General features: G+C 39.9%; 66 protein-coding genes and 1 riboswitch (1 of these 67 running past the window's edge). Of the genes, 55 read left to right on the forward strand and 11 right to left on the reverse strand.

Features of this window, described 5'->3' with window-relative positions:
- Positions 1–171: 171 nt before the first annotated feature.
- The 4 genes from KSU66_RS16485 to KSU66_RS16500 all read right to left on the reverse strand — a co-directional run bounded on the left by KSU66_RS16485 (position 172) and on the right by KSU66_RS16500 (position 2859).
- Positions 172–759, reverse strand: coding sequence for a 5' nucleotidase, NT5C type (locus KSU66_RS16485; protein ID WP_269052556.1), 588 nt, complete (start codon positions 757–759; stop codon positions 172–174).
- Positions 756–1880, reverse strand: a complete 1125-nt coding sequence (ispG, locus tag KSU66_RS16490; protein WP_269052557.1) for a flavodoxin-dependent (E)-4-hydroxy-3-methylbut-2-enyl-diphosphate synthase — start codon at positions 1878–1880, stop codon at positions 756–758. The genes KSU66_RS16485 and ispG overlap by 4 nt, the downstream gene beginning before the upstream one ends.
- Before the next feature lie 85 nt (positions 1881–1965).
- Positions 1966–2304, reverse strand: coding sequence for a hypothetical protein (locus KSU66_RS16495; protein WP_269052558.1), 339 nt, complete (start codon positions 2302–2304; stop codon positions 1966–1968).
- Between the two features lie 45 nt (positions 2305–2349).
- The gene (locus KSU66_RS16500) at positions 2350–2859 is read right to left on the reverse strand and encodes a DUF1189 family protein (protein WP_269052559.1); all 510 of its coding nucleotides are present in this window, start codon (positions 2857–2859) and stop codon (positions 2350–2352) included.
- A 212-nt stretch (positions 2860–3071) separates the two neighbouring features.
- Between KSU66_RS16500 and KSU66_RS16505 the strand changes: the two genes are divergently transcribed.
- From KSU66_RS16505 to KSU66_RS16545, 9 genes are all read left to right on the forward strand, one after another.
- Entirely contained in the window at positions 3072–4703 is a 1632-nt protein-coding gene (locus tag KSU66_RS16505) for a Na/Pi cotransporter family protein (protein ID WP_269052560.1), read from the forward strand.
- A 24-nt stretch (positions 4704–4727) separates the two neighbouring features.
- A complete protein-coding gene (locus KSU66_RS16510) occupies positions 4728–5210 on the forward strand; it encodes a DUF456 domain-containing protein (RefSeq protein ID WP_269052561.1) in 483 nt (160 codons plus the stop codon).
- A gap of 115 nt (positions 5211–5325) precedes the next feature.
- Entirely contained in the window at positions 5326–5928 is a 603-nt protein-coding gene (locus tag KSU66_RS16515; protein WP_269052562.1) for a superoxide dismutase, read from the forward strand.
- 170 nt (positions 5929–6098) lie between these two features.
- On the forward strand, positions 6099–8213 hold the full coding sequence (locus tag KSU66_RS16520) for a peptidoglycan D,D-transpeptidase FtsI family protein (protein ID WP_269052661.1): 2115 nt from the start codon (positions 6099–6101) through the stop codon (positions 8211–8213).
- Between the two features lie 134 nt (positions 8214–8347).
- On the forward strand, positions 8348–8497 hold the full coding sequence (gene rpmG, locus KSU66_RS16525) for a 50S ribosomal protein L33 (protein ID WP_269052563.1): 150 nt from the start codon (positions 8348–8350) through the stop codon (positions 8495–8497).
- A 58-nt stretch (positions 8498–8555) separates the two neighbouring features.
- Positions 8556–9134 (forward strand): 5-formyltetrahydrofolate cyclo-ligase, encoded by a 579-nt coding sequence (locus tag KSU66_RS16530; RefSeq protein ID WP_269052564.1) that lies wholly within the window; start codon positions 8556–8558, stop codon positions 9132–9134.
- 23 nt (positions 9135–9157) lie between these two features.
- Positions 9158–9337 (forward strand): YqgQ family protein, encoded by a 180-nt coding sequence (locus tag KSU66_RS16535; protein WP_269052565.1) that lies wholly within the window; start codon positions 9158–9160, stop codon positions 9335–9337.
- Between the two features lie 135 nt (positions 9338–9472).
- The gene (locus KSU66_RS16540) at positions 9473–11371 is read left to right on the forward strand and encodes an LTA synthase family protein (RefSeq protein ID WP_269052566.1); all 1899 of its coding nucleotides are present in this window, start codon (positions 9473–9475) and stop codon (positions 11369–11371) included.
- Positions 11372–11447: 76 nt separating this feature from the next.
- Positions 11448–12545, forward strand: a complete 1098-nt coding sequence (locus KSU66_RS16545) for a hypothetical protein (RefSeq protein WP_269052567.1) — start codon at positions 11448–11450, stop codon at positions 12543–12545.
- Between the two features lie 72 nt (positions 12546–12617).
- Here the strand turns inward: KSU66_RS16545 and KSU66_RS16550 are convergent, their stop codons facing one another.
- On the reverse strand, positions 12618–12794 hold the full coding sequence (locus tag KSU66_RS16550; protein ID WP_269052568.1) for a DUF2759 family protein: 177 nt from the start codon (positions 12792–12794) through the stop codon (positions 12618–12620).
- 161 nt (positions 12795–12955) lie between these two features.
- Here KSU66_RS16550 and KSU66_RS16555 point away from each other — a divergent pair, with 161 nt between their 5' ends.
- Complete coding sequence (locus tag KSU66_RS16555) at positions 12956–13594, forward strand: MBL fold metallo-hydrolase (protein WP_269052569.1); 639 nt, start codon at positions 12956–12958, stop codon at positions 13592–13594.
- Between the two features lie 55 nt (positions 13595–13649).
- Here KSU66_RS16555 and KSU66_RS16560 read toward each other — a convergent pair whose 3' ends face one another.
- Positions 13650–13892: a DUF2626 domain-containing protein gene (locus KSU66_RS16560; RefSeq protein ID WP_269052570.1), complete on the reverse strand. Its 243-nt coding sequence runs from the start codon at positions 13890–13892 to the stop codon at positions 13650–13652.
- A gap of 256 nt (positions 13893–14148) precedes the next feature.
- Here KSU66_RS16560 and comGA point away from each other — a divergent pair, with 256 nt between their 5' ends.
- From comGA to fabI, 12 genes are all read left to right on the forward strand, one after another.
- On the forward strand, positions 14149–15156 hold the full coding sequence (gene comGA / locus KSU66_RS16565; RefSeq protein WP_269052571.1) for a competence type IV pilus ATPase ComGA: 1008 nt from the start codon (positions 14149–14151) through the stop codon (positions 15154–15156).
- Positions 15113–16192 (forward strand): competence type IV pilus assembly protein ComGB, encoded by a 1080-nt coding sequence (comGB, locus tag KSU66_RS16570; RefSeq protein ID WP_269052572.1) that lies wholly within the window; start codon positions 15113–15115, stop codon positions 16190–16192. The genes comGA and comGB overlap by 44 nt, the downstream gene beginning before the upstream one ends.
- A 15-nt stretch (positions 16193–16207) precedes the next feature.
- Entirely contained in the window at positions 16208–16513 is a 306-nt protein-coding gene (comGC, locus tag KSU66_RS16575) for a competence type IV pilus major pilin ComGC (protein ID WP_269052573.1), read from the forward strand.
- Complete coding sequence (locus KSU66_RS16580; protein WP_269052574.1) at positions 16510–16962, forward strand: prepilin-type N-terminal cleavage/methylation domain-containing protein; 453 nt, start codon at positions 16510–16512, stop codon at positions 16960–16962. The genes comGC and KSU66_RS16580 overlap by 4 nt, the downstream gene beginning before the upstream one ends.
- Positions 16955–17254, forward strand: coding sequence for a hypothetical protein (locus KSU66_RS16585; protein ID WP_269052575.1), 300 nt, complete (start codon positions 16955–16957; stop codon positions 17252–17254). The genes KSU66_RS16580 and KSU66_RS16585 overlap by 8 nt, the downstream gene beginning before the upstream one ends.
- The gene (comGF, locus tag KSU66_RS16590) at positions 17239–17688 is read left to right on the forward strand and encodes a competence type IV pilus minor pilin ComGF (RefSeq protein ID WP_269052576.1); all 450 of its coding nucleotides are present in this window, start codon (positions 17239–17241) and stop codon (positions 17686–17688) included. Before KSU66_RS16585 ends, comGF begins: the two co-directional genes overlap by 16 nt.
- On the forward strand, positions 17669–17848 hold the full coding sequence (locus KSU66_RS16595) for a hypothetical protein (RefSeq protein ID WP_269052577.1): 180 nt from the start codon (positions 17669–17671) through the stop codon (positions 17846–17848). The genes comGF and KSU66_RS16595 overlap by 20 nt, the downstream gene beginning before the upstream one ends.
- 31 nt (positions 17849–17879) lie before the next feature.
- The gene (locus KSU66_RS16600; RefSeq protein ID WP_269052578.1) at positions 17880–18395 is read left to right on the forward strand and encodes a shikimate kinase; all 516 of its coding nucleotides are present in this window, start codon (positions 17880–17882) and stop codon (positions 18393–18395) included.
- A 222-nt stretch (positions 18396–18617) separates the two neighbouring features.
- Positions 18618–18709: riboswitch (glycine riboswitch) on the forward strand.
- A 139-nt stretch (positions 18710–18848) separates the two neighbouring features.
- Positions 18849–19952 (forward strand): glycine cleavage system aminomethyltransferase GcvT, encoded by a 1104-nt coding sequence (gene gcvT, locus KSU66_RS16605; protein WP_269052579.1) that lies wholly within the window; start codon positions 18849–18851, stop codon positions 19950–19952.
- A gap of 70 nt (positions 19953–20022) precedes the next feature.
- Positions 20023–21390, forward strand: a complete 1368-nt coding sequence (gene gcvPA / locus KSU66_RS16610) for an aminomethyl-transferring glycine dehydrogenase subunit GcvPA (protein WP_269052580.1) — start codon at positions 20023–20025, stop codon at positions 21388–21390.
- Entirely contained in the window at positions 21383–22843 is a 1461-nt protein-coding gene (gene gcvPB / locus KSU66_RS16615) for an aminomethyl-transferring glycine dehydrogenase subunit GcvPB (RefSeq protein ID WP_269052581.1), read from the forward strand. The genes gcvPA and gcvPB overlap by 8 nt, the downstream gene beginning before the upstream one ends.
- Positions 22844–23019: 176 nt before the next feature.
- Positions 23020–23799 (forward strand): enoyl-ACP reductase FabI, encoded by a 780-nt coding sequence (gene fabI, locus KSU66_RS16620; protein WP_269052582.1) that lies wholly within the window; start codon positions 23020–23022, stop codon positions 23797–23799.
- 58 nt (positions 23800–23857) lie between these two features.
- On the opposite strand, the gene KSU66_RS16625 is transcribed toward fabI, so the two are convergent.
- From KSU66_RS16625 to KSU66_RS16635, 3 genes are all read right to left on the reverse strand, one after another.
- A complete protein-coding gene (locus tag KSU66_RS16625; protein ID WP_269052583.1) occupies positions 23858–25123 on the reverse strand; it encodes an ATP-binding protein in 1266 nt (421 codons plus the stop codon).
- Positions 25124–25185: 62 nt separating this feature from the next.
- Positions 25186–25569: a rhodanese-like domain-containing protein gene (locus KSU66_RS16630; RefSeq protein WP_269052584.1), complete on the reverse strand. Its 384-nt coding sequence runs from the start codon at positions 25567–25569 to the stop codon at positions 25186–25188.
- 57 nt (positions 25570–25626) lie between these two features.
- Positions 25627–25842, reverse strand: coding sequence for an aspartyl-phosphate phosphatase Spo0E family protein (locus tag KSU66_RS16635; RefSeq protein ID WP_329958839.1), 216 nt, complete (start codon positions 25840–25842; stop codon positions 25627–25629).
- Positions 25843–26393: 551 nt separating this feature from the next.
- Here KSU66_RS16635 and KSU66_RS16640 point away from each other — a divergent pair.
- The 3 genes from KSU66_RS16640 (at position 26394) to KSU66_RS16650 (ending at position 30379) form a co-directional block, all read left to right on the forward strand.
- Positions 26394–26621, forward strand: a complete 228-nt coding sequence (locus tag KSU66_RS16640; RefSeq protein ID WP_269052585.1) for a hypothetical protein — start codon at positions 26394–26396, stop codon at positions 26619–26621.
- Between the two features lie 180 nt (positions 26622–26801).
- The gene (locus KSU66_RS16645) at positions 26802–27638 is read left to right on the forward strand and encodes a lipoate--protein ligase family protein (protein WP_269052586.1); all 837 of its coding nucleotides are present in this window, start codon (positions 26802–26804) and stop codon (positions 27636–27638) included.
- A 179-nt stretch (positions 27639–27817) separates the two neighbouring features.
- Positions 27818–30379: a vitamin B12-dependent ribonucleotide reductase gene (locus KSU66_RS16650; RefSeq protein ID WP_269052587.1), complete on the forward strand. Its 2562-nt coding sequence runs from the start codon at positions 27818–27820 to the stop codon at positions 30377–30379.
- Positions 30380–30487: 108 nt separating this feature from the next.
- On the opposite strand, the gene KSU66_RS16655 is transcribed toward KSU66_RS16650, so the two are convergent.
- Complete coding sequence (locus tag KSU66_RS16655; RefSeq protein WP_269052588.1) at positions 30488–31477, reverse strand: DUF1385 domain-containing protein; 990 nt, start codon at positions 31475–31477, stop codon at positions 30488–30490.
- A 127-nt stretch (positions 31478–31604) separates the two neighbouring features.
- On the opposite strand from KSU66_RS16655, the gene KSU66_RS16660 reads away from it, so the two are divergent.
- The 26 genes from KSU66_RS16660 to KSU66_RS16785 all read left to right on the forward strand — a co-directional run bounded on the left by KSU66_RS16660 (position 31605) and on the right by KSU66_RS16785 (position 52537).
- Positions 31605–32042 carry a hypothetical protein gene (locus KSU66_RS16660; protein WP_269052589.1) on the forward strand — a complete coding sequence of 146 codons (438 nt, stop codon included), beginning with the start codon at positions 31605–31607 and terminating at the stop codon, positions 32040–32042.
- Between the two features lie 61 nt (positions 32043–32103).
- Complete coding sequence (gene aroQ / locus KSU66_RS16665) at positions 32104–32553, forward strand: type II 3-dehydroquinate dehydratase (RefSeq protein ID WP_269052590.1); 450 nt, start codon at positions 32104–32106, stop codon at positions 32551–32553.
- Entirely contained in the window at positions 32550–33608 is a 1059-nt protein-coding gene (locus KSU66_RS16670) for a M24 family metallopeptidase (protein ID WP_269052591.1), read from the forward strand. The genes aroQ and KSU66_RS16670 overlap by 4 nt, the downstream gene beginning before the upstream one ends.
- 14 nt (positions 33609–33622) lie before the next feature.
- Positions 33623–34180, forward strand: coding sequence for an elongation factor P (gene efp / locus KSU66_RS16675; RefSeq protein WP_269052592.1), 558 nt, complete (start codon positions 33623–33625; stop codon positions 34178–34180).
- A 285-nt stretch (positions 34181–34465) separates the two neighbouring features.
- Positions 34466–34675: a SpoIIIAC/SpoIIIAD family protein gene (locus KSU66_RS16680; RefSeq protein ID WP_269052593.1), complete on the forward strand. Its 210-nt coding sequence runs from the start codon at positions 34466–34468 to the stop codon at positions 34673–34675.
- Positions 34675–35052: a hypothetical protein gene (locus KSU66_RS16685; RefSeq protein ID WP_269052594.1), complete on the forward strand. Its 378-nt coding sequence runs from the start codon at positions 34675–34677 to the stop codon at positions 35050–35052. The genes KSU66_RS16680 and KSU66_RS16685 overlap by 1 nt, the downstream gene beginning before the upstream one ends.
- A 17-nt stretch (positions 35053–35069) precedes the next feature.
- On the forward strand, positions 35070–35969 hold the full coding sequence (locus KSU66_RS16690) for a stage III sporulation protein AE (protein ID WP_269052595.1): 900 nt from the start codon (positions 35070–35072) through the stop codon (positions 35967–35969).
- Between the two features lie 23 nt (positions 35970–35992).
- A complete protein-coding gene (locus tag KSU66_RS16695; protein ID WP_269052596.1) occupies positions 35993–36145 on the forward strand; it encodes a hypothetical protein in 153 nt (50 codons plus the stop codon).
- Positions 36146–36167: 22 nt separating this feature from the next.
- Entirely contained in the window at positions 36168–36632 is a 465-nt protein-coding gene (locus tag KSU66_RS16700) for a hypothetical protein (RefSeq protein WP_269052597.1), read from the forward strand.
- Positions 36619–37167, forward strand: coding sequence for a SpoIIIAH-like family protein (locus KSU66_RS16705; protein ID WP_269052598.1), 549 nt, complete (start codon positions 36619–36621; stop codon positions 37165–37167). The genes KSU66_RS16700 and KSU66_RS16705 overlap by 14 nt, the downstream gene beginning before the upstream one ends.
- Before the next feature lie 363 nt (positions 37168–37530).
- Positions 37531–37680, forward strand: coding sequence for a hypothetical protein (locus tag KSU66_RS16710; RefSeq protein ID WP_269052599.1), 150 nt, complete (start codon positions 37531–37533; stop codon positions 37678–37680).
- A gap of 532 nt (positions 37681–38212) precedes the next feature.
- Positions 38213–38710, forward strand: a complete 498-nt coding sequence (accB, locus tag KSU66_RS16715; protein WP_269052600.1) for an acetyl-CoA carboxylase biotin carboxyl carrier protein — start codon at positions 38213–38215, stop codon at positions 38708–38710.
- Between the two features lie 11 nt (positions 38711–38721).
- Complete coding sequence (gene accC, locus KSU66_RS16720) at positions 38722–40071, forward strand: acetyl-CoA carboxylase biotin carboxylase subunit (RefSeq protein ID WP_269052601.1); 1350 nt, start codon at positions 38722–38724, stop codon at positions 40069–40071.
- 16 nt (positions 40072–40087) lie between these two features.
- Positions 40088–40489 (forward strand): Asp23/Gls24 family envelope stress response protein, encoded by a 402-nt coding sequence (locus KSU66_RS16725; RefSeq protein WP_269052602.1) that lies wholly within the window; start codon positions 40088–40090, stop codon positions 40487–40489.
- A gap of 125 nt (positions 40490–40614) precedes the next feature.
- The gene (gene nusB, locus KSU66_RS16730; RefSeq protein WP_269052603.1) at positions 40615–40995 is read left to right on the forward strand and encodes a transcription antitermination factor NusB; all 381 of its coding nucleotides are present in this window, start codon (positions 40615–40617) and stop codon (positions 40993–40995) included.
- Positions 40996–41019: 24 nt separating this feature from the next.
- Positions 41020–41892, forward strand: coding sequence for a bifunctional methylenetetrahydrofolate dehydrogenase/methenyltetrahydrofolate cyclohydrolase FolD (gene folD / locus KSU66_RS16735; RefSeq protein ID WP_269052604.1), 873 nt, complete (start codon positions 41020–41022; stop codon positions 41890–41892).
- A 77-nt stretch (positions 41893–41969) separates the two neighbouring features.
- Positions 41970–43319: an exodeoxyribonuclease VII large subunit gene (gene xseA, locus KSU66_RS16740; protein ID WP_269052605.1), complete on the forward strand. Its 1350-nt coding sequence runs from the start codon at positions 41970–41972 to the stop codon at positions 43317–43319.
- A complete protein-coding gene (locus KSU66_RS16745) occupies positions 43320–43562 on the forward strand; it encodes an exodeoxyribonuclease VII small subunit (protein WP_269052606.1) in 243 nt (80 codons plus the stop codon). It abuts the gene before it with no gap.
- Positions 43555–44439 (forward strand): polyprenyl synthetase family protein, encoded by an 885-nt coding sequence (locus tag KSU66_RS16750; protein ID WP_269052607.1) that lies wholly within the window; start codon positions 43555–43557, stop codon positions 44437–44439. Before KSU66_RS16745 ends, KSU66_RS16750 begins: the two co-directional genes overlap by 8 nt.
- A gap of 95 nt (positions 44440–44534) precedes the next feature.
- A complete protein-coding gene (gene dxs, locus KSU66_RS16755; protein WP_269052608.1) occupies positions 44535–46436 on the forward strand; it encodes a 1-deoxy-D-xylulose-5-phosphate synthase in 1902 nt (633 codons plus the stop codon).
- A complete protein-coding gene (locus KSU66_RS16760) occupies positions 46433–47254 on the forward strand; it encodes a TlyA family RNA methyltransferase (RefSeq protein ID WP_269052609.1) in 822 nt (273 codons plus the stop codon). The genes dxs and KSU66_RS16760 overlap by 4 nt, the downstream gene beginning before the upstream one ends.
- An 81-nt stretch (positions 47255–47335) precedes the next feature.
- The gene (ahrC, locus tag KSU66_RS16765) at positions 47336–47785 is read left to right on the forward strand and encodes a transcriptional regulator AhrC/ArgR (protein WP_269052610.1); all 450 of its coding nucleotides are present in this window, start codon (positions 47336–47338) and stop codon (positions 47783–47785) included.
- Positions 47786–47800: 15 nt separating this feature from the next.
- Positions 47801–49498, forward strand: coding sequence for a DNA repair protein RecN (gene recN, locus KSU66_RS16770; RefSeq protein ID WP_269052611.1), 1698 nt, complete (start codon positions 47801–47803; stop codon positions 49496–49498).
- Between the two features lie 109 nt (positions 49499–49607).
- Positions 49608–50576, forward strand: coding sequence for a SpoIVB peptidase S55 domain-containing protein (locus KSU66_RS16775; RefSeq protein WP_269052612.1), 969 nt, complete (start codon positions 49608–49610; stop codon positions 50574–50576).
- A 215-nt stretch (positions 50577–50791) separates the two neighbouring features.
- A complete protein-coding gene (gene spo0A, locus KSU66_RS16780; RefSeq protein WP_269052613.1) occupies positions 50792–51583 on the forward strand; it encodes a sporulation transcription factor Spo0A in 792 nt (263 codons plus the stop codon).
- A gap of 225 nt (positions 51584–51808) precedes the next feature.
- Positions 51809–52537 (forward strand): glycerophosphodiester phosphodiesterase, encoded by a 729-nt coding sequence (locus tag KSU66_RS16785; protein WP_269052614.1) that lies wholly within the window; start codon positions 51809–51811, stop codon positions 52535–52537.
- Here the strand turns inward: KSU66_RS16785 and KSU66_RS16790 are convergent, their stop codons facing one another.
- The gene (locus KSU66_RS16790; RefSeq protein ID WP_269052615.1) at positions 52538–52819 is read right to left on the reverse strand and encodes a DUF2627 domain-containing protein; all 282 of its coding nucleotides are present in this window, start codon (positions 52817–52819) and stop codon (positions 52538–52540) included. It abuts the gene before it with no gap.
- Positions 52820–52950: 131 nt separating this feature from the next.
- Between KSU66_RS16790 and KSU66_RS16795 the strand changes: the two genes are divergently transcribed.
- From KSU66_RS16795 to lpdA, 4 genes are all read left to right on the forward strand, one after another.
- Positions 52951–54999 carry a sigma 54-interacting transcriptional regulator gene (locus KSU66_RS16795; RefSeq protein WP_269052616.1) on the forward strand — a complete coding sequence of 683 codons (2049 nt, stop codon included), beginning with the start codon at positions 52951–52953 and terminating at the stop codon, positions 54997–54999.
- A 72-nt stretch (positions 55000–55071) separates the two neighbouring features.
- A complete protein-coding gene (bcd, locus tag KSU66_RS16800; RefSeq protein ID WP_269052617.1) occupies positions 55072–56166 on the forward strand; it encodes a branched-chain amino acid dehydrogenase in 1095 nt (364 codons plus the stop codon).
- Positions 56167–56249: 83 nt separating this feature from the next.
- The gene (locus KSU66_RS16805) at positions 56250–56378 is read left to right on the forward strand and encodes a hypothetical protein (RefSeq protein ID WP_269052618.1); all 129 of its coding nucleotides are present in this window, start codon (positions 56250–56252) and stop codon (positions 56376–56378) included.
- Positions 56362–57671, forward strand: partial view of a dihydrolipoyl dehydrogenase gene (gene lpdA / locus KSU66_RS16810; RefSeq protein WP_269052619.1) — the 5' portion only. 118 nt of this gene lie beyond the right edge of the window; the window shows 1310 of its 1428 coding nt (coding positions 1–1310); the start codon lies at positions 56362–56364; its stop codon lies beyond the right edge, outside the window. The genes KSU66_RS16805 and lpdA overlap by 17 nt, the downstream gene beginning before the upstream one ends.

Consider the following 57671-nt stretch of genomic DNA (forward strand, 5'->3'; position numbering starts at 1 on the left):
TTTTATATTTTTCAGCTAACCGTTTATATCCAAGTAGTCCCGCTAGATATTCACGCACAATCATTACTTTAAATTCATCACTATATTTAGCCATAATAAAACACCCCAAAAGTTAGTTTTTAACTCTAACTTTTGGGGTGCACTACAAAAAGAGTCGTACATCGGTCTTTTTTATTTTGTTAGGGCATTTTCAATAGCGAATAATTGCTTGATTTGCTGGTTTGCTTCGTTCCAGTCATAGACCCGAATGACACCTTCTGGAATGGGTTTCCGGTTGTACGGTGTGTCGAATAAGATAACGGGAATATCGAGTTCTTCGTGAATGTCGACCGCATTGTCATGCTTGTCTTCAAAAAATGCGTGAACCCCGAACTTTTTTGCGGTTTCAATCTTATGATGACTTCCAATAAGTTCAATGTGATCGAATGGAATCGCTTCGCGTGTGAACCAATTACTAGTTCCTTCGTGGACGTTATTTCCGCGAGCAGAAATGTAGTAAAGCTCGTACCGAGTACTCCATTGCGTCAAGATTTCCTGTGCAAATGCTTGTGCAGGGGACGTGTCGTAAATATGTGACTCAGCGACTTTATACCATTCGTAAAATGTATCTTTATCGATTGGAAATGCTTTCGTTAAGTCGTATTCCGTAATATCTTCCAGTTCAAGATTGCATCCAAACTGTGCATTGATATGCGGTAAAAGAGACGTCGGGCAAGTTACCGTACCGTCAATATCAATTCCGAAACGGAATTTCCTCATTCTATTTTACCAGCTTCTAGGAGTAGTTCTTCTTGCCTTTTCTTTTCGAAGTATTCTTCGGCAAGTTTGTCAATTTCCATCTTCAACTCATCAACCATCGTAGCTTCAGGTACTTTTCGAACCGTTTTACCTTTCATGAACAAAAGTCCTTCTCCGCGTGCGCCTGCAATTCCAATATCGGCTTCACGTGCTTCACCAGGTCCATTTACTGCACAGCCGAGCACTGCAACTTTAAGCGGTGCTTTAATAGTAGAAATATATTCTTCTACTTCGTTAGCTATTGTAATTAGGTCAATTTCAATTCTTCCGCATGTTGGGCAGGAAATCAATGTAGCTGCATTTGAAGAAAGACCAAATACTTTTAGTAGTTCCCTAGCAACTTTAACCTCTTGTACTGGATCCGCACTTAGCGATACACGTAACGTGTTTCCAATCCCGGCGGATAGAAGTGTGCCAAGTCCCGCAGCACTCTTAATAGAGCCCGCAAACAATGTTCCTGACTCTGTAATTCCCAAGTGAAGGGGATAGTCGAATGCAGCAGCAGCTTTCGTATACGCTTCAACAGCGAGGTTAACATCAGATGCTTTTAGTGACACGATGATATCGTGGAAATCAAGGTCTTCTAAAATTTTAATGTGATGAAGTGCGCTTTCAACCATTCCATCGGCCGTAGGGTAACCATACTTTTCTAGAATCTTTTTCTCGAGCGATCCAGCGTTGACACCGATTCGAATCGGTATACCTTTTGCTTTTGCCGCATTGACAACTTCTTCAACTTTACGTTGTCTTCCAATGTTTCCTGGATTGATACGGATTTTGTCAGCACCTTGTTCGATTGCAATAAGTGCAAGCTTATAGTCGAAGTGGATGTCCACAACGAGTGGAATGTTAATTTGTTTTTTTATTTCACCAATTGAATAAGCGGCACGTTCGTCTGGACATGCAACGCGTACGATTTGGCAACCCGCTTCTTCAAGACGTAAAATTTCAGCAACTGTTGCTTCGACGTCATGTGTTTTTGTAGTTGTCATACTTTGGATGAATAATTCGTCACTCCCACCGATAGTCAAATTACCGACTCGGACGGGACGGGTGTTAGCTCTTTTTATAATTTCAGTCATTATGTTCTCTCCTTAGTTGGCCTTAGCCATGAATCACTGCTACCTATTTTATCAATCAAACAAGCAAAAAGACAAGAGACAACCCTTATCTTCTGGACTCTGTGCATTTTTTCGCTTGTGTGCTCGATAATGGCAGTAAAATTTTCTCGCCTCCAACGATGTCTTGTAGCTGAAGGTGAGGATTTAATGAATAAAATTCAGATAATCTATCGATGAAACTGGCGGACGGATCTGGGTAGAGGGCGAATAATGATTCAATCGTATCCCCCACAACAGACGTAACCGGAATAGACAAAGTTTCAATTTCATCGCATTGCACAGATTCTTTCGCAAAAGAAGCCATTGGGATTGTACCTTCCGCGAGGTCGATGCGAATAAAGTGAATAGTAATAAATAATACAGCTGCGATTAGTAGTATTCTCATGGAATTCCCCCTTCTGCCACACTATGTGTGGATAAGGGAGGTTATTCATTGAGGTTGTTTAGGGTAATACTTAGCTGCGAGCACAATATACGTTATATGAACAGCAGAAGTAATCAACGTTGTTAAGTTATAGGTATTCATTATGGGGAAATAATCGAAAGCAATCGTTAATAGGAGTGGAACTGTTAACGCGATTGCAGAAGTTCTCCATATATGAAGAAACTCTCCACGTCGTTTCATAGCCTTTAAAATAATCGTTCCGGCATAAGCAAATAATGTAATTCGAATAAAAATATAAAATGTACTGATGACTAATTGCATAAGAAATGCAATCGGATAAATGAGCCAGCCAATTGTTTCACCATGCTGTTTTAACTCGGGTGAGTCGGCAAATAAAGTGACATCATTGCCAGAAAACCGTAAAAATGAAATAAGTGTAAAAAATGTCACGAAAACAAAGACATACGAAAATACTTTGCCGATTGACAATAGCCGAAATGCTGCCAGTTTTCTTGGCTCATGAAGACTGGCGCGGAAAATTTGATGAAATTTCATATAAAGATGACCTCCTAAGTCTATAAACAGTCTACCATTTTTATGGGGTTATCACGATCTAACCAATTTCGACAGTTTGATGGCGATTTCGACAAGATTATTAAGGGATTGTTAAGATATTGTAAAGATTCATTTCTTCCTATTTACAATAGCCATTAGCTATCGCGATAATAGGGTGCAACATAAAAGTATGATTGGGGCTGACTACGAAAATGGAGATAAACTGGCAGGAGATGTTATTCCAGTTTTTAGGTGGACTTGGAATCTTCTTATTTGCAATTAAATATATGGGTGATGGACTTCAAAAAGCCGCCGGGGACAGACTTCGGGATATTCTAGACAAATTTACGACGAATCCATTTATGGGGGTTCTTGTCGGAATTGTAGTTACAGTCCTCATTCAATCGAGTTCAGGGACGACGGTTATTGTAGTTGGACTCGTAAGTGCAGGCTTCATGACGCTACGTCAAGCAATCGGAGTAATTATGGGTGCAAATATCGGAACAACGGTAACAGCATTTATCATTGGTCTAGATGTCGGTGCCTACGCACTCCCAATTATGGCAGTAGGCGCATTCTTAATTTTCTTCGTTAAGAAAAGCTCTGTTAAAAACCTTGGTGAAGTTGTTTTCGGTTTCGGGGGGCTATTTCTTGGTCTCGAATTAATGAGTGACGGAATGAAACCACTTCGTGACTTAGATACATTTACAGATTTAATGATTTCGATGAGTGACCAGCCTATTCTCGGCGTAGTTGTCGGGACGATATTTACGTTAATTGTACAAAGTTCGAGTGCTACTGTAGGTATACTGCAAGGGTTATACGCTGAAAATCTTGTTGACCTAAAGGCCGCATTACCTATCCTTTTTGGAGATAATATTGGGACGACAATTACTGCGGTTCTAGCGTCAATCGGAGCATCGGTTGCTGCAAGGCGCACTGCTGCTGCACATGTTTTGTTTAATATTATTGGAACAGTTATATTCCTGATCCTTCTTATTCCTTTTACTGCATATGTCGAGTGGATTTCTTCGGTACTAGCACTTGAAAATAAAATGCAAATTGCTTTTGCACATGGTTCGTTTAACATTGCGAGCACAATTCTTCAGTTTCCACTAATCGGTGCATGGGCATATCTAGTAACAAAAGTAATCCCGGGCGAAGACGTAACGATTGAGTATAAACCGAAGCATTTAGATCGTCACTTCATCGAACAATCGCCTTCGGTGGCGATTGGACAAGCGAAAGAAGAAATTATTCGAATGGGTGCGTTTAGTATCCAAGGAATGAACGAATCTTACGAGTATTTGAAAACGGGCAATAAAAAGCACGCTGAAACGGGTTACCAAATAGAAGATGCCATTAATAACTTAGATCGTAAAATTACGGACTATCTTATAGAGATTTCATCTGTTAGTATTTCTCCGTTGGAGTCTGAAAGACATGTAATGCTTATGGAGACGGTTCGTGATATCGAACGAATCGGAGATCACTTTGAAAATATTATCGAATTAATTGATTACCGAGATGTTAATAAAGTAAAATTAACGGAAGATGCAATGGAAGATCTAGCGGAAATGTTTACATTAACGATTGAAACGGTTCAAAAAGCAGTCGACTCGCTTGACTTGAATGATATGGATTTAGCAAGGACAGTTGCACAAAAAGAAGATTTAATAGACAAAATGGAACGCAAGTTTAGAAAAAATCATATTTTACGATTGAATGAAGGCAGTTGTACAGCACAAGCAGGGATGGTTTTCGTTGACATCGTATCGAATCTTGAACGAATCGGAGATCATGCAGTCAATATTTCAGAAGCAATTCTTGGAAAACGTAATTAAAATTGCATACTAAGGGGGAGTAAGTTGGAAATAATCGGTGTTATTGTCGCAATCTTGTTTTTCATCGTTGCTTTTGCGGGTCTTATTTACCCGATTATTCCGTCCGCCCCGTTTATGGCTATCGGTTTTCTCGCCTATGGTTTCATCGTTACATTCGATGGGTTAGGCTGGTTGTTTTGGAGTATTCAAGTTCTGTTTATCATTTTATTGTTTGCAGCAGATACACTTTCCAATTTGCTAGGCGTCAAGAAATTTGGCGGTTCGAAAGCGGGTATGTGGGGCAGTACAATCGGTCTTCTTGTTGGACCATTTGTCATCCCGGTTGCCGGTATCCTTCTTGGTCCGTTTCTTGGAGCGGTTATTGGGGAGCTTATTGTTACTAGGTCTGGGTTTAAACAATCGTTGAAAACGGGGATTGGGTCGCTTATTGGCTTTTTAACATCAGTTGTGACAAAAGGAACGATTATGGTTGTCATGATAACTGTGTTCTTTTTCTTTATTAAATAAAAATGAAATGGACTATTCGACACTAGAATAGTCCATTTTGTTTGAAGATTTTTCATAATTTTGCTAATGTTAGTCGTGTAGCATATAAACGAATTTTTTTAGGAGGAATGGACTAATGGCTTACAAATTACCAGAATTACCTTATGCGTATGACGCACTAGAACCACATTTCGACAAAGAAACGATGAATATTCATCACACGAAACATCATAATGCGTACGTTACAAACTTGAATAATGCACTTGAAGGACATGAAGAACTTTCCAACAAGTCAATTGAAGACCTAATCTCAAATATGGATGCGATCCCAGAATCTATCCGTACTGCTGTTCGAAATAATGGTGGGGGACATGCAAACCACTCACTTTTCTGGGAACTTTTATCAGCTGAAGGTGGCGGAAACCCATCTGGAGCACTTGCTGAAGCAATCGACAAGAAATTCGGTAGCTATGATGCATTTAAAGAAGAGTTTGCAAAAGCAGGTGCAACACGCTTTGGTTCTGGTTGGGCATGGCTCGTACTAAACGGCGACGATCTTGAAATTACGTCAACACCAAACCAGGATTCTCCAATCATGGAAGGTAAAACACCTTTATTGGGTCTAGACGTTTGGGAGCACGCTTACTACTTAAACTATCAAAACCGTCGTCCTGATTACATTGCAGCATTCTGGAATGTAGTTAACTGGGATGAAGTTGCAAAGCGTTACGGTAAATAATTAGTAGAAAATGCAACAAAGCACACATCTTGTTCGTCAAGATGTGTGCTTTTTCTATTTGGGGTGGTATAATTTATTATTGGTAGACGGGGAGGCGAGATAGCGTGAAAAAACAAGTTAGAAAAGCAGATGATGCGAAAGTACAACAACGGAAAAGCATTGCATTCCGTATGAACTTTCTTTTCTTTTCAATATTCATCCTCTTTTCTTTGCTCATTCTGCGTCTTGGGTACTTGCAAATTGTGAAAACGGAAGATTATGTGCGAGCGCTCGAAAGAACAGAGGAAATTCCTGTAAATACGAGTGTCCCACGGGGGCGAATCTTCGACAGAAACGGACATATCCTTGTTGATAATGAACCGAAAAATGCAATTACATATACGAAAATGTCGGGAACAAAATCAGCTGAAATGTTAGAAACGGCGGAAAAACTAGCAGATTTAATCGAACAAGATACAAGACGAGTGACGCTTGGAGACAAAAGAGACTTTTGGATATTGAAAAATAAAGACGCTGCCGAAAATAAAATTTCGAAAAAAGAACTACAAAAAATTAGGGAAGACTCATCGCTTACAAGCGCACAAATTCAACGGGAAATTACGAGGTTGACGCGCGAACGAATTACGGAAAAGGAACTCAATTCATTTACAGAACAAGAACTTGAAGTACTCGCGATTTACCGTGAAATGATGTCTGGATACGCCTATTCACCACAAATTGTGAAAAGTGGGGATGTGACGGACGAAGAATATGCTATGGTATCCGAACAGTTAAGTGACTTGCCTGGTGTGAATACAACAACGGACTGGGAACGTGTACGAAAATCTTCGAATACAATTCTAGGGACAACAACTAAACCGTCAGAAGGGATACCTAAATCCGATGTCAACTACTTTCTGTGGAGGGATTATTCCAGGAACGACCGCGTAGGACGAAGTTTCTTGGAAGAGTATTATGAGGATTTGTTGAAAGGACAAAAAACGGTTGTCAAAAATATTAAAGATCGAAGCGGAAAAGTAGTTGAAACAAAAACAGTAAAAGAAGGCGAGCCTGGAAAAGATCTTATACTAACGATTGATAGTGAGTTAAATAGTGAGCTTGAAGCTATTGTTACTAGTAAATTACTGCAAGCTAAAGCAGGGGCTAATACACAAGCGCTTGATAGGGCATTTGTTGTTGTGATGAATCCTAAAAACGGAGAAGTGTTGTCACTTGTAGGTAAACAATTAGTGACCGATAAAGAAACAGGCAAAAGAGAAGTTAGAGATTATGCATTTGGTACGTTTACAGATTCTTATGTACCAGGATCGACCGTGAAGATGGCCACACTTCTAACGGGCTACCAAGAAGGGGCAGCTCAAGTAGGAGGAACTAAGGTTGATGAAATGCTCCAATTTGCGGGAGGAATGAAGAAAAGTTCTATATTCAACCGAACATTCAGAAGAATACCTATGAATGATATTCAAGCAATTGGGCGATCTTCCAACGTTTATATGTTCAAAACCGCGTTGGCAATCGGGAATGGAACGTATAGAAGAGGCGGTAGACTTTCACTCGATAAAGATTATGCATTTGAAATAATGCGTAATTCTTATGAATCATTCGGTCTTGGGTCAAAAACAGGCATCGATTTGCCGGGAGAAGCTGTACATATACCGGGACTACCTGAAAAGCATGGGTTGATTTTGGACTATTCAATTGGTCAATATGCTACTTACTCGACTCTTCAACTTGCGCAATACGTTTCTACCATTGCAAATGACGGTTACCGAGTGGCACCTAGGGTGTTGAAAGAAATACGGGAGCCGTCTCCGGATGGAACGAATTTTGGACCTATCGTTCAAGAAAGTGAAATTAATGTATTGAATCGTATTAATAATACTGAGCAAGAAATAGCCCAAGTAAAGCGTGGGATGAATTACACATACACCGGAAAAAATGGTACGGCAAGGGGTCTATTTAATGGGAAACCGTATACCGCAGCTGGTAAAACTGGAACGGCTGAGGCTAGTATTTCATTAGAAAATAGGTCTGGTGACCGCACGTTTTATAAAACAATCAACTTATCGCATGTTGGTTTCGCGCCATACGATAATCCTGAAATTGCCTATGCGATAATAATTCCTCATATATCGACAAATCAAAGTAAATATCCTCCTGCTCATAACGAACTTGCGTATGCTGTTGTTGATAAATACTTTGAATTAAAAGCGAAAAGGGCATCTGAAGTGACTAACTCAACTGTTATCGAAACCGTTAAACCTTCGTTGGAAATTGAAAAGTAATTTAAAATCTTTACATGCATTTCGATTATTTCATTCTTTTTACTGGATAAATCCAGTCGGCGTGTTATAATTAAGTAGTCGTATAAATCATGCTCATATACAATTTTATCTACTGTTGAGTGGGAGGGACATCAATGCGCACAAATATTATACTTGCTTGCACAGAATGCGGTGAGCGCAACTATATTTCTAAGAAAAACAAACGTAACAATCCAGAACGTCTTGAAATGAACAAATATTGCTCGCGTGAAAAGAAACAAACTTTGCATCGTGAAACGAAATAATCGCTCAGGCCAAAACCATTCACGGTTTTGGTTTTTTATTTCGAACTGGAGGGTTCATATGGATAAAAAGCTAATAAGGAATCGTATGCTTGAAGTATTGAATAAGATGAGCGTGTCAGAGTACGAAACATTATCTAAGAAAATTACAGATCAAGTGATTGCGTCGGAAGAGTTCATAGCTGCACAAACAATTGGACTTACAATCTCGCGTTTTCCAGAAGTAAATACACTACCGCTAATTGAGGCGGCTTGGGCGATGGGAAAACATGTGGCTGTTCCAAAATGCATCCGTGCGACACGGGCAATGGATTTTCGGCTAATCACTTCATTTGATAATATAGAAACAGTTTATATGAATTTATTGGAACCTATTCTTTCGGAAACGAAAGCTATTAAAAAAAATAAGATCGACATTCAAATTGTACCAGGCGTTGTTTATTCAAATGATGGCTTCCGTATTGGGTTTGGTGGAGGTTATTATGATCGGTACTTAACCGAATATACTGGGGACACGATCTCTATGGCATTTGATTGTCAAGTTGGATCTGCGGTACCGACAGAGAATCATGATGTTCCTGTTGAAAAAATCTTCACGGAAAAAAGACGAATTATTTGCGGGGAAGGCAGCGAATTATGAAAGACCTTATCGGGGTAATTCAATTGTTGAAGAGATTTGGCATATATACGTATACGGGAAATAGAAAAGATGATATCGAATTAATGCGCTTGGAAGTGAAGGATCTATTTGATAGTGGTTTGTTACTTAAGGAAGATTATTTAAGGGCAGTGCTTATTTTAAGTGGCGAGTCGTCGAAGGAATCTTCTAATGTGCGTAAATAGTCATGCTTATGAGTGCTTTGGACTCATTCTTGTATGAAATTGAAACTTTTAACGGGTTCGTCCGTCTATTATATAGTGACGAAATAAAATAGATTTGGTATTTTTCTACAGCTAATTTTGAAAGGAAGAGAAGGAATGAAAAAATTAAATTGGCCACGACATTCCGTACTCATCATCGCGATAGTCGCAACATGGATTACAACGTATGTAGGCTACTTAACAAGCTTTAATATGAAAATTGATAATAAGATGCAGGAGTTTATTCTTTTCTTAAACCCTCTGAGTTTCCTCTTGTTTGTTTATGGAATTGCGCTATTCATGAAAAGTGCGAAGCGACGGAATACTTACTTGATTTCCGTCAGTATAGTTACATCTATTGTTATGTTTAGTAACGCGGTATTTTATCGATTTTTTAATGACTTTATTACTCTGCCAGTATTATTTCAAACGAGTAACTTTGGTGATTTGTCCTCATCAATTACAGGGAATTTACACGGAACGGATGTCTTTTTCTTTGCGGACGTCATCATTATCATACTAGCGATTAAATTCATCCCTCCTGTTGAACATGTAAAAAATGAAGGGAAAATGACACGTAAACTGTATTTTGTTATGACTGCAGTAGTTATGATGTTGAATCTTAGTCTTGCAGAAGCAGAAAGACCACAACTACTTACAAGGAGTTTTGATAGAGAGCTTCTTGTTAAAAATATTGGGGCATACAATTATCATATTTATGATGTTATTTTACAGTCGAAATCACATGCACAACGCGCGTTAGCGGATGGTAGTGAACTTGTAGAAGTGAGTAACTACATTAACGCCAATTACGCGGAACCTGATCCAGAGAAATTTGGCATCGCCAAAGGTCGGAATATTATTGCGGTTTCTTTAGAATCGTTACAGTCATTTGTGATTAATGAAGAAATGAACGGAGAAGTTATTACTCCTTTTCTAAATCAATTATCCGCGGATCCCGATACGTTTTACTTCCCTGAATTTTATCACCAGACAGGGCTTGGGAAAACATCTGATTCGGAGTTTATTTTAGAAAACTCTTTGTATGGAATTAACGGTGGTGCTGTATTTTTCACGAATAGTGGGAATACGTACGAATCGCTATCGGAACGTCTAGGTGAAAATGGTTATTTCACAAATGTTATGCATGCGAATGGCCGAAGTTTTTGGAACCGTGATATTATGTACAATGCGCTTAAAATAGACCAGTTTTACGATGTTGAAAGCTATAAGATTGAAGAAGGGGAAGCGGTCAATTGGGGCATGAAAGACATTCCTTTTGTGCAGCAATCTGTTGAACTAATGAAAGACATGCCGCAACCATTCTACTCACGTCTTATTACGTTAACAAATCATTATCCATTCGATTTGGATGAGGAAGATATGTTAATCGAACCATATGATTCGAACTCGAAGACATTGAATAAGTATTTCCAAGCAGTTCGTTATATGGACGAAGCGATTAAAGTCCTCTTTGATGAACTAAAAGAAAGTGGCTTATATGATAACTCGATTATCGTAATGTACGGTGATCATTACGGAATTTCAGAAAATCATAATAAAGCAATGGGAATGTATTTGGATAAAGAAATTACACCTTATGACAATGCGAAACTACAACGTGTTCCATTGTATATCCACATTCCGGGATATGGAAAAGGAGAAGTCGTAGACGAGGTTTCTGGTCAAGTCGATCTTCGTCCAACAATTTTACACCTTATGGGAATTGAAACAAAAGGTGATTTACAACTCGGAGCAGATATTTTTTCACCAGAACACGAGCCGCTTGCAATTTTCCGTGATGGACGATTTGTAACCGATAAAAATGTCTTTGTAAAAGATGTTTGTTACGATACGGAAACGGGTGAAGAAACGGATAGTGCCGGGTGTGATTCGATGGTTGAGCGGATTGGAACGGAGCTTAATTATTCGGACATGACAATCATTGGTGACCTTCTTAGATTTAAAGAGAAAGATTTGGGGCAACCCCTTTTCGAACAAAATAAAGCTCAGTAAAAGGTAAGCTACTGCACGGGGTTCTTATTCCGTGCAGTTTTTTTTAGGATTTTTTGGAGAGAAAGGAGCAGGTGTGTTGAGGAGAATATTTATCGTCGTAGGTTTGGCAGTAGTGATACTAGTTGGATGTGTTCAGAAAGCAGATGAAAGTCCGGCTATCATTGGGAAAACAGAAACAAAAACAAAAGATGTTGAAAAAGTAGATATTGCAAGAAAAGTTTACGAAGCGGACCAATCTACGTTTCATTTTGTAGGGGATTGGCTATCCGATTCAAAAATTGTATTTGTTGAGAAAGATTTAGGTTTATATTTAGTAAAGACGTTTGATGTTGAAACAGGGGAAGTAGAGCTATTATACGAAGATCCATTTATTATTACGGATGTGCTAATCCATCCTTCGAAAGAGTATATTTTACTTCACACATCGGATAATCCTAATTCTGCGGTGATTAAAGTGCTTTCAATAGACGGTGTCATACATAATGAAATTTCAATTGAATCATCGGAACTGGCGATTGAATGGAATAATCTGGACCCATCGCTTATTTTGTTTACAGCATTCGATAGCGATTGGACATTCGATACATTTTTATATAACGGAAAAGATGAATTATTTACACTTGTGGAAATTGATGGGCCGTTTCCAAAATGGTATGGGACTAAAAAAATTATTACCGGTTACTTTGATGAGCATGAGCTAGATAGTGGCACCCTTGTTGTTTATAATACGGAAACGGGAAGTTCTGAGCTAACTGACATAGCGAATGTCGTTTATTTCGATACATATGAGGAATCTATACTTGTTGTTCGTATTGATGATGAAAATAATGCAATTTACACGATTATGGATTTGGATGGACTTATAGCATCAGAGTGGAAAATGCCTGCTGTAAGCAACTACTCAGAATGGGTTTTTCAAAAAGTGACTTGGGACGGCCCGAATCGCATCTTTTTACCGGCGCCTGAAGAAAGTGGGGAACTCGATGACCTAACAAGTCCTTATCACCTTACAAGCATCGTAGATGGGCAGCAGGAAGTTTTAGTGAAGGATATTACTCCAAGCGTACTGCGATGCTCACCGGACGGGGAGAAGTGCCTAACGGGATATGCCTCCGAAAAACTGATTGACTTAAAAACAAAAGAAGAAATAGATTGGATTCAATTTAGGGAATGAAAAAGAAAAGCGTGAGCGTTTTAAATATAATAAAAAACCCCTTTGCCAGCAAATGCGCAAAGGGGTTTTTTATTATAGTGCTACTGGGTAACCTTGGAATATAATTGTTGCAATAGTAAATCCGCCAAAAACAACACAAGCTATAACGTTGAACAAAACACTTAAAATATTTCGCTCTTTAACAGCTTGAACCGTTCCGACAGCTGCCAAAATACCAATAAGCCCGAAAATAACCATCAATAAGTTCATTGTGAAGACACTCCTTTCGACATGGAAAAAATGAATGCCGTTGTAGCAATATTCCTCTTCTATTATAATGCGTACAATTAAATTTGTCGAGGGTAATAAGTGACGATTGTTTGAAAACGTTTAGTAGGTTGCGTAGTATAATTTAGTAGGAGGCGAAAAACATGTTGAAAATAAACACATATCCACTTGGACCGATCCAGACAAATTGTTACATAATTCAAGACGAAGTAGGTAATTGTTTAATTATTGATCCGGGTGAGGAAGGTCAGCGGCTTATTAGTGAAATTGAAAGAGCTGGTCTCGAACCTTCAGCGATTCTTTTGACACACGCCCATTTTGATCATATTGGTGCAGTTGACGTCGTTAGGGACCGATTTGCCATTCCAGTTTATATTCATGAGTTGGAAAATGAATGGCTTGTAAACCCCGAGTTGAACGGTTCAACCCGTTATCCTGGACTGCCAGCCGTAAGTAATCGCAAGGCTGAGCATGTACTTAGTGCCGATGGTGTTATGAATGTCGGTCCGTTTACATTTGAAACCCGTCACACACCTGGTCATTCGCCTGGTAGCGTATCGTATATTTTTAACGATGCCCGAATTGCGGTTGTTGGTGATACGTTGTTTCAAGGTAGTGTAGGAAGGACTGACCTTCCGGGTGGGGAGACGGATGTACTATTGGCGTCAATCCACGATAAGTTATTAACATTGGATGACGACTTTGTTATCTATCCAGGACACGGTCCAGCGACTACACCAGAACGTGAAAAAGATTCTAATCCTTTTTTGAATGGTTTTTGATAAAAATTTAAAACAAAAAACAGCCTTATATAGGCTGTTTTTTTGTTTGTTCGAATTAGTGTGCGACACCTTGTACGTGTATGAATGTCGAATAATAACTGAATCCGACCATGAACACCATTAGGTATGCTCCAAACATGTACATATACATACGCTCTGTAAGGTTTAAGTAGCCAAGTAGTAGGAAGAAAATTGTGCTCGCAACAAAAAGAAGTGCAGCAGGCAACATATCACCTACAAAAAACATTACTGCGAATATACCTGTCCACCAACCCATCAGTTTAAACATGTTATCCATGTGTGCGTCCCTCCTTAAAAAAACATTACAATAAGCTCTCATTCATTATAAAGGATACCACTCCCGAATGTAAACTTCAATTGAACATTGATTGTGACAAAGAAGTGTAGTTCCCATTTAAAAAGATCATACTTCATCGCGAAGTAGCTTGACACAATTCGACTTTGCTTAGAAGTATTCCAATTCATATTGGCACGTAGTATACTTTTAAGTAAGGCGGAAACGGTCATCCGTCTAAATGAAAGAGGGGTGTTGAATGGAACAACGTAATAATATTATTGAACGTAAATGTATGGAATTACTTGAAAAAGCACTTGCCTATGAAGCGACAGATATTCATCTCATACCTACAAAAGAAGCATACGATGTCTCATTTAAAAAAGATTCCCAACTTGAAAAGTCCGGAACAATCCCCCCACAATTGTCGGACCGAATGATTTCGTTCTACAAATTTCTTTCCTCTTTAGATATAAGCGATAAGCGTAAACCCCAAAGCGGTTCTTTCCATAAACAGATACAAGATGAGAACTTTTCTTTTCGCGTGTCTACAATCCCTTCAGTTCATTTAAAAGAAAGTGTTGTTATTCGTATACAAAAACATGAAAAAATCCTTTCCATTGACGATTTATGTATCGAAAAAGTATGGGCCGATCAATTACGTCAAGTGACTACCGAACAGCAAGGCCTCGTTTTCATTAGCGGGCCAACTGGCAGTGGAAAAACAACTACTTTGTATTCATTAACAGCACATTGTGTGAATCAGCTCAATCGACATGTAATTACGCTTGAAGATCCTGTTGAAAACAATCATTCACATTTACTTCAAATTCAAGTTAATGAACGTTCGGGTATGACGTATGCTTCGGGTTTAAAGGCCATCTTACGTCATTCTCCAGATGTCATAATGATTGGTGAAATTAGAGACAGTGAAACAGCAAAAGTTGCTGTTAGCGCTGCACTTACGGGACATTTAGTTTTTTCAACCGTGCATTCAAAAGATCCAGCTGGTTGTTTTCATCGAATGTTGGATTTTGGTGTTTCAGCAGAAGAATTGAGACAAACAGTAGTTTGCATTGCTACGCAGAGGCTCGTTCGAACGAGCAACGGAAAAGCTGGTGCGGTATTTGAAATTATTAGTGATGAAATGCTGAGCGAAATGACTGACACAATTATGAAAGGAGAAAGGGTCGTATATCCGAAAGAAATTCGAGTTGAAACGCTTGTTCAGAAATACAATCGCCCTTTACGTAAAACCGATGGGTAAAGTCAACAGAAAGAAAAAAATGTTGTTACTGCATCGGTCTGCATTTTTGAAAAGGCTATCTATCCTTTTAGAAGAAGGTTATCCACTTCGCGATGCGCTTTATCTTTTATTGCCACATCATTTAAAAGAATATAATTTTGTACTTGAAGAGATTGATGAAAAATTTAGAAGTGGATACGGTGTAACACAGATTCTTAGTTATTTAGGGTTTTCATCTGGATCTTTACTGCCTGTTGTCATCGCGGAAGTGGATGGCCGTCTTTCGGACGCCCTTCATGGAATGGCGATACGTTTGAAAAAGTCGGACGAAGCACAAAGAAAGATCAAAAGGCTTTTGGCGTATCCTACTACATTGTTTATATTTATTACGTTGCTACTTCTTGCGTTTCGAAAGTTTTTTTTGCCCAATATGGAAGCGCTTGCCGCGTCAAGAACTGATGAAGGCAATGGGTTCCTTTCAGCCCTTCCGATGTTGGTGGCGCGACTTCCTGATTTGATTTTCGGGACAGGCGCTTTACTAGGCGTACTAGGGATTGGCTGTTACTTATTGTATAAAAAGTTTACGCCTGATAAAAAAATTCGAGTATTAACGGCACTTCCTGTCGCCGGGAAAGTGTTTTCACTGTGGAAAACGAGGACTTTTGCGAGCGAAATGGGAAGTCTTCTACAATCTGGCTTGTCTATGCAAGATGCATTGGATGTACTAATCAATCAAAAGCTTGATCCGATACTTAGTGAGATTTCGAAAAACGTTAAAAACTATGTTATTTTCGGAGAGCCGTTCCATTCGGCTATTGCGTCAACAGCTGGGCTTTCAAATGAATTTTCATCTTTTGCAAAACATGGGGCGGATAGCGGACATTTACCAAAAGAATTAATTATTTATAGTGAACATCTGGATGAAAGAATTGACCGTCAACTTGCAACGGGACTTGCGGTACTTCAACCCGCGTTGTTCAGTCTAATTGCAATTTGTATTTTGGCGGCTTACATCGCATTGTTATTACCGGTTTACGGGATGATCGATAAAATTTAAAAAGGAGGAAACAAAATGAAAAAAGTCAACAATGAACGAGGATTCACTTTGATAGAAATGATGATTGTACTCCTCATCATCTCCGTATTAATTCTTATCGCAATACCGAACGTAACGAAACAATCGAAGTCTATTGATAAAAAGGGATGCGAGGCTTATGTATCGATGGTTCAATCACAAGTTGAAGCGTATAAAATGGATACAAGAAGTGTTCCTACAATTGATGAACTTTCTGGGGAAGATTATTTTGGGAAAGAACCGGTATGTCCGGATGGAACGACCATTTCAATCGATGCCGATGGGAAAGTAACTTCAGGTTGAATCGGGTAAAAAGGAAAGTGGGTAGGGAAGCTGGTTTTACAATGCTTGAACTACTTCTTGTTCTATCGGTCGTATCTATTTTAACTTCGATAATTCTTCCGCTTGGCGATCGTTGGATTCAGAAGACATCAGAAGAAGATGCGTTGAAAGCATTGGTTGCAGAAATTCAAAGCTTACAAAGTTACTCTATGGCACACGGTGTGTATACAAAACTGGATTTTCGGGATTTAGGCAGGGTGTACGTATCGTCTGCACCTGGAAGGGATGAATTTTCAAGAACAACTTTACCTGAAGGAATGAATGTCCCCGATTGGAGTTATTTAAAAAGTGTGGAGTTTCATCCGAATGGTGATATTCGCAATCTTGGCACGCTAACCATTCTTACGCAAACACGTATAATTCATATTAAATTTCAATTTCAACGGGGAAGGATGATCATAGATGGATGAAAAAGGATACTCTTGGATGGAAGCAATGCTAACGTTAACTATCCTTGTCGTTATCTTCGGCACGCTCCTTCCCGTTGCAACTAATATGACAGCCGTTCTTCACAATAAAAAACAATCGATGCACGCGTCTGAAATTGCCTATCAAGGTGCGATTATTCATAATGCGTATGGCATTACGAAAGGTACACGCTCGTTCGAAGGTTCCGATTTCGACTGGAATGTGACGGAAAAATCGATTTGTGTCAGTTATCCAGTAGCTAATAAGGTGGCGACTAAATGTCTAGATTATTAAACCACCGCGACGAAAAAGGCTATACATTTGTTGAAAGCTTATTTCAATTAATTATTCTAACGGTTTTTGTTCAGTTTATCGTCTTGTTTTTCCTTTGGAAAGCATCGATTGAACAACAATACACAAATATGGCAGTTGTCGACTGGGAATTATTTGCGGCCGATTTTCAGCAAAACCTATCGGATGTCGAGCAGCTAGCAATACATCCGACAGGAAGAGGAGTCCAATTTGTAAATAGCCGAGGTGTAATCGACATTGAGCAAGGTAATGCTGTTATTCGAAAACGAGTGGATGGCAAAGGGCATGTCCCGTTATTGACTAATATTAGATCAGCTACATTTTCGCTTGAAGGAACGACTTTATACGCATACGTAACATTGATAGATGGCTCGCAAAAAGAAAGGGGGTTTGCGGTTGGGCTCTATCCGGAATGAGCAAGGTGCAATGCTTGTAACTGCAATAATATTATTATTTTTCGTTAGCCTCTTTCTTTTCTCTATCGTTTCATGGCATGATAGTATGTACAGAAGTTTTGATTCGCTTGAAACGTACTACGAAAATGAAACAATGAAGATAATGAAACGGGATGAGTAAGTAAAGCCCGTCCCGCGGAGTAGGTGAGAAAATGAAGAAGGTCTATTTAGTTGGTTTTATGGGATGTGGAAAAAGTGCGATTGGTAAAAGGTTAAGCTTTGCGACGCGGCTTCCATTTTATGATATGGACTCAGAAATTGAAAAAAGAGTTGGAATGCCAATCCCGGAGATTTTCGAAAAGTATGGTGAAGCTTATTTCCGTGAACAAGAAACGGAATTTCTTCGTTCATTTCGTGATGAGTACTGTATTATTGCAACTGGCGGTGGCGTTCCGATGAAAAGAGAAAATCGGGAACTTATGCGTCGCTCGGGACTTGTATTTTATTTGAATGCGCCGTTTCGTGACATATGGCGTCGAATATCGACGGATCGCAATAGACCTATCGTGCAACGTTCGACGCGGAACGAGCTCGAAACACTTTATAATGAGCGGATTCCTCATTATTTACGAGTGGCCCATTTTAAAGTGGAAACAGAAAACAGAAAGCTGCGTCAAGTTACTGATTATTTGGCGTTTCAAGTAAAGCGTTTTAAAGGGAATAGTTGATTTAATAACGGGAATTCACTGTGAATTCCTGTTGTTTTTCATTTAAATGTAATGAATAATTAATTTACATATGTAAATACGAACGAAATTTGATTTGAAATCATTTTCGTTCGTGTTAAGGCTGATTAATTAAAAGGATTGCACTTAAAGATATCTAATGTTAAGATATAAGGTGAACGAGCAGTTTATGCTCATGTTACTAAACTAAATGAAAAGTAGCGGATGATTGTATGGGGAGAGAACGCTTAGGCGTCGCCGAAGGAGCAAGTAACGAAAGTTATGAATCTCTCAGGCAAAAAGACTCTTACATGACGCGTCTCTGGAGAGTGTCGGATTATCCGACCACCAACGAGGAAAGCCGCAAGGTCAAACTTTCAGGTACCCGGACAGAGGTTCCCTTTATGACTAGGGAATCTCTGTCTATTTTTTTGGAAAATTAAGGAGGAATTCACTTTGACAACGACATTGAAACGCACTGCTTTATTCGACAGCTACGCTGAATACGGTGGTAAAACAATCGATTTTGGTGGTTGGGATTTACCTGTTCAATTTTCGAGCATTAAAGCCGAACACGAAGCAGTACGCACAAAAGCGGGTCTTTTTGACGTATCGCATATGGGCGAAGTACTTGTGAGTGGTAAAGGTTCACTTCCATATTTACAAAAAATGATGACGAATGATGTCTCCAAACTAAAAGATGGCCAAGCACAATACACAGCGATGTGCTATGAAAACGGCGGAACAGTAGATGATCTCCTCATTTACAAACGCGGCGAAGATAATTATTTACTCGTTGTGAATGCTTCAAATATTGATAAAGATCTTGAATGGATGAATAAACATATAACAGAAGATGTGACTATCGAAGATCTATCTGCATCTTATGGACTGCTTGCTTTGCAAGGACCACTTGCAGAAAAAGTGCTTCAAAAACTGACAGCCGAGCCACTAAACGAAATTAAGTTTTTCCGCTTTAAAGAAAATGTTCAAATTTGCGGTCAAAGCGTTCTAATTTCAAGAACTGGCTATACTGGTGAAGATGGATTTGAGCTATATGCTGCACCCGAAGCACTTGTCGTTTTATGGGAAGCAATCTTAATGGCTGGAAAAGAGGAAGGCGTTATTCCAGCGGGGCTAGGAGCACGCGATACACTTCGTTTTGAGTCGGGTTTACCGCTTTACGGACAAGAACTATCTCAAGATATTTCACCGCTTGAGGCAGGATTAGGATTTGTTGTAAAAGTAAATAAAGAACAGGATTTCTTAGGTAAAGAAGCACTAGCGGCTCAAAGAGCAAACGGTGTTCCTCGTAAGCTTGTTGGACTTGAAATGATTGATAAAGGCATTCCTAGGACGGGTTATGAAGTACTTATTAATGATGAAATAGTTGGCGAAGTAACTACGGGTACACAGTCACCTACTCTTCAAAAGAACATCGGCTTTGCACTTATCAATTCAGAACATGCTGAACTAGGTACGGAAGTCATTGTTCAAGTTCGTAAACGACAATTAAAAGCAGTTATTTGTGCAACACCATTTTATAAAAGAGAAAAATAAAAGCTCGAAAATTTTGATAGACACCAAAAGTCCGGAAAAAATGAAACCTAAGAAAAGGGGATAAGTAACCATGAAGCATCGTTTTATTCCAATGACGGAAACTGATCGCGAAGAAATGTTGAAAACGATTGGTATCTCTTCAGTAGATGAATTATTTGCAGATATTCCAGAAAAAGTTCGTTTTCAAGGTGAATATAATATTAAAAAAGCAAAGTCTGAGTCTTCATTAACGAAAGAACTTAGACAACTTGCGTCGAAAAATGCGGATTCGCAATCCTACGCGTCATTCCTTGGTGCGGGCGTATACGATCACTATAAGCCGATCATTGTTGACCATGTTATTTCACGCTCTGAGTTTTACACGGCATATACGCCTTACCAGCCCGAAATTTCTCAAGGGGAATTGCAAGCGTTGTTTGAATATCAAACGATGATTGCTGAACTTACGGGTATGGATCTTGCAAACTCTTCTATGTATGACGGAGGAACGGCTCTTGCAGAAGCAGGTACACTTGCTTCTGGACATACACGTAAAAAGAAACTTTTGATTTCTGAAACAGTTCATCCTGAATCTCGTGACGTTGTTATAGCATATGCAAAAGGACAATCCATTGAAGTTGTTACAATCCCTCAAAAAGACGGCGTAACAGACATGGAGAAACTTGAAGAATTGATGGACGATCAAACAGCTGCGGTTCTTGTACAATATCCGAACTTCTTCGGGCAAATTGAAGATATACAAAAAGTCGGTGAAATTGCACACGCTGCTGGCGGATTGTTTGTTGTATCATCCAACCCACTTGCACTTGGTCTGTTAACACCTCCAGGTAAATTAGGTGCCGATATTACTGTCGGAGATGCACAGCCATTCGGTATTCCTGAAGCGTTCGGCGGACCTCACTGTGGTTATTTTGCAGTAACGAAAAAGTTAATGCGTAAATTACCAGGGCGTCTAATTGGTGAAACAACGGACGAAGACGGAAAACGCGGTTATGTGTTGACACTTCAAGCACGTGAACAGCATATTCGCCGTGATAAAGCGACTTCAAATATTTGTTCGAACCAAGCACTAAATGCACTTGCAGCTTCAGTTGCAATGACTGCATTAGGAAAAATTGGTACACAAGAAATGGCCTACCAAAATATCGTGAAAACACGTTATGCAAAAGAAGCATTCCAAAAAGCAGGCTTCGATGTTGTATTTGAAGGTGCTCATTTCAATGAAATTGTTGTAAATCTAAAAGGATCTATCAAAGGCATTAACGCCTACTTATTCGCGCAAGGAATTATTGGTGGATACGATCTTGGTCTGACATATTCGGATCTTCAAAACCATGCTCTTATTGCGATAACAGAACAGCGTACAAAAGAAGAAATCGATGCACTGGTTCAGCATACTGCTGCATGTGTGCAGGAATTGGAGGCCCTCAATGCATAAAGATAATCAACCACTAATTTTTGAACTTACACGAGAGGGACGAATTGGATACAGCTTACCAGAGTTAGATGTGCCTGAATTCGATTTGTCTGATTTGTTACCTGAAGGGTATAAACGTGAAGAAGTAGCTGAACTACCGGAAGTTTCAGAACTTGATATTATGCGTCACTACACGGCACTTTCTAATCGCAACCACGGAATCGACTCAGGATTTTATCCACTCGGTTCATGTACGATGAAATACAACCCGAAAATTAACGAGTCTGTTGCACGTTATGCTGGATTTGCAAATATTCATCCGCTTCAGGATGAGTCGACTGTTCAAGGTGCAATGGAAATGATGTATGATTTGCAAGAACATTTAGCTGAAATTACTGGTATGGACGAAATGACACTTCAACCAGCGGCAGGTGCTCACGGCGAGTGGACTGCACTTATGATGATTCGCGCATTCCACGAATCGAATGGTGATTTCCATCGTACAAAAGTACTTGTACCAGATTCGGCGCACGGAACAAACCCGGCTTCAGCAACAGTTGCAGGGTACGAAACAGTTACTGTAAAATCAGACGAGCGTGGACTTGTTGACATTGAAGATTTAAAACGTCATGTTGGCGACGATACAGCGGCTTTAATGCTGACAAACCCGAACACACTTGGTCTTTTTGAGGAAGATATTTTAGAAATGGCTGCAATTGTTCATGGGGTCGGCGGTAAACTTTACTACGACGGAGCAAACTTGAATGCGGTTATGTCTAAGGCTCGTCCTGGAGATATGGGCTTTGACGCTGTTCACTTGAACTTGCACAAAACGTTCACGGGCCCTCACGGCGGTGGCGGACCAGGTTCTGGACCAGTTGGCGTTCATAAAGATCTTATTCCGTTCTTGCCATCACCAGTTCTTGTTAAAAAAGATGATGTGTATACATTTGAAAATGATCGTCCACAATCAATCGGACGGGTTAAACCGTTTTACGGAAACTTTGGAATCTTCCTTCGTGCGTACACGTATATCCGTTCTATGGGTCCGGACGGCTTGAAAGCTGTTACGGAAAACGCGGTACTCAATGCAAACTATATGATGCGTCGACTAGAGCCTTACTTCGATCTTCCATATACGCAGCATTGTAAACATGAATTCGTTTTATCGGGGCGTCGTCAGAAGAAACTAGGTGTTCGTACACTCGATATAGCGAAACGACTGCTTGATTTTGGATATCATCCACCGACAATTTACTTCCCGCTCAACGTGGAAGAAGCTATGATGATTGAGCCGACTGAAACAGAGTCGAAAGAAACGCTTGATGCGTTCATCGATGCAATGATTCAAATTGCAAAAGAAGTAGAAGATAACCCTGAAATTGTACAAACTGCACCTCATACTACGGTTGTAAACCGTTTGGATGAAACAAAAGCAGCGCGTCAACCGGTACTTAGGTACACGAAAAAATAATTCGTTGTTTTCGAGCAATCATTCCGTAATAGGAGTGATTGCTTTTTTTTGGCGTGAATCTAGTAAATCATTCAATTTATTAAATACCTATGTTATAATCAACTTAGTATCAGGTACTAACATTAGCTATAAAATGTTACGGACGTTAAAATACGAACATCTAACAGGAGGGTAATATGGACGAATTACTTAAAATTAAAGGTAAAAACATTGTAATTATGGGTGTTGCGAACGAAAGAAGCCTTGCATGGGGTGTAGCGAGAACGTTGCACCAAGCAGGTGCGAATTTAATTTTTACGTATCGAAAAGAACGTTCAATGGACCGCATTAACAAGCTATTGGCAACTCATGAAATGGAAGCAAAACTAATTGTACAATGCGACGTAAATGATGATGGAAGTATTCAACAAGCATTTGTTAAAATTGGTAAAGAAGTAGAGGCAATTCATGGAGTTGTCCATTCGTTGGCGTTTGCCCACGCGGAAGATTTACGTGGCGATTTTATCGATACAACTAGAAGTGGTTTTGCGTTTGCACAAGACACAAGTGCTTATTCCCTTATTGCGGTTGCAAAACAAGCGAGTCCTTTAATGACAGAAGGCGGCTCGATCGTAACGATGAGTTATCTCGGAGCGGAACGTGTTCTTGATGGCTATAATGTGATGGGTATCGCAAAAGCTTCACTTGAAGCATCTGTAAAGTATTTAGCTGCTAATTTAGGAGAAAACAATATTCGGGTGAATGCCATTTCAGCCGGGGCATTGCGTACGCTTTCTGCTAAAGGCGTTCCTTCATTCAATAAAATACTTGCGATTGTTGAGGAAACGGCACCTCTTAAACGAAACATTACACAAGAAGAAGTAGGGAAGATGACATTAGCGGTTTTAAGTGATCTTTCAAGTGGTGTCACAGGAGAAGTTATTTATGTAGATGGTGGATACAATATTATGGGGTAATTCCCCTTAGTTTACAAGATTGCCTGTACAGATACTTTTTCTGTACAGGCAATCTTTTTTAAAATCCAATCGTTCCGTCAGTTTCCCAAGTGCCTTTTTCGGCTCGTTTATGTTGTTTTTGTAACTCGCGTATTCGGCGATCAAATTCGATGAGCCCATCGTAATGATAACCGAGCGCAACGGACATATACAGTTCATTTAATTGAGATACGGATAAACCTTTCGTACGTTTGGTCATTTCGTCTAAATGCAGCTCATCGAATAGATTTTTAATATCAAGTTTCTTCATATAACTTCGACGGACTTGTGAGGATGGAGAGGGTATTTCATACGTGCTGTCAAAACGGCCTGCCCGATTAATAAGAGCGGGATCAATTTTTTCGGGATAGTTCGTTGTACCGATGATGAAAAGCCCTGCTTGGATACGTGCGCCGTCTAATGTGTTCAAAAATGTAGAACGTGTATGTTCGGGCATAGAGTCGATATCTTCTATAACGAGAATCGCGGGGGCCATTCGCGCAACGATGCCAAAAACTTCTTGTACTGAATAACTGCCTGTATGCTCTGTAATTTGCCAATAAATAACGGGTGCTGACGTCGAGCCCGTAATCGAACGAACGAGAGTCGTTTTTCCGTTACCAGGAGAGCCGTACAAAAGAATTCCACGTTTATAGGGAAGTCCATATTCTTTGTAAAATGAACCGCCGTCGTTAAAAAATTCATCAATCGCTCGGAAGATATCGTCTTTCATTGAATCTTCGAGATACACATCTTCCCGACTGATTATTTCACTAGGTTCGTAAGTTTTCTTTTGAACGCCATCATCGGTATCGACGAGATAAGTAATTGTATTTTTCATCGTTTCCCGTTGCAATCGATTTAAGTCTTGAATGAATGCCATTACGTTTTCGGGTGAAGAAGAGAAAAAATAATCTTCATTCCACGTTGTGCCCGTGCCCGCATAAGTTAATATATTTGTATAAGCGATATTATAATCAGGAAAGTATAATAGTTGGTTTTCTATTGTTTCAGAAACGCGTAGTGTGAATCCGTTATCTGTGTCCGATTGTTCAACCTTTCCAGTCGGGCGAACGGCGTATACATGCCCCAACGACTTATAGCGAAGTTTCCCTTTTTTCATTAATTCATCAATCACGGATTCCGTATGTGAAATAAGCTCGTCGGCTGCAATGAGTTGCCACGACTGTTGCTTTGTTTCATGGAGCCGATCGATGATTTTTCGAATTACGATCGCGTAATCTTCGTAATTCGGAAAAGTGGCACGATAATTTGTTTCAGTTTGGAATAAAAGTTCTTTGCTCATTCAAATCTCCCATTCATGCTTATATTTACAAGAAAAAGTTCTTCCTAGTGGAAGAACTTTTTTCATGACTTGCTTCTGACTTTACCAGTCCAAAGACGGAATCCGCCTTGTAAATGGAAGAGGTGTTGATACTCTTTTTTCTTAAGGAAAAGAGCGGCACGTGCACTTTTTCCGCCATTGTGGTCATAAAGATAAACCGGCTTGTCCGGTCGAACTTCTTTAAAACGTTGACGAAATTGCGAGTACGGTATGTTTCGGGCACCAAGAATATGGCCGGCCTCGAAATCTTTCGGTTCGCGCACATCGATAAGTTGGGATTTTCTGTATCCCTCGATAAATTCTTCTTGAGTTAAGTTTGTGACGGCTTTCCTGAGTCGCATCATTGTTACAACCATATATATGATTAACGCTAACAGGATTCCAACACTGACATATAAAAATTCCACAACAACTTTCCCCTTTCTCTATACCTTTCTAATTATAAGGGATGAAGGGGTACTAATTCAATGGGGATGATTAGATAAAATCGTTCTTGGGTACTTGTGCAATGGTGGTGTTTCCGATAATTTTTGATATTTATTAAGTAACACATCCAAACTTTGGCTATGGGCTACAACATAAGGGTGGGTAAATCCATACTTTTTCGCTTTCTTGTACATAATTTTTTGATTGAATTTGATCCAGACGGACAATAATTTTTTATTCAACTCGTTTTTCACAAATCTTCCTCCAAATTAAAGTATTCGGCTTCGAATTGCGTTTAAGTAATCTTGGTGTTCTTGAAGCTGTCTGTCCATCATATACATATTAAATAGAAAATTTTGTCGATTAGCGGAAAAACTTTAACATGTCATAAATTAGTCATAATTCCATACTATGAATAGGTTATTAGTTGACATTTAGAATTGATTACCCAATTAGGAGTAAGAATTAGAAAAGTTGAATACTGTGGAAGTTGGATTGCTAAAAATATTGGCTTGAATTTCATGGACGGTTTGGAATGAGAAAATTTCGCAACTTAAATCCGTTATTGAAAGTGAAAAGAGTCCTAGTGATGAAATTATATTTCCCTTGAATAATGAAACTATCCTATATATCGTCCGGATTATGCGATATATAGAGTACTATGTTTCGATTTGTCTTTTTTAAAAAGGATTAACCTCATTATTTGTCGGTTTATGCGCTTCCCCGGGAAATATTTTGAAAATTCCCCACGGCTTATATGAGGCAAGAATGATATGATTATATATAGAAGAAAGGGGTGGCGTAGATGAGCGTTTGTAATATCGATCATTCAAGTAAAGATGTAGTCGGGAAGTTGAATAGTCAAGGGGCATTCTTGCCGAAAGCGCTATTTGAACAATCACAACAGTTTTTAAAAGAAGAGCACTCTCAGGAAGTGTTGAATGAATTGTTTCATTTGCTAAAGAAGTACGATTTAATATCGGAAACTGAACAAGAAGAAAGAAATACAAAAATATCAATGCTTTTGAAGTAAACAGGTGCATGGAATGGTTAAAATAAAAGTGTTGCTATGGAAGTGAGAGTTACTTCTATAGCAATCTTTTTATTGTTAATTAACAATGAATAAGGCTTTTTAACGAAATGTAGATTTATAGATGGCAATGTTGCTTCCGATGATGATAAAATGAATGTCGTTGTGACAAGGGGGATTTAAATGAAAAAGACTGTGTGGAATTTTATAAATTCCGGAAAATGTAGTCCGTCATTTAATATGGCGTTAGATGAGGCTTTACTTGAGTGGAATAGCAAGGGGGAAATCGGACCCGTACTGAGGTTTTATGAATGGGAACCGGCGACGCTGTCCATCGGGTATTTCCAAAGCGTTTCAAAAGAAATAGATATGGAACAAGTTGCGGCCTATGGGTTGGGGTTTGTTAGACGACCAACAGGTGGCAGAGGTGTCTTACATGAACATGAACTTACATATAGCGTCATTGTCAACGAGGATTATCCTGACATGCCTGAAACGGTTACAGAGGCCTACCGGGTCATATCTGGCGGTGTGCTTGAGGGATTTAAGAATCTTGGACTAGATGCATACTTTGCAATTCCGGATAGCGCAAACAAAGTTGAAGATTTGAAAAAACCAAAAAGTGCGGTTTGTTTTGATGCATCTAGTTGGTACGAGCTTGTCGTAGAAGGTAAGAAAGTTGCAGGAAGTGCACAAACAAGAAAAAAAGGTGTCATTTTGCAGCACGGCGCCATTCTGCTTAGCCTTGATGTTGAGAAACTGGTTTCTTTGTTTAAATTTTCATCTGAAGAACAACGAGAGCGAATGCGGGTCAGTTTACCAGAAAAAGCGGTAGCCATTGATCGACTTGCGAATCGAGCCATTTCAGTGAATGAATGTGTGGCTGCTTTTTCAAAAGGCTTTGAAAACTCGCTAAATATAGAACTTGAACCTTATGAATTATCCGAGGAACAACTTCGATATGTGAAAGAAATTGAGCAAGAAAAGTATGCGAATGACGCATGGACATTTAAGAAGTGATATGTAGAACTTTGGATGCATTTTCAGTTCGCCAAGTTTAGAAACGTTGTTATTTATGCGTTTGGATTTTTGTGTAAAAAACTAATAATTGCACTCAGTTTCAATATGTAGTACCATTATTTATATACCAAACACTATATATAGTGTTTATTGAAATATTAAAGAAGGAGGATGCGTACATGGTAATCGTTTCAAAAAACCAGGAACCTATCCTAGATAAAGTACAATTGAATGAAGATATTGCTAAATTTTCTCCAGTGCATCCAATTACAGAGGACATGCACATCGAACACCAAGGCGTATCAAGGCTCGTTATGATTGATAGGTATTCGTTTAAAGACACTGAAAAGAAAACCTTGAAAGTTGGCGATTTTGTCGTCCTCACAGTGAAAGAGGACCCGAAGTTTCCCGCACGTGGACTTGGATATATTACGGCACTTGATGCAAAGAATCGTCAAGCGAGCATTTGGATTGAAAAAGATTATCGATCTGCAATTGATAATCCGGAAGAACAAGAGGTTGGTATTATTACTAGGCCGATTGATGTAATTGAAAAGCCGCTAGAGGTTTTCTATGAACAAATTGCAAAACGCAATGCAACAGGGCTAGCTTCTGTCGAAACGACGGAGGAAAAAAGAAAAGAATCATACAATCGCTTTTATGACCACCTTTCGAACTTGAACTTTATCCCAGCAGGACGTGTCCTCTACGGAGCGGGTTCGAATACGGAAGTAACATTCTTCAACTGTTATGTAATGCCATTCGTGGCGGATTCGAGAGAAGGTATTTCGGATCATCGCAAACAAGTGATGGAGATTATGAGCCGAGGCGGCGGTGTTGGAACAAACGGTTCAACATTAAGACCGCGCAATACACTTGCAAGAGGCGTTAACGGCAAATCGTCCGGGTCTGTTTCATGGCTCGATGACATTGCAAAACTGACGCATCTTGTTGAACAAGGTGGAAGTCGGCGCGGAGCACAAATGATTATGTTGGCGGATTGGCATCCTGATATTTACGAGTTCATCATTTCAAAGATGCAAAATCCAAGGATTTTGCGTTACCTTCTAGAACATACAGAAGACGAATTGATAAAGAAACTCGCAAATGAAAAACTGAAATTTAAACCATTAACAACACAAGAAGAAGCGATGTATCAAGGCATTCTTAACTATCAGACAATCCCTGGTATGGGCGGCTTCAACGAAGCAATCCTTAAAGACGCTGAAACAAAATTGCGTGATGGCGGAACTTATTCCGTCCACAATCTAGAATTCCTAACAGGCGCAAATATTTCAGTTACGTTGACGGATGACTTCATGAAAGCTGTGGAAGAAGATGCAGAATTTGATCTTAGATTCCCGGCAGTTGAACAGTATTCTCCGGAAGAAATGGCTACTTATAATGAAAAGTGGCATGAAGTCGGAGACGTTCGTGAGTGGGAAAAACAAGGATTCGGTGTACGTGTTTACCGGACCATTAAAGCTCGCTCACTATGGGATCTGATTAATATTTGTGCAACTTATTCGGCAGAACCTGGTATTTTCTTCATTGACAATGCCAACAACGAAACAAATGCAAAAGCATACGGTCAGCAAGTCGTAGCTACAAACCCGTGTGGGGAACAACCTTTGGCTCCCTATAGTGTCTGTAATTTAGCTGCTGTAAACCTTGCTGAAGTAGCTGATAAAGAAACAAAAACAGTGAACTATGAAAAATTGAAAGAAATCGTACAAGTCGGTGTGCGTATGCAAGACAACGTCATCGATGCGACGCCATACTTCCTTGAAGACAATAAAGTACAAGCGCTTGGCGAACGCCGCGTAGGACTTGGTGTTATGGGTCTGGCGGATCTCCTTATTTATTGTGAGAATGAGTACGGTTCAGATGAAGGAAATAAGCTTGTCGACAAAGTATTTGAAACAATCGCGACGACGGCTTATCGCGAATCCATTGAACTGGCAAAAGAAAAAGGAAGCTTCCCATTCCTTATCGGTAAAATAGATGAAGAAACGAAAGCACTCCGCAACGCATTCATTAACACGGGTTTCATGAAAAAAATGCCAGAAGATATCCGTGAATCGATTCTTGAACACGGAATCAGAAACTCTCATCTACTAACTGTTGCTCCAACGGGATCCACTGGAACAATGGTTGGGGTCAGTACCGGATTAGAACCATACTTTTCCTTTTCGTATTACCGCAGTGGACGTCTTGGCAAGTTTATCGAAGTGAAGGCGAAAATTGTGGAGGAATATTTAACGCGCAATCCAGAAGCAGATCCTGAAAATTTACCGGAATGGTTTATTTCATCGATGAGCCTTGCACCTGAAGCGCACGCGGACGTGCAATGTATCATTCAACGATGGATTGATAGCTCAATTTCGAAAACAGTAAACGCACCACGTGGCTATACTGTTGAGCAAGTTGAAAGTGTCTACGAGCGTCTTTACAAAGGCGGAGCGAAAGGTGGAACGGTTTACGTTGATGGTAGCCGTGATTCACAAGTGCTTACGCTTAAAGCAGAAGAAAACGAAATGGACTCGGATTATACGGAAGAGACAATCGAAGAGCGTCCGATTATGCTTGTCAACACAATCCAAGCACTTGCTTCCACAAACGTAACAATCGGTTCAGAAGTAGGTAACACATGTCCTGTTTGTCGCCAAGGAAACGTACAAGAAATGGGTGGCTGTAACACATGTACGAACTGTAATGCACAATTGAAATGTGGTCTATAAAATAAAAAATCGACATTCCACTTCTCGTGGGATGTCGATTTTTTGATGGCATCTAACTTACTGTGAAAAAAATCCCCCAAAAGTCTAATTTGGCTTTTGGGGGATTTCTTATTGTGCTAAAACTGGATCAGATTTCGAATCAGACATTGTGTCTGATTGTTCCACGGTTTCCAAAGCAATAACACCATATTCTTCAACTTCAAGTAATTTTGCAAATGACGCAATCGAAACTGCGACTTGTTGGTCGTCAGGCTCTTTCGTTGTTAGAAGTTGCAGCCACAGGCCGGGATATCCTAAATATTTTAGCACAGGGATATTCCGCAACGCATTCGTTAGCTGTAGCACTTCAAATGAAATACCGAGCACAACAGGGATTAAAAGAATTCTATTAAGAATCCGCAACCATAGCGGGTCTGTCGGGACGAGGAAATAAATGAACATCCCCACAAAGACAGTAAATAGCATAAAACTACTTCCACAGCGGAAATGAAGTCTAGATTGTGCCTGAACGTTTTCAACGGTAAGTGGTAAATTGTTTTCATAAGCATTGATTACTTTATGTTCGGCACCGTGGTATTGGAATACCCTCTTAATGAGAGGAGTCATTGATATAATTGTAATATATCCTACTAATAAGATTAGTTTAAACATACTTTCGAGTAATATTTGTGCAGTTTTCCCGGGAGCGATGGATTGCAACATCTCTGCTAAAAATACTGGAACAAGCGTGAAAATGAATTTCCCGAATAAAAAAGACAAAACAGCGACGGCCGCGACACCAAGTACCATGGCTAACTTCGAAGTCTCTTCAGTTTCTTGTTCTTTTTCCTCACCGGGTAACACATCGTATCGATCGTTCGAAAAGTTTAAATGTTTTGACCCAACTATTGCGGATTCAAATAATGCAACAAGTCCTCTAATGAATGGGATCTTTTTCAGTTTCGTTCTCGTACTGTTTTTCTCTTTTGGCAGATGGAAATATTCGATTGAATGATCTTTTCGTCTAATTGCAGTAACCGTATGCTCTTTACCTGCGAACATAACTCCCTCGACGAGCGCCTGGCCTCCATATATTGGAGGTTGTTGTTCTTTTCCCATTTTTTAGCCACACTTTCTATCGTATCAAATGAACCTTATCTATATTGTACTAAAAAACTTCTTTCTACTCCATAATAATGTTTAAAAATTTCCGAACCGCCCGACACTTGAATAGGGAGGTTCGATCATGTTCAATAAAACATTTGTGTATACGTCCATCTTCGGTGCATTATCTATGGCATTCGCATTAAAATTCCTTCAATTTTTCAATTTTATCAGTTGGTCGCCAGTAGGGTGGTCAAAGAGGTGGAAGATCTTTCCGTCTAATCATGTCATGCATTACATTGCGAATTGGTTGTTACTTATTTTAGCACTTACAGTTTTATTTGCAATCGTCTATATTCTCACTTCACATCTTTATAAAATACCACCATCGGTTTCGGCAATTCTGATTAGCATTATTTTTGTGTTTGTAACGGAATGGTTTATAAGTAAGCCGAACACGTTTTTGGATTTGATCCGTTCTCTTTCCGTTCCGCTTTTAGCTTTAGCGGCAATTTACTTCCGATTTATCGTCGGAACGGCGGTGTATATGAAAGAAATTTCAAATGAGAACACGAAATAAGTTGCTACCAAAGGTCGTTATGATAAAATAAGAAAGAAAACGGGGAGAGGGATGGTGTGCGGTGAAACTTCTTATTTTAAATGGACCTAATTTAAATCGTCTAGGAAAGCGTGAACCAGAAATTTATGGTCACGAAACATTGGATGATATGGAGATAAAATTGACGAAACTTGCATCGGAGCATAACGTGCAAGTGTCATTTTTTCAATCGAACACGGAAGGCACATTAATCGATCGAATTCACGAAGCAGCCGATGACGGTACAGACGGAATCATTTTTAATCCGGGTGCATTTACGCACTATAGCATCGCACTGCGTGACGCCATTGGTTCTGTCAGTGTACCAGCGATTGAAGTCCATATTTCAAACGTACATAATAGAGAATCGTTTCGACAGACGTCAGTCATCGCACCGGTTTGTCTTGGGCAAATGACTGGTTTTGGAACGAATGGATATATCCTTGCGATGCATGCATTTCTTCTTCGCGGAAAAGAGGACTGTTCAATATGAAACTTACAAATTTACGTGAACGCATGAAGGAAGAGGAAATTGATGCACTTCTAATTACAAGCGCGTATAATCGTCGGTACATGACTGATTTCACGGGAACTGCGGGGGTGGCACTTATTTCTGCCTCAGATGCAGTCTTCATTACGGATTTTCGGTATACGGAACAAGCAGAAAAAGAAATCGAAGGATTCCGCATCGTTCTGCATACGAAAACAATCCAGGAAGAAGTTGCAACCCAAGTGAAAGCGATGAATGTCGGTACGCTTGGTTTTGAAAAAGATGATTTGTCATACGGTTTGTACGAGACGTACAGTAAAGCAGTCGAATCCGACATGAAACCAGTATCTGGACTCGTCGAGAAGCTTCGAATGGTAAAAACCGAGGACGAACTAGCTATATTGAAAAAAGCTGCTAGTATTGCAGATGATGCATTTGATCACATTATTACGTTCATTCGACCGGGTATTACTGAACTAGACGTTTCAAACGAGCTTGAATTTTTCATGCGAAAACTTGGTGCAACTTCGTCATCCTTTTCAATAATTGTAGCCTCAGGTTTACGTAGCGCTCTTCCACACGGAGTTGCAACAAATAAGGTAATTGAAACAGGCGATTTTGTAACGCTCGATTACGGGGCGTTGTATAATGGGTATATCTCTGACATCACACGTACAGTTTCTGTTGGCGAGCCATCTGCCAAGTTAAAAGAAATCTACAATGTGACCCTTGAAGCGCAAGAGCTTGCCTTAAAAAATATTAAACCGGGTATGACAGGAATAGAAGCGGACGCCATTGCACGTGATTACATTAAGTCAAAAGGGTACGGCGAAGCATTTGGTCATTCAACAGGTCACGGAATTGGTTTGGAAGTGCATGAAGCACCCGGCTTATCATTCCGCTCGGATGTAATTTTACAACCGAACATGGCTGTTACGGTTGAACCAGGGATTTACCTTCCGGGCATCGGCGGTGTCCGTATTGAAGACGATATCGTCATTACGAAGGATGGTAACGAACGTTTAACACATTCAACAAAAGAATTACTTATCTTATAATTGGAGGAATTTAAATGATTTCAGTAAACGATTTTAAAACAGGACTTACAATTGAAGTGGACGGTGATATTTGGAGAGTGCTAGATTTCCAACACGTTAAACCAGGTAAAGGTGCGGCTTTTGTACGTTCAAAGCTTCGCAACTTACGTTCAGGTAATATTAACGAAAAAACTTTCCGTGGCGGCGAAAAAGTTGGACGTGCACAAATTGATAATATCCGTATGCAATATTTATACGCAGACGGAGATAGCCATGTGTTCATGAATAATGAATCATACGATCAAATTGAAATTCCAGGTAGCCAAATTGAATATGAACTGAAATTCCTCAAAGAAAACATGGAAGTTCATGTCATTCAATACCATAGCGAAATTTTAGGGGTCGAGTTACCAATTACGGTTGAACTTGAAGTAGCAGCAACAGAGCCAGGCATTAAAGGCGATACGGCAAGCGGTGGTTCGAAACCAGCAACACTTGAAACAGGACTTACTGTTCAAGTTCCGTTCTTTGTAAACATTGGAGATAAGCTCGTTATTAATACATCTGAAGCAGAATATGTTTCACGCGCGTAATGTAAAGTGTAAACGGGGCGATTGAAAAAGTCCCTGCATTTAACGAAGCGAGCCTTTCCTCGATTTTATCGAGGAAAGGCTCGCTATTTTTATTGTATGGGGAGCATGCTAATCCTAGGTGACATAACATATAACGCTAGAATGTTGAATTATAAAATCGATTCCTATAGCTATCCAATAAAAACAGTAAAACGATTCACACCTTGTTCCCTTCATGGAAGCAAGGTGTTTTTTTCATATGAAAGCGTTTTGCTACATAGGATATTGCAATGGGGGGAGTACCGGATGGAACTAAACGATTTACTAAGAATTGCCGGTATCGGTCTAGTCATTGGCATTTTACACGTTTTTTTCGAACAGACCGGAAAAAAGGAGTTTTCCTTTTTCTTATTTTTAATTGCTTATTTGTACATTACTGCTGAAATGCTACGTTTTCTGAAAATCTTTTTTAGTGAAATAACCGAATTCTTTCAATGGCTATCAATGGCTTTGTGATGTTTATACTATTTCAGATTCTTGTTGTTTTCCTAATTTTACTTCTTACTTCGTTTGCGGTACCTAAGTTACAACCACTTTTATATACGTCCATATTCCTGATCTTTCTTTTGTATTTGCTCACTACGGTTGTATTTCCATTTAGCCAAACGTATATCGACTTGTTTGCGGCGTTACCAGCGCCGTTTGCTAAGTTGCTCATCGGCAGTGCCCTTTTATTTTATATGTCTGGGCTCATTTCCGAACACATCGCAGAAGCAGGATACGCATCATTTGCGTCGATGTCCCACTTTGTAGTGAAAATTGTCATTCTAACTCTTTGGATTGACCAGACAACAATACTTATCGATGTACTTTCATCACTTATCAAAAAATGATCGGGCGGGTACCATCTATGATATCTTTCCTCGAAGCAATAATTGGAACCGTATTGTCAAGCCTAGTCATCGTCATCATCTCGGCCTTTTTGGCATTGGTGGTCGATTTTCTAATTCCTTCGTTCTCCAGATGGACGAGAATTTTTTTATTTTTCATCGTCCTTACGGTTGCACTAAGACCTGCATTTGAACATTTCGCACTGATTCGTAGTATTGCAAAATCAGTTTCGCTTATGTTCATTGGCGTGTATCCGATTTTAACAGCAAGCATGATTGCTGCCGGCGGGGCATTCAGTCTACTAAATTTCCAACCGGCTATGCTTCTATTTGCGAATGGGTCAATCGTGTTAACAGATCGGTTCTTAATACCACTACTGACGGCGGCACTTATTTTTGATATTTCGTCTCGATTACTTCCGGAAGTTCCATTCGCAAAAATGGCTGATCTTATTCGGACGACTTTGCTTGGGGTTGTTTCCGCAGTCGTTGCAGCCTATTCGATTTTCATCACAGCGGGGGGGACGATGACTTGGGCGCTTTCGGGGTTCGCTAGTGAACCGATAAAAGAACTTATTAAACAAAACGTACCGCTAATTGGTTCTTTCATGACAGATAGTATGTCTACGATTGGAAAATACTCGTCGGGCGTTAGTGTATTGGCGGGAGGTTGGCTCATTGCGTCCATTTGGACTGTGGCCCTTCTTCCAAGTTTGAAGACGTTAATCATTGCTTTTTTATATAGATGGACAGCTGCGCTTATGGAACCTTTTGCCGAGGAGGATGTCACTGGAATTATTGACGATATTGGAAAAACATTGTTCGTCCTTTGTGCGATATCTTTTCTGATTGCATTCGCCTTTATTTACACGGGTCTTTTTTCAATTATTCTTATTAAATTATTAACGACGGTGAAGTGAGGTGAGAAGTTGGAGGGTTTTTAATGGGGGTCGTTTCAATTGCATTGTTAGCCTCATTTCTCTTACTGTTACTACCAGAGAATTTGGAAGAGTTATTTCTACCAATTGTAAAACTAGCAATGGGTATTTGGATTATTCGTTCTGTCTTCTCACTTTTCGGTCATAGCTTCCAATGAAAGTGCATAAACTGAATCATTGATGACAGATAGAGTAACCGGCTCATTGAACGAAGATGGTGATGATGTGTTAAAACCAAAGAAAAAAATCCACACCGTTCTCCTAGGGACCATTATTGCTCTGATCATCATTTTCATTAATTCCGGTACGTTTGGAATTGGAGGGGAGAAAAAAGAGGAGAGCCAAGAGTATGTTGCACTCGAACAAGCACTTATGAAGATGAAAGGTGTGGGGGAAGTCTCGATATATTTCCACTACAATGACGGTGAAGAAGTAAGTCCATTATCCGATTACTTCTCACTTTCTAGCAGCTCAACGAAAAAAGTAAATCCTTTACAAGGCATACTCGTTATAGCAGAAGGTGCGGAAGATCCTAGGATTAGAAGTGAATTATCAAAAATCCTATCGGCCGTCCTCCAAGTACCGGAACACCGAATTGTAATCACGGAAATGACAAAGAGGGGGAAAGTGGATGAAAGCGAATAAAAGAACAGTATGGTTTTTAACATTGATTAGTTTGGTTGCAGTAATTTCAATCTTCTATATTAACAATAAAACACCAATGCCATTTGACGGACTTGCTCTTTTTGGTGACAAAACACCTACTTCAGAAATTGCGAAAGACCAAGCAAAAGGGACTGACGAACAGGCCCCGGTCTTTGCGGAAAGTTATATTTTTGACGATATGAGAATGACCGTTAGGAATGAGCGAAGTCAATTGAATGAGCAACTCACAACAAAGGTTGGATCTCCTGATTTTACATCCGTTGAAAAAAATGATGCACTCGATGAAATGGCGGCACTTACGAGGCAAGATTCTGCGGAGGCGTTAATGGAGATGCAAATTAAGGCACTTGGTTATCCGGATGCATTTGTACAAACAGATAGTGGACATGTGAACGTTACTGTTTTAAGTCAAGATGGTCAATCAGTACAACAAGCAAATGAAATCACACATCTCGTAATGACAACTTGGGCGGAGGCCCGGACAGTGAAGGTGGATTTCGAAGGCGGTTCTTGAAGGAAACGAAGACCCTAATTAGGGTCTTTTTTTCTATTTAGGGGCGATACCTAAAGGGTTTGTAGCTCGTTTCCATAGTCGTTAAAAAACCGAGGAACGAAGGCTTAAAATCATATGGGGGCAAAATTAGCGATATGATTGACGACTTTAAAATGAATTAGCAAATTCAAAATCGAATAGATAAGTATAATGAATACCATTTGGCGATGAATTATTTTATTAAGTTTTTAATGTTTTACTGATATATGCAAGGTTAGGCAGTACACTAATAAAGTAAAAAGGGTTACTTCAGTAAAATAAGGTATACTATATTTGTTGAATAGATTCTTTTTAAAGACAAGAAACGAAAAGTAGGTGAACAAAGTGGGGAAATATCAATTGGATAACAAAGGTCGGGTAGCTGTGGCAAAGTATCATGAAAAAAACAAGCCTGCCGAATTTGATAAAAAGCAGCACCTTGAAAATATACGTACGGAGTATTTGAAAAAGAAACAAAAACAAACAGATAAATAAAAGGAAGATATATCTTCAAAATTATCAAAAATAGACCAATGGCGAAAGGCTATTTTAAAATTAGTGACGGTATAACACTTGTTTAAGTATTTAATATATTATAATTTGAATATTAAAAGAGGATTAAAGTAAAAACATTCTTTTACAAAAAAAGGCATATTGCTGTACTTCAACAATATGCCTACAATTATCTTGTTAAATGAGTGTTTTCTAATGGGAGTCCAAAATTTGAGAACTCTCTTTTTATTATGCGGTTATACAACTAGTACGCAGAAGGTCTTTGCACCAAATTTGTATATATGTAATACCCCTATCGAGTAAAACCGTCAAATAAATAAGAAGGGAGGCGGCATCATACACCCCTTTACTATTTAATAGCAGATAGCAGTGAAACCAAGTCCCTAGAAAGGGTCTTTTTTTTATGAGGAATTACGATTTAATCACTAAATTGCCCTTATCTATTTCATTATGTAGCGAAACCGTCTAAAATAAAGAAGAACTAAATAATATAGAGTAGTCAGGAGAATCGGTTATGTTAAAAATTCAAGAAATTAGAGAAATTATTAAATTAATTGATCAATCTTCAATCGAAAAGTTTACATTCGAATCTGAGGGAACAAAGATTGTTTTGAAAAAAGGTGGCAGTGAGAAGACAGTGGTTCCATCTGTAGTAGAAACTGCCCCGGTTGTACAGCAAGTACTTCCAGTCGTACAGGAACAAGTAGTTGCTGCGCCGAAACAAGCGGTTCAAGCTGCACCAGAAGAAAAACAAGTTGAAGAAGATGCATCACTCCATAAAGTTACATCACCAATGGTTGGTACGTTCTATGCTTCAGCTTCACCGGAAGTACCAGCTTATGTACAAGTAGGCGCTAAAGTAACTGAAGAGTCTATTGTATGTATTGTAGAAGCAATGAAACTATTTAATGAAATTGAGGCGGAAGTTTCCGGGGAAATCGTCAAAGTCCTTGTAGAAGACGGTCAATTAGTTGAATACGGACAACCCCTCTTTCTTGTTAAAGCGAATTGAAGGGGGAAAGATTGATGAAAAAAGTACTAATTGCTAACCGTGGTGAAATTGCCGTTCGAATTATTCGTGCGTGTAAAGAGCTAGGTATTCAAACAGTCGCTGTTTATTCTGAAGCGGACCGTGAAGCACTTCACGTCCAACTTGCAGACGAAGCGTATTGCATCGGTCCAAGATTTTCAAAAGATAGCTACCTTAACTTTTCAAATATCATCAGCGTTGCAAATCTTACAAACTGTGACGGGATCCATCCTGGTTATGGATTCCTAGCAGAGAATGCAAGTTTCGCGGAGTTATGTGAAGAGTGTAATATTGAATTCATAGGCCCAACGTCGGATGCGATTTCACGTATGGGAACAAAAGATGTTGCGCGTGAAACAATGCGTAAAGCAGGTGTTCCAATTGTTCCAGGGTCGACAGGTATTGTTGCAGATGATAAGGAAGCATTGGCAATTGCCGAAGAAATCGGCTTCCCGGTTATTATAAAAGCAACTGCCGGCGGTGGAGGAAAAGGAATTCGTGTTGCGCTCGATGAAGATGAGCTTGTCCAAGGCGTCAAGATCACCCAAAAAGAAGCCGAGGCAGCTTTCGGTAACCCGGGTGTCTATATAGAGAAATATATTGAAGTGTTCCGTCACGTCGAAGTTCAAGTGCTTGCCGATAAATATGGCAATACGATTCACTTAGGTGAACGGGATTGTTCAATTCAGCGTCGTATGCAAAAACTTGTGGAGGAAGGGCCTTCACCGGCACTGACACCTGAACTTAGGAAAGAAATGGGCGAAGCTGCTGTTAAGGCGGCAGAAGCGGTGAATTATCGCGGTGCGGGTACGGTTGAATTTATATTCGATCACATTAATCAGAAATTCTACTTCATGGAAATGAATACACGTATTCAAGTAGAACATCCTGTTACTGAAATGATTACTGGAATTGATTTAATTCAACAGCAGTTAAAAATTGCATCCGGGGAAAAGCTTGCTTACAAGCAAAAAGATGTGAAAATTAACGGTTGGTCAATTGAATGCCGCATCAACGCCGAAAATCCTTCGAAAAACTTCATGCCTTCACCGGGTGAAGTGACGGTATACATGCCACCTGGTGGTTATGGTGTGCGGGTCGATTCAGCGATGTATGCAGGATACACAATTCCACCATTTTATGATTCAATGGTTGCAAAACTAATCGTCCATGCAGATACAAGAGAAGAAGCAGTTGCAAGGATGAAACGTGCACTTGATGAATTTATTATTGATGGTGTCGAAACGACAATTCCATTCCATTTAAATTTAATGGACAATGAAGTTTTCAAATCAGGGGATTTTGATACGAAGTTTCTTGAGAAATACGACGTTATGAACTAAAAGGGAGGGGAAATACATGGCTGATAAAACAATGCCATCGTTCGTTGGAACAGCTCCGTCCGGGGATGTCGAGCTTGGACGTGTCCAGCTTGCCCCCGAAGTTTTAGAAGTAATCGTAGGAATTGCAACGACAGAAGTTAAAGGTGTCGCGAATACTAGAGGTAATTTTGCCTCTGGTGTTGCGGAGAAGTTTGGTAAAGTAATGTATGGTAAAGGTGTCAAGACGGAATGGTCTGAAGACAGTTTGACAATCGATGTGTACTGCGTAATTGAGTACGGATATAGTGTCCCGGCAGTCGCTCTTGAAATTCAGAAACAGATTCGTCATGCAATTTTCCATATGACTTCGCTTGAAACGAAAGAAATTAATGTTCATATTACAGGGATTCAGTTGAAGGAAGAAACGGAAACAGTTTAATCTGAAAGCATCGTCCTTAATGGATGATGCTTTTCAACTTGGATTAGAAGTGATTTACTATATCCATACGCCTGAAATATGCTATGATAATGCCTTAGAGATACGGTAGTAGAGGAGACTTATACATGAAACGAAGAGAAGCACGCGAAAAGGCGATTCAAACGCTTTTTCAACTTGATAATACAGAGTTATCTGTGGACGAAGCCATTACGTATATTACGGAAGAACCTGCAAATCCGTTTTACGATATGCTTGTAAGAGGTACAGTTGTAAACAAAGAAGCAATTGATAGCGCCCTTACAGAAAAATTGGAGAACTGGTCACTAGACCGTCTACCAAAGATTGAGCGTACGGTTTTGCGCCTTGCTGTCTATGAATTACTTTACAATGAAGAAGTCCCGCACAGAGTTATTTTGAACGAGGCAATCGAGCTTTGCAAAACATTTGGTGATGAAAAGTCCGGACGGTTTGTCAACGGAGTTTTATCAAAATTCGCACAAAAATAAATGGGATTGTTTGGAGGATGCATGATGAGTGGCACAATAATTGATGGAATTGCGATTGGAAAAGTAATTAGGGAAGAAATAAAAGAACGGGTAGACCTTTTAAAAGAAAAAGGTTGTGTACCCGGGCTAGCGGTCATTGTTGTAGGTGATGATCAAGCTTCCCATACATATGTTAGAAACAAACAAAAATCGAGTGTTGAAGTAGGCATGAAATCGGAACTGATTAAACTTCCAGCGACAGTAACAGAAGCCGAATTACTTGAACATATTACGAAGTTAAACGAAGATGATTCAATAAATGGGATTTTAGTCCAACTTCCTTTACCGAATCATATCGACGAAAACCTTGTAATCCGTGCCATTGATCCTAAAAAAGATGTGGACGGATTCCACCCAGAAAACGTTGGTAAAATGATTATTGGGCAACGTGCATTTTTGTCTTGTACGCCATACGGAATTATTAAGTTACTGGAACGAACGAATACAGAAATAAAAGGAAAACACGCAGTCATTGTAGGTAGAAGTAATATTGTTGGGAAACCAATGGGTCAATTACTATTACAACGCGATGCGACTGTGACGTATTGCCACTCGAAAACGGAAGACTTGGCTTCATTTACGAAACAAGCAGATATTTTAATCGTTGCGATTGGTAGAACGAAATTTATAACTGCCGAGCATGTTAAAGAAGGCGCAGTTGTTATTGACGTTGGCATGAATAGAGACGAAAATGGTAAGCTTTGCGGAGATGTAGATTTTGAATCAGTAAAAGGAAAGGCTGGCGCTATTACTCCAGTTCCTGGTGGCGTTGGACCAATGACAATAACGATGCTTTTAAAAAATACGCTGCATAGTGCTGAGCAAGCATGTATTGCAAAAAATGGTTCAGAACAATAATAATGATAACCGCACGGACGCTGTTTTTCATCGAAAAGACAGCGTTTCTACACGTCGGGGATTTGGAGGCGTAACTTTTGTCCGGAAACCCTTACTTGTCTGTACAAGCATTGACAAAATACGTTAAACGAAAATTCGATGCGGATCCTCATTTACGCAATGTCTATGTAAAAGGTGAGCTATCGAATGTGAATAACCATCCAAGTGGTCATATATACTTCACATTAAAAGACCAGTCCAGTCGAATTCAATCTGCGATGTTTCGCATGAATGCGTCTAAGCTTAAATTTAGACCGGAAAATGGGATGAACGTTCTTATAACAGGAGACGTTACCGTATATGAAGCAAGTGGCCAGTATCAGTTGTATGCACAAACGATGGAACCAGATGGGATTGGTGCGTTGTATTTGGCATTTGAACAATTGAAAGAAAGTCTCGGAAAAGAAGGGCTATTTGATCCGAGATGGAAAAGCCCGCTCCCACCATACCCGAAAAAAATTGGTGTTGTCACTGCGCAAACCGGGGCGGCGATACAAGACATTTGTACAACGATAGGAAGGCGTTACCCATTAGCCGAAATCGTTCTTTTTCCAGCAATTGTACAAGGTCCACAAGCAGCTCCATCTGTCGTACGAGCCATTGAACAAGCCGATGCATATGGATCCATTGACGTGCTCATTGTAGGTCGTGGTGGTGGTTCTATTGAAGACTTATGGGCGTTTAATGAAGAAGTCGTAGCTCGGGCAATCTTTTCTTGTCGGGTACCAATCATTAGTGCTGTCGGTCATGAAACAGATACGACGATTGCCGATTTCGTCTCAGACCGAAGAGCGCCAACGCCAACAGCCGCTGCTGAATTAGCTGTGCCAGCACAAGCCGAATTGGTCGAGCGGATTTTGGATCGAAAACGAGCGGTTTACGGATTTATGTCCAATAAAATAAAAAACGAACAAAAACGACTTTCAACACTTCAATCATCCTATCCACTTCAATTTCCCGAACGGTTGTATCGACCGTTTACGGAAAAGCTAATTGGACTAGAAGATCGGCTGTCGAGAAGTGATATTACGAGCCGCAGGACATTTGAACTTTCAAAGTTAAGTGGCATGCTTTCTTCCTATTCTCCTGCTCAAAGGGTGCGAGAGGAAACAAGGACGATCACTTTATTGACGGAAAGATTGACACGCGTCGTACAGCAGGATTTGCGTATGCAAACAGATCGTTTTTCCTCGTCTGTTCGCATGTTGAAAGCACTCAATCCACTGAATGTTATGGAACGCGGGTATTCGATTGTTTATAAAGATGGAAATGTAGCAAATTCTGTCACGTCTTTATCAGTCGGAACTGAAATAAACGTACGATTACAAGACGGAACAGTGGAAGCGACTGTCCAAAAAATATCAACAAACGACAAGGAGGAAAGCTAATTGGATAATCAGCCGATCCGCTTTGAAGAAGCGATGCTAAAATTAGAAGAAGTTGTTCAGAAATTGGAAACAGGCGATGTGCCACTCGAAGATGCCATTACACTTTACAAAGAGGGAATGGAGTTATCTGCATATTGTCATGGGAAGCTGCAAGACGCAGAAAAACAACTCATTTCAATTATTGATAAAGATGGCAAAAAAACACCGTTCAATCCATCTCAAGGCGCAGATACCAATGAATGAAACCTTACAGCAGTTTATAAATAAAAATACACCGATTATTGTTGAAAAGCTAAATGCTTTTATGGCGGAAATTGAAGCTCCAGAGACGTTAAAGTCCTCAATGGCCTACTCAATAAATGCCGGTGGAAAACGGATCCGGCCTCTCCTCGTCCTTGCCACGCTTGAAGATCTTGGAGTTAAGTCAAATGATGCGTTAACAGTCGCATGTGCAGTCGAATTTATACACACCTATTCACTTATCCACGATGATCTGCCATGCATGGATGATGATGATTTCAGACGTGGTAAACTGACAAATCACAAAGTATACGGTGAAGCTGTCGCTGTTCTTGCTGGAGATGCGCTTCAAACATTCGCGTTTGACGCATTAACGGAGCTTACGGATACATCGGCACAAAATACAATCAAAATCATTCAACTTTTATCGAAAGCATCAGGAGCCGGTGGAATGGTCGGTGGTCAAATTCTTGACATTGAAGGGGAAGAAAAACAGCTTACCTTGACAGAATTAGAGACAGTTCACTTGCACAAAACAGGAGCCCTTCTATCATTTTGTATTGAAGCCGGTGCGATACTTGCATGTGTTAATGACGAAAAAGCGAAACAATTATCAATGTACGCAAAAAATATTGGGTTAGCATTCCAAATTCAAGACGATATTCTTGATATTACCGCTACGACCGAAGAACTTGGTAAAACAGCAGGTAGTGATGAAGCGAGTGATAAGACAACTTATCCGTCTTTACTTGGCCTTCAAGGAGCACAAGACCGGTTAAATGAACATCACCGACTTGCCAAACAGTCCTTATCCTTTTTAGGGAAAGAAGAATCATTACTTGCCTTGTTCGCAGACTATATCGTACAACGCAGATTTTAAAACGCACGAATTCTTTATATGAAGCGTTTTTGTTGCTATACTGTTTAAAGCTTTTGTCATCCGTAGAAATTATATTGTAAAGGTGTGTGATACCTATGGATCTTACTGAAATTACTGGTCCTTCTTTTTTAAAGCAACTCAACAAGGAACAGATGGGGAAGCTTGCAGAGGAAATCAGAGCATTCCTTATTGAAAAACTATCTGTAACTGGGGGACATATTGGACCAAACCTTGGTGTCGTTGAACTTACAATCATGCTCCATAAAATATTTGACAGTCCGAATGATAAAATTATTTGGGATGTGGGCCATCAAGCGTACGTCCATAAAATATTGACAGGTCGTGCATCTGAATTTGATACGCTAAGGCAACATAAAGGATTATGTGGTTTTCCAAAAATGAATGAAAGTGAACATGATGTTTGGGAAACTGGCCATAGTTCTACGTCCTTATCGGCAGCGATGGGAATGGCCGCGGCTCGTGACATTAAAGGGGAAGAAAACTTTGTTATCCCAGTCATTGGTGACGGAGCGTTAACGGGCGGAATGGCACTCGAAGCGTTAAATAATATAGGTCATGAAAAGAAAAATATGCTTGTCATTTTGAATGACAATGAAATGTCTATCGCACCTAACGTAGGTGCTCTTCATGCGATACTTGGAAAGCTGCGAACAGCCGGTAAATATCAGTCTGCTAAAGATGAGTTGGAATATATTTTACGGAAAATTCCAGCAGTCGGCGGGAAAGTTGCCGATGCAGCCGAACGCGTCAAAGATAGCTTGAAATATCTTCTCGTTTCGGGTGTGTTTTTCGAGGAACTTGGCTTTACGTATTTAGGACCTGTAGATGGTCATGATTTTGCGGATCTTGAGCGCAACATCCAATACGCTAAAAAAATGGACGGACCTATTCTTCTTCATGTCATTACGAAAAAGGGGAAAGGCTATCGCCCAGCTGAAGAAGATAAAATCGGCAATTGGCACGGGACGGGACCTTATAAAATTGAAACAGGTGATTTTGTAAAATCGGCTTCTACTGCTCCTTCATGGAGTGGCCTCGTTGCGGAAACAGTACGAACGATTGCGCGAACCGATCGTCGAATTGTTACGATTACACCTGCAATGCCTGTCGGTTCTAAACTAGAAAAATTCGCAGAAGAGTTTCCCGACCGCTTTTTCGATGTCGGTATTGCGGAACAACATGCTACAACAATGGCCGCGGGTCTTGCAACACAAGGGATGAAACCTTTCCTTTCGATCTATTCAACGTTTCTTCAACGTGCATATGACCAAATGCTGCATGATGTGGCACGTCAAAATTTAAATGTATTTATCGGTATTGATCGTTCGGGTCTTGTTGGAGGAGATGGCGAGACACATCAAGGTATTTATGACATTGCATTCCTAAGACATATGCCAAACCTTGTCATTATGATGCCGAAGGATGAAAACGAAGGACAACATATGGTTAAAACAGCCATCGATTATGATGGAGGTCCCATCGCGATGCGCTATCCACGAGGGAATGGATACGGAATTCCGTTAGATGAAGTGTTGAGACCAATTCCAATTGGTACGTGGGAAGTATTGCGTGCCGGGAAAGATGCCGCAATTTTAACGTTTGGAACGACAATTCCAATGGCACTTAAAGCAGCGGAAGAACTTTCTCTTAAAGGAATTTCCGCACAAGTTGTAAATGCTAGGTTTATTAAACCGTTAGATACCGCTATGCTCGATTCATTATTCAATGCTGGAATGCCAATTCTGACAATAGAAGAAGCGGCCCTTGCTGGTGGATTTGGAAGCGCGGTTCTTGAGTATGCGCATGATGTTTCGCATAATGCGGCACCGATTGACAGACTGGGGATACCAGATCATTTCATCGAGCATGGAAATACGAGTGAATTATTGAACGAAATTGGCGTAACTACCGAAAACGCTGTTGAAAAAGTAGTGTCTTTAGTTCGGAAAAAGGCAATTGAGAGGGAAAATGTATGACAACGCGACCTAGAAAAGAGCGCGTCGATGTGCTCCTAGTCGAAAGAGGTTTGATTGAAACGAGGGAACAAGCCAAACGTTCAATTATGGCGGGTATTGTTTACTCTGCCGAAACTAGACTAGATAAACCAGGGGAAAAAATCCTTGCTGATTCACCACTAATCGTCAAAGGAAATCCACTTAAATATGTAAGCCGTGGTGGGCTAAAACTCGAAAAAGCATTGAATGTTTTTGACGTCGATGTAGCGGATAAAATCATTCTCGATATCGGCTCTTCAACTGGTGGGTTTACTGATTGTGCACTACAAGAAGGTGCGAAACATTGCTACGCGCTAGATGTCGGGTACAATCAACTTGCTTGGAAAATCAGGCAAGATCCACGTGTTACAGTTATGGAAAGAACCAATTTTAGACATGCAACATTGGACCTTTTTACTGAAGGGCAACCACAATTTGCGACGATAGATGTGTCGTTCATTTCGCTTAGACTTATTTTGCCTGCCCTTAAAACGATAATTAGTGAAGGCGGAGACGTCATCGCACTTGTCAAACCGCAATTTGAAGCTGGCAAAGGAAAAGTCGGTAAAAAAGGTGTAGTAAGAGAATTTGCTACCCATTTAGAGGTTCTTAAAAGAATAGCCGAAGCATCACTAGAAGAAGGTTTTAGTCTACGCGGCGCTTCATTTTCTCCTGTTACAGGAGGGGAAGGTAATATTGAGTTTCTCTTTCATTTAACTTCGGACGCAACTCCTGAAAAACGATTTGAGGACGAACTATTTGATAAGCTCATTCGAGACGCTTACAAGGAATTGGTGTAGCGCGCAGAAAATGCGCGCTTTTCTTTGTTGTGATAAAGTTACGGTATATTGCAACATTATTTTACTAAGGGAGTGGTTTTGTTGAATAAAGGGCATAGACATATACGAATCCGGGATATTATATCGAATTTTGAAATAGAAACGCAAGATCAGCTCGTTGAAAGTTTAAAAAATGCCAATGTCGATGTTACGCAAGCAACTGTATCTCGAGACATTAAAGAAATGCATCTGATTAAAGTTCCATTGGAAAATGGCAGGTATAAATATAGCTTGCCTCAAGTACATACATACAACACAGAAGAAAAGTTAAGTCGGGCGATGAATGACGCATTCGTAAGCATTGACGGGGCAGGGCACTTCTTAGTGTTGAAAACATTACCAGGGAATGCACAAGCCGTTGGTTCGCTTTTAGATCATCTTCGCTGGGAAGAAGTACTTGGAACAATTTGTGGGGACGATACATGTCTACTAATTTGTCGGGATGAATCCCTCACAGACGACGTGAAAGAAAAATTACTCGGAATGCTTTGAAAGAGGTGACGGCAAATGTTGAGTGAAATTTCAATTAAAAACTTTGCGATCATTGAAAGCTTAGAAGTAATGTTTGAAGAAGGACTTACGGTTTTAACGGGTGAAACCGGAGCGGGTAAATCGATTATCATCGATGCTGTTCAGTTGTTAACGGGTGGTAGAGGTTCACAAGGATTTATCCGACATGGTGCCAAAAGGGCCGAACTTGAAGGGCAGTTCATCCTTGAAGATTCAAAACATCCCGCGATTGCCAAAATGATGGAATTTGGAATTGAAGCAGAAGATGGCGTCGTTATTTTAAGAAGAGACTTGAGTTCAAATGGGAAAAGTGTTTGCCGTGTGAACGGAAAACTTGTAACGATTGCTATTTTGCGGGAAATTAGTTCGCAAATTATTGATATACACGGACAACATGAAAATCAGGAACTTATGCAAGAACGAAGACATATCCACTTATTGGATCAATTTGCGGGAAAAAAATTGGCGCATGCATTCGATAATTATTCTTTATTGTATGATCAATATAGAAAGTTAAAACGAAAACTTGAAGCGGCAGATGATAACGAACAACATATTGCGCAAAGAATTGATTTATATTCATTTCAATTAAAAGAGATTGATGCGGCTTCATTGAAGATAGGCGAAGAAGAAGAGCTTGAAGAAGAGCAGCGGAAGCTTCAAAACTTTAGCCGCCTCTACGAGCGATTAAACACGGCGTACGAATCGATAAGTGGAGACTCGCGTGCACTTGATTGGGTTGGCTCGGCGATGAGCGATATAGAGGATGCCGCAGATGTTGACAAAGCATTAAAACCATATTATGAAACAATCGCATCTAGTTTTTATTCTTTACAAGATACAGCTCATGAGTTAAGAAGTATTTTAGATAGAATGGAATTCGATCCGGCTCGTCTTGATATCGTTGAAGAACGGATTGCCCAACATCTTGCATTAAAAAGAAAATATGGTCGAACAATTGAAGACATACTTATTTACCGTGACAAAATTGCGGATGAACTCGATCAATTAGTAAACCGTGATGAGCGCCTTATTGCCGAACAAGAAAAGTTTAATCATCTTGTAAAAGACTTGGAAATTGAAGCGGAAGAACTTTCCATCATTCGCAAGGATGCTTCGGTAAAACTTGAATCGGCAATTATGGAACAGCTAGACCAACTCCATATGGGAAGTGCCTCTTTTAAAGTTAAGATTGAAACGAAAAAAGGTGGCAATTTTGATTTGAGCGGCAATGACGATGTGGTGTTTTATATTTCACCGAACGTAGGAGAGCCACTTAAACCATTAGTAAAGATTGCTTCAGGTGGAGAACTTTCACGGCTAATGCTCGCGCTTAAAACAATTTTTTCAAAACATCAAGGAGTCACTTCCATTATTTTTGACGAAGTCGATACCGGTGTGAGTGGCAGGGTTGCGCAAGCGATTGCCGAAAAAATTTCAATGATTGCGTCGCATTCCCAAGTGCTTTGTATTTCACATTTACCTCAAGTTGCAGCGATGGCTGACCAACATTATTTGATTAAAAAAGAAGTTAAAGAAGACCGCACGAGAACAATTATCGAAAATGTCATGAACTCGGAGCGAACCGTTGAACTTTCTAGAATGCTTTCGGGCGCGGAAACAACACCTTTAACATTAAAGCATGCAGATGAGCTATTAAAGCTTGCCAGTGAGCGAAAAAAAACATTTCAATAAAAAGAATGCGCATACATTATTATGCGCATTTTTTTTTGCTTTATTTACCCTTTCATAACATTCCCGAGAACGGACATACCAATAGTATCTTTACTCGAGGAGGTGAAATATGGGGTGGAATAGGCGATTGAAGTTGGTTTTGTCGTTTTCCTTGGTCTTGCTTTTTTTGCCACTACATGCAGGTTTGGCTTATGGGAATGAAGGAACACTCATTCCAATGGGACATTCAATCGGTATAAAGATGGATTTGTCGGGTGTGTTCGTCACGAATGACGTCATGTTGGATAAGGATCTTTGGTTGAAAGCGGGTGATCTTATTGAAGAGGTGGATAGCGTCTCGATTTTGAAATTGGAAAACATCGAAAAAACTTTTTCAGGTACTGACGATAAACAGGCCGTCACGCTAGTTATCGTAAGAAATAATGAACGAATTCAAGTCCAGTCGGATAACGCGGCCATTAAACGTCTTATTCCATTCCTTAAGGACAAGACGGAAGGGACGGGCACCTTAACATATGTCGATCCCAAAAAAGGCATATATGGTGCTCTTGGTCACCAAATTATTGACAGCTCGTTCAATTCACCACCATCTTTTACGGAAGGTTCCATTTACCTTTCCAAAATCGGCCAAATAAGGAAAAGTGTGCCGGGGCATCCTGGGTATAAGATTTCCACGATTTTGAAAGACGATAACGTTCTTGGTTCGATTAATAAAAATGGCATTTACGGAATTTTCGGTTCGTGGAACGATGCCTATAAGAAAGTGTTAGCCGAACCGCTCGAGATTATGCAACCTTCTGAAGTAAAAGAAGGGGAAGCTGAAATTTTTACGACTGTCAAAGGAACCGAAGTCGAATCTTTTTCAGTTATGATTACAAATGTAGAAAAAGATCAGTTCCATTTTACACTTACGGATTCAAAGCTTCTTGAAACGACGGGTGGAATATTGCAAGGCATGAGTGGAAGTCCAGTCATTCAAAACGGTAAATTTGCAGGTGCAGTCACTCACATGTTTGTCGACGAACCTGAAAAAGGCGCAGCGCTTTTCTTGACGACAATGCGAACAGGGGAGAAATAACAACAAGACCAGCCTGATTTCAGGTTGGTCTTCTTTTGTGTGAAAGTTTTAAAAAGAAGAACTAGTCGAATTTTGACGAATCTATCCGCCATTATATCTATTTTCATTATAAAAGAAGGATTCAAATTTAGTTTGTCGAAAACAACCTAGGGAGAAGTAAACTGGAGCATTTTATACTTTTATCGGATATGGAGCATAAACTAGGGGGAATGAAAATGGAAGTACTTAAAATAGCGATTGCTGATGATAACAAAGAATTAGTGAAAACAATGGTGGCATATTTTGAAAGGCATTCCGAAATTGAAATTATTTGGACAGCGCATAATGGGAAAGTATGTTTATCTATGTTGGAAGAAAATGTCCCGGATGTACTTTTACTTGATATTATTATGCCTCATCTCGATGGAATTGCTGTACTTGAAACGTTAAATGAAAACCCGGCATACAATGAAATTAACATTATTATGCTCACTGCTTTCGGGCAAGAAGATGTCATGACGCAAGCTGCAAATCTAGGGGCTTCTTACTTTATGTTGAAACCGTTTGAATTTGAGCGCTTAACAAATCAAATTTTCCAAGTGGCGGGGACTCGTAAACCGACAATTCCCGTGTCGCAACCAGGCGGCGGTCAAGCGCCGGGGACAGTAAGTCAAAAAGTGCTCGATACGACAATTACGTCAATTATTAAAGAAATTGGTGTACCGGCGCATATTAAAGGGTATGCATTTTTAAGGGAAGCTATACAAATGGTTTATACGGACGTGGATTTGCTTGGTTCAGTCACAAAAGTTCTTTATCCGGATATTGCAGAAAAATATAACACAACCGCTTCGAGGGTTGAACGCGCGATTCGTCATGCGATTGAAGTGGCATGGAATCGCGGAAATTATGAAGTCATTTCAAAAATGTTTGGTTATACAGTACACCATTTGAAAAGCAAACCTACAAACTCGGAGTTCATCGCCATGATCGCTGACAAAATAAGGCTGGAGCATATGGCTAGCTAATTAAAGAACTATTATACAATATGAAATAAAGAATCTTCCCAAAAACGCTGGAAGCTAGGGGATGCCTTCACTAAATTCCTTTTTAATATAAGAATACATTATTTCAGCACAACTGAAAATCGTTGAATAAGACGCCCGCGGAAAGGGAGCCGGTTCAACGGTTTTTTGGTGAGGAACTTTATTCTCCACATATATGTTAACAATAGTTAAAGGATGAATTGTTTAATGAATAGACCAACAATATTTGCACATCGCGGGGCATCAGGGAAATGTTTTGAAAACTCGATGAAGTCGTTTTTAGAAGCATACAAACAAAAAGCAGATGGACTTGAAATAGATGTCCAATTGACGGAAGACGGGGTTCCGATGGTTATTCACGATTCGAATATTTTTAGACTAGCGGGAATTAAAAAAGAAATTTCTTCAATGACGTATGCCGAAGTTAAGAAAATTCGGATCGGACGTAAATACATTCGTGGACTGTTTGGGCATCATATACCTACATTACATGAAGTTGCGAACTTTTGTAGTACGCATAAGATGGGGCTTAATATAGAACTAAAAGAAACGGTTTTGGAACGACCTGATTCAGTTGCGCAAATTATTGCAATTACTTCGGGAGTGGACCGTATTCATATATCATCGTTCCATTATCCGCTGATTGCGAAAGTCAAAGAAATATCGCCGAATATGGAGACAGCTTTTTTAGTGAGGAAAAAAGGGGTAGACTGGGAGAATTTAAATGAGTATCGGTCCGCGGATGGTTTTCATCTGCACAAAAGATTGCTCACGGAGCCTTATGTAAGCAAAATCGTTTCTACGGGTAAAAAAATACGTGTTTACGGAGTGACAGGTAAAGAAAATTTCATCTCTAATCCACCAACATATATTGACGGATGGATAACGGATTATCCCGGGGTTTTACTAAAAAGAAAAAAAGACTTTGACGAATAGTCAAAGTCTTTTTTTCTGAGCGAACTTTTTTTGTACTCTGCCATTTTTTCGATCGCGGTGTAGTAAAAATCCCGCGAAAAACCAAAGGCCAGCCCCAAACATAAGCAATCCGAGTAAAAACTGTAGCCATATGGGTAAAAAAGGCGCAGTTGAGCTCGCCTGTTCTGTTTGATTCGATGTGAATATCGAAAGACCAAATAACGAATCTCTCATAATTTTAATACCACCAGCCGCGATTAGGCCAGGGATGAGTAAAACGATGAATGCCGCAAGACGTGCCATATAAAAAACTCCTTTTTAAGCTCAATTTAATTTTACCTTTTCAAAATATATTGTCAAGAAGACGGCTATCGTGTATGATGAATTTGTAAATGCAAAAGATTGCACGCAGTAAAAGAGGAGTATGAACATCCTTGCAAAACATTCTTATCGTTGGAGCAGGGACCGGTGGATCAATCATACTGGACCTACTTCAAAACCTAGAATTCATGAATGTTAAAGCAATTATTGACGTGGATGAAAATGCACCAGGCATCATTCACGCAAAAAGTCTTGGAATCGCTTACGGAACTGAATGGGAAAGCTATTTAACAACTGATTTGCATATTATCTTTGATGTAACTGATGATGAAACAGTATTTGCTGCATTGTTACAAGCAAAACCTGCACAGACTGTTTTAGTACCGGGTTCAGTCGCAAATTTATTCGCTCGCCTGCTTCAGGAGAACGATGTATACATAAAGCGAATTCGTGGGGAAATGCATAAACAGAGAATGGTTTTCGATTCAATTGAAGAAGGCATGATTGGGATTAATGAAGCGGGAAGAATTAACTTTTTTAACAGAAGCGCATCCAAAATGATTGGTGTGCCAATTAAAGAAGTTGTCGGAAAACCGATTTCAAAGGTCGTTCCATCAACAAGACTTCTGAGTGTATTGAACTCAGGAAAATCGGAGTTAAACAAAGAACTAGTACTTGGCAACGGGTTGAAGATTGTCACTTCACGCTATCCTCTATTGGATTATAAGGGAAGAAAAGTGGGCGCATTTGCCGTTTTTAAAGACATTACCGAAGTTGTTGCACTAGCAGAAGAGATTACAGATCTAGAAAAAGTGAAGACGATGCTTGAAGCAATTATTTATTCAAGCAATGATGCAATATCTGTCGTTGATGAAGAGGGTAATGGGATCATTGTAAATCCCGCATACACGAGAATTACCGGATTATCGGAAGAACAAATCATCGGACAACCTGCTTCGGCAGACATTAATGAAGGCGAAAGCATTCATATGAAAGTGTTGAAGACGAGAAAGCCGGTTCGAGGCGTTCATATGCGTGTAGGTGAAAATAACCGTGAAGTTATTGTTAATGTCGCACCGATTATTGTCGATGGTCATATTAAAGGCAGTGTCGGGGTTATTCACGACAAAACTGAAATGCGCAATTTGATGAAAGAGCTGGATCAGGCACGTACAATTATTCGAAAACTTGAGTCGACGTATACATTTGATGATATTATTGGACGTTCATCAGATATTGAAATTTCGATTGAACAAGCGAAATTAGCAGCAAAATCGAATTTAGCCGTCCTGTTACGAGGCGAGACCGGAACGGGTAAAGAATTATTTGCACATGCGATACATAGTGGTGGCGAACGAAAGTTAAAAAAATTCATCCGCGTTAACTGCGCTGCGATTCATCCAATTACGTTGGAAGAAGAATTATTCGGAGTAGAAAAAGGCGATGTCGAAAATGATGTTTCAGTATTGGAACAAGGTCTTTTCGAAGAAGCGGAAAACGGAACATTATTTTTGGATGAAATTAGCGAATTGCCACTTGCTGTACAAAGGAAACTGCTTCATTATTTACAAAGCGGAACAATTTACCGCGTAGGTAGTGAACGACCGTTGAAATTATCGGTTCGTGTAATCACGGCCACATCTAAAAATCTTGAAAAAGCAATGCATGATGGATTTTTCAATGAAGAACTCTACTATGCATTGAATCGAATTTCGATTCAAATCGTGCCGCTTCGACTACGGAAGGAAGACATACCATCAATAGTTGAACATCTTCTAGTGAAGCTCAACCAAGAATTCGGCATGAAAGTGGAAGTAATTACAACAGAAGCACAAAAGTGGTTGCAGCAGTATGATTGGCCAGGTAATGTTAGGGAGTTAGAAAACATACTCAGTCGGGCGATGATCTTTACCGAGCCGGGGGAAACTACGTTAGAACTTAAAGATATTAAGAAAACGCTTTCATCGTCGGAAAGTAAGGATGAGGACCCGTTTTTACCTGAAAAAAGCACGCTTGGATCTATTATGGATGAGTATGAAAAAACGATACTTGAAACTGCATTGCGAGAAAACGCCGGCAATAAGTCACTCACAGCAAACAGGCTCGGGATTTCGCTTCGTTCACTTTATTACAAGCTTGAGAAATTTAGCCTTGATTACTAAAAAATTCGCTTGCACTTGCAAGCTTTTCCACTGAACAAAAAAATGCACTTACCTTTAGGAGGAAGATTTTAAATGGAGATTTTCAAGTATATGGAAACTTATGACTACGAGCAACTCGTGTTTTGTCAGGACAAATCATCAGGACTTAAAGCAATCATAGCAATCCACGATACAACTCTAGGACCCGCACTTGGTGGTACACGCATGTGGACGTATGCAAGTGAAAGCGAAGCAATCGAAGATGCACTGCGTCTTGCACGTGGTATGACGTATAAAAACGCAGCTGCAGGATTAAACCTTGGTGGCGGTAAAACAGTAATTATCGGAGATCCAAGAAAAGATAAAAACCCAGAAATGTTCCGTGCTTTCGGTCGCTATATACAAGGATTGAACGGTCGTTATATCACAGCAGAAGATGTTGGAACAACTGAGGAAGACATGGATTTAATTCACTTAGAAACAGATTATGTTACAGGCGTTTCGGCTGAATTTGGTTCTTCGGGTAATCCTTCACCAGTAACTGCTTACGGTATTTATATCGGTATGAAAGCAGCAGCAAAAGAAGCATTTGGTAGCGATTCGCTTGAAGGCAAAACAGTTGCGGTTCAAGGTGTTGGTAATGTTGCGTACACGCTTTGCGAACATTTACATGCAGAAGGCGCAAACTTAATCGTTACTGATATTAATAAAGAAGCTGTACAACGTGCAGTTGATGCATTTGGCGCAAAAGCGGTTGACATTAACGATATTTATTCACAAGATGCAGACATTTTCGCACCATGTGCACTTGGCGCAGTTATCAATGACACGACAATTCCACAGTTAAAAGCAAAAGTAATCGCAGGTTCTGCGAATAACCAATTGCAAGACACAGTTCACGGTGACTTAATTCATGAAATGGGTATCGTTTATGCACCTGACTATGTTATTAACTCAGGCGGAGTTATTAACGTTGCAGATGAACTTCAAGGATACAACCGCGAACGCGCATTGAAACGTGTTGAAGGGATTTACGGTACAATCGAGCAGATTTTTGCAATCTCAAAACGTGATAACATCCCAACATATGTAGCGGCAGACCGTCTTGCTGAAGAACGCATCGCACGCGTTGCAAAATCGCGTAGCCAGTTCCTACAAAACGAAAAAAGCATCCTTACAGGACGTTAATTAAGTAGAAAAATATGTAACCATTTAGAAGGTTCATATTTTGTGGGCGGGGTATTGTTACTCCGCCTAATTCATGGCGTGATATGTTTGAAGTCATAAGTGAAATTGTCGGTAAAAGCGGACAAGTAGTTATAGACGGGGAAAGAGCCAAAAAACTGTCCAGCATAATAGGTAGTTATGAAGGAGCCGATTCATATGGGAAGAGAATATGATGTAGTTATATTAGGCGGTGGAACGGGTGGCTATGTTGCGGCTATCCGTGCAGCGCAACTAGGACTTAAAACAGCGCTTGTTGAAAAAGAACTATTAGGTGGAACATGTCTCCATAAAGGATGTATTCCGAGTAAAGCACTTTTAAAAAGCGCCGAAGTATTTGATGTAGCCAAAAACCAAGCGGCAAGTTTCGGTGTGAATACAGACAATGTCACGCTCGATTTTAGCCGTGTACAAGCACGTAAAGAGGCAATCGTTAGCCAATTACACCAAGGTGTTACTGGCTTAATGAAAAAAGGGAAAATCGATGTCTTTGAAGGTCTTGGACGAATGCTTGGACCATCCATCTTTTCACCGATGCCGGGAACAATTTCAGTTGAAATGACCAATGGTGAAGACAATGAAATGCTTATTCTGAAAAACTTAATCATCGCGACGGGTTCAAGGCCACGTACATTACCTGGTTTAGAAATCGATGAAGTAGATGTTTTATCTTCAGACGGTGCACTCTCTATGGAAGCGCTTCCTAAATCGATGCTTATTGTTGGCGGTGGCGTGATTGGAATTGAGTGGGCGTCGATGCTTCATGATTTTGGTGTTGAAGTGACTGTTGTTGAATATGCAGACCGTATTATTCCAACCGAAGACGATGATATTTCAAAAGAAATGAAAAAATTGCTTACGAAAAAAGGAATTACTTTTGCAACTGGTGCGAAAGTTTTACCTGAAACACTCGTTAAAGAAGAAGGCTCTGTAACAATCTCTGCTGAAATAAACGGAGAAGTAAAACAGTTCACTGCTGAAAAAATGCTTGTTTCCGTAGGACGTCAGGCAAATGTTGAAGGCATCGGAATCGATAATACGGAAATCGAAGTTGAAAATGGCTTTATTAAAGCAAGAAAAACGTTCCAAACGAAAGAAAGTCACATTTATGCAATCGGTGACGTGATCGGTGGCCTTCAACTTGCACATGTTGCATCGCATGAAGGAATTGCAGCGGTTGAACATATCGCTGGTTTGAAAAACGATCCAATTGATTATACAAAAATTTCACGTTGTATTTATTCAAGCCCTGAAGCATCCAGTGTTGGAATTACGGAAAAGCAGGCGAAAGAACAAGGATTTGACGTGAAAATCGGAAAGTTCCCTTTCATGGCAATTGGTAAAGCGCTTGTGAACGGCAACTCAGACGGTTTTGTGAAAATTATTTCAGACAAAAAGACAGACGACATTTTAGGAGTGCATATGATTGGCTCTCACGTTACAGACTTAATTTCGGAAGCTGGACTTGC

The organism is Sporosarcina sp. G11-34, assembly GCF_026931025.1.

Excerpts from the sequence above, each read along its gene's own strand:
- KSU66_RS16485 (WP_269052556.1), bottom strand. The coding sequence starts at position 759 with ATGAGGAAATTCCGTTTCGGAATTGATATTGACGGTACGGTAACTTGC.
- ispG (WP_269052557.1), bottom strand. The coding sequence starts at position 1,880 with ATGACTGAAATTATAAAAAGAGCTAACACCCGTCCCGTCCGAGTCGGT.
- KSU66_RS16495 (WP_269052558.1), bottom strand. The coding sequence starts at position 2,304 with ATGAGAATACTACTAATCGCAGCTGTATTATTTATTACTATTCACTTT.
- KSU66_RS16500 (WP_269052559.1), bottom strand. The coding sequence starts at position 2,859 with ATGAAATTTCATCAAATTTTCCGCGCCAGTCTTCATGAGCCAAGAAAA.
- KSU66_RS16505 (WP_269052560.1), top strand. The coding sequence starts at position 3,072 with ATGGAGATAAACTGGCAGGAGATGTTATTCCAGTTTTTAGGTGGACTT.
- KSU66_RS16515 (WP_269052562.1), top strand. The coding sequence starts at position 5,326 with ATGGCTTACAAATTACCAGAATTACCTTATGCGTATGACGCACTAGAA.
- KSU66_RS16520 (WP_269052661.1), top strand. The coding sequence starts at position 6,099 with ATGAACTTTCTTTTCTTTTCAATATTCATCCTCTTTTCTTTGCTCATT.
- rpmG (WP_269052563.1), top strand. The coding sequence starts at position 8,348 with ATGCGCACAAATATTATACTTGCTTGCACAGAATGCGGTGAGCGCAAC.
- KSU66_RS16530 (WP_269052564.1), top strand. The coding sequence starts at position 8,556 with ATGGATAAAAAGCTAATAAGGAATCGTATGCTTGAAGTATTGAATAAG.
- KSU66_RS16540 (WP_269052566.1), top strand. The coding sequence starts at position 9,473 with ATGAAAAAATTAAATTGGCCACGACATTCCGTACTCATCATCGCGATA.
- KSU66_RS16550 (WP_269052568.1), bottom strand. The coding sequence starts at position 12,794 with ATGAACTTATTGATGGTTATTTTCGGGCTTATTGGTATTTTGGCAGCT.
- KSU66_RS16555 (WP_269052569.1), top strand. The coding sequence starts at position 12,956 with ATGTTGAAAATAAACACATATCCACTTGGACCGATCCAGACAAATTGT.
- KSU66_RS16560 (WP_269052570.1), bottom strand. The coding sequence starts at position 13,892 with ATGGATAACATGTTTAAACTGATGGGTTGGTGGACAGGTATATTCGCA.
- comGA (WP_269052571.1), top strand. The coding sequence starts at position 14,149 with ATGGAACAACGTAATAATATTATTGAACGTAAATGTATGGAATTACTT.
- comGC (WP_269052573.1), top strand. The coding sequence starts at position 16,208 with ATGAAAAAAGTCAACAATGAACGAGGATTCACTTTGATAGAAATGATG.
- KSU66_RS16585 (WP_269052575.1), top strand. The coding sequence starts at position 16,955 with ATGGATGAAAAAGGATACTCTTGGATGGAAGCAATGCTAACGTTAACT.
- comGF (WP_269052576.1), top strand. The coding sequence starts at position 17,239 with ATGTCTAGATTATTAAACCACCGCGACGAAAAAGGCTATACATTTGTT.
- KSU66_RS16600 (WP_269052578.1), top strand. The coding sequence starts at position 17,880 with ATGAAGAAGGTCTATTTAGTTGGTTTTATGGGATGTGGAAAAAGTGCG.
- gcvPA (WP_269052580.1), top strand. The coding sequence starts at position 20,023 with ATGAAGCATCGTTTTATTCCAATGACGGAAACTGATCGCGAAGAAATG.
- gcvPB (WP_269052581.1), top strand. The coding sequence starts at position 21,383 with ATGCATAAAGATAATCAACCACTAATTTTTGAACTTACACGAGAGGGA.
- fabI (WP_269052582.1), top strand. The coding sequence starts at position 23,020 with ATGGACGAATTACTTAAAATTAAAGGTAAAAACATTGTAATTATGGGT.
- KSU66_RS16625 (WP_269052583.1), bottom strand. The coding sequence starts at position 25,123 with ATGAGCAAAGAACTTTTATTCCAAACTGAAACAAATTATCGTGCCACT.
- KSU66_RS16640 (WP_269052585.1), top strand. The coding sequence starts at position 26,394 with ATGAGCGTTTGTAATATCGATCATTCAAGTAAAGATGTAGTCGGGAAG.
- KSU66_RS16645 (WP_269052586.1), top strand. The coding sequence starts at position 26,802 with ATGAAAAAGACTGTGTGGAATTTTATAAATTCCGGAAAATGTAGTCCG.
- KSU66_RS16650 (WP_269052587.1), top strand. The coding sequence starts at position 27,818 with ATGGTAATCGTTTCAAAAAACCAGGAACCTATCCTAGATAAAGTACAA.
- KSU66_RS16655 (WP_269052588.1), bottom strand. The coding sequence starts at position 31,477 with ATGGGAAAAGAACAACAACCTCCAATATATGGAGGCCAGGCGCTCGTC.
- KSU66_RS16660 (WP_269052589.1), top strand. The coding sequence starts at position 31,605 with ATGTTCAATAAAACATTTGTGTATACGTCCATCTTCGGTGCATTATCT.
- KSU66_RS16670 (WP_269052591.1), top strand. The coding sequence starts at position 32,550 with ATGAAACTTACAAATTTACGTGAACGCATGAAGGAAGAGGAAATTGAT.
- efp (WP_269052592.1), top strand. The coding sequence starts at position 33,623 with ATGATTTCAGTAAACGATTTTAAAACAGGACTTACAATTGAAGTGGAC.
- KSU66_RS16680 (WP_269052593.1), top strand. The coding sequence starts at position 34,466 with ATGGAACTAAACGATTTACTAAGAATTGCCGGTATCGGTCTAGTCATT.
- KSU66_RS16685 (WP_269052594.1), top strand. The coding sequence starts at position 34,675 with ATGTTTATACTATTTCAGATTCTTGTTGTTTTCCTAATTTTACTTCTT.
- KSU66_RS16690 (WP_269052595.1), top strand. The coding sequence starts at position 35,070 with ATGATATCTTTCCTCGAAGCAATAATTGGAACCGTATTGTCAAGCCTA.
- KSU66_RS16695 (WP_269052596.1), top strand. The coding sequence starts at position 35,993 with ATGGGGGTCGTTTCAATTGCATTGTTAGCCTCATTTCTCTTACTGTTA.
- KSU66_RS16700 (WP_269052597.1), top strand. The coding sequence starts at position 36,168 with ATGACAGATAGAGTAACCGGCTCATTGAACGAAGATGGTGATGATGTG.
- KSU66_RS16705 (WP_269052598.1), top strand. The coding sequence starts at position 36,619 with ATGAAAGCGAATAAAAGAACAGTATGGTTTTTAACATTGATTAGTTTG.
- accB (WP_269052600.1), top strand. The coding sequence starts at position 38,213 with ATGTTAAAAATTCAAGAAATTAGAGAAATTATTAAATTAATTGATCAA.
- KSU66_RS16725 (WP_269052602.1), top strand. The coding sequence starts at position 40,088 with ATGGCTGATAAAACAATGCCATCGTTCGTTGGAACAGCTCCGTCCGGG.
- nusB (WP_269052603.1), top strand. The coding sequence starts at position 40,615 with ATGAAACGAAGAGAAGCACGCGAAAAGGCGATTCAAACGCTTTTTCAA.
- folD (WP_269052604.1), top strand. The coding sequence starts at position 41,020 with ATGAGTGGCACAATAATTGATGGAATTGCGATTGGAAAAGTAATTAGG.
- KSU66_RS16750 (WP_269052607.1), top strand. The coding sequence starts at position 43,555 with ATGAATGAAACCTTACAGCAGTTTATAAATAAAAATACACCGATTATT.
- dxs (WP_269052608.1), top strand. The coding sequence starts at position 44,535 with ATGGATCTTACTGAAATTACTGGTCCTTCTTTTTTAAAGCAACTCAAC.
- KSU66_RS16760 (WP_269052609.1), top strand. The coding sequence starts at position 46,433 with ATGACAACGCGACCTAGAAAAGAGCGCGTCGATGTGCTCCTAGTCGAA.
- recN (WP_269052611.1), top strand. The coding sequence starts at position 47,801 with ATGTTGAGTGAAATTTCAATTAAAAACTTTGCGATCATTGAAAGCTTA.
- KSU66_RS16775 (WP_269052612.1), top strand. The coding sequence starts at position 49,608 with ATGGGGTGGAATAGGCGATTGAAGTTGGTTTTGTCGTTTTCCTTGGTC.
- spo0A (WP_269052613.1), top strand. The coding sequence starts at position 50,792 with ATGGAAGTACTTAAAATAGCGATTGCTGATGATAACAAAGAATTAGTG.
- KSU66_RS16785 (WP_269052614.1), top strand. The coding sequence starts at position 51,809 with ATGAATAGACCAACAATATTTGCACATCGCGGGGCATCAGGGAAATGT.
- KSU66_RS16790 (WP_269052615.1), bottom strand. The coding sequence starts at position 52,819 with ATGGCACGTCTTGCGGCATTCATCGTTTTACTCATCCCTGGCCTAATC.
- bcd (WP_269052617.1), top strand. The coding sequence starts at position 55,072 with ATGGAGATTTTCAAGTATATGGAAACTTATGACTACGAGCAACTCGTG.
- KSU66_RS16805 (WP_269052618.1), top strand. The coding sequence starts at position 56,250 with ATGTTTGAAGTCATAAGTGAAATTGTCGGTAAAAGCGGACAAGTAGTT.